The sequence below is a fragment of the Nocardia sputi genome (assembly GCF_023501985.1).
Genome location: NZ_JAMFLC010000028.1, coordinates 1 through 57,671, shown reverse-complemented (window position 1 = coordinate 57,671; position 57,671 = coordinate 1). Strand labels below are relative to the sequence as shown.

Here is a 57,671-nt window from a genome sequence, read left to right as displayed (position 1 = left end):
ACATGGGCCGGCCTCGCTTTCTCGGGTGTTCGAAGTCAGCTCTCATGCCATCAAGGGCAACCGGTCGGCCCATAGAGCAAAAAGTCCATGAGGCAGGGGCCCATATCCCCGCCTCTGGACCATCCGGCACCTGGGATATGCGCGCATGTAGAAAGTTCCGGTGCACGCAACTCGGTGCCCATACCGGCCGATGAGGGCGGCAGCTGCGGAGTGGTGGCGGTCGACATCGGTGTCAGGGAATGGCTCGATGCGGCATCCACCGCTCCGGTCGGCAGCAGGGCCGCGGCATTCGGCACCAAAGCCGCCACTCCGCCCTGGCTGCCCGGGTCGGCCGCGCGCGGCGTGGGGAGACGGTTGCGCCGATCGGATTACGAGCTTGCCGCCGATCCGATGGATTTCCTCGTCACCGACATCGCCGGCCCCCTTGCCGACGGCGAATTGGAACGAGCCCGGACATGGGCGCAACGGCTGGCGACCGCCGAACTCCACCGGGCCGCGCACCGCACCTGATGCCCACAAGCCGATCGGAGAAATCACCCCGTGGAATGGCGCTCGATGACACGGACGACAAGGCATCCCTTACCCGGCGGATTCACCGACGTGGACCCGCCGCAGAATCGGTCGATCGAACCCGGTCACCGATCAGCGGTCCGAACTACCAGACGGCACGACTGGGGACTCCGTAGTCTGTTGGTGACCAGACGAAGGAGTTGTCCATGGTGAAGGTGTTCCTGGTCGACGATCACGAGATCGTCCGCCGCGGCGTCGCGGACCTCGTCGACCTCGAGCCCGACCTGGACGTCGTCGGCGAAGCGGGCAGCTACTCCCAGGCACTGGCCCGCATTCCTGCGCTCCGCCCCGACATCGCTGTGCTGGACGTGCGGTTACCCGACGGCAACGGAATCGAGCTGTGCCGCGAACTACTCGCGGCCGATCTGGACCTGCGCTGCCTGATCCTCACCTCCTTCACCGACGAACAGGCCAAGCTCGATGCCATTCTGGCCGGGGCCAGCGGGTACGTCGTCAAAGACATCAAAAGCCTTGAACTCATCGATGCCATCCGCGTCGTCGGCGCCGGTCGATCGCTGCTGGACGACCGTGGGGCCCCCGCGCTCAGGGCCAAGCTCCGAGCCGAGGCGCAGAGCAGCCCACTCGCCGGACTCACCGATCAGGAACGCATCCTTCTCGGGTTACTCGGCGAAGGATTGACCAACCGGCAGATCGCTGGTCGAATGTTCCTGGCGGAGAAGACCGTCAAGAACTACGTCTCGCGACTGCTGACCAAACTCGGCGTCGAACGCCGCACTCAAGCCGCAGTACTCGCCTCGAAGCTGCAACAGCCGGAAAGACTATCTTGACAGGCCCCCGCTTGTTTCCGCGTCGCTGCGCCGCTACGACGCCGGATACCGCGCCGAATTGCAATGGTGGACCGGGCGCACCGTCGCCGGAGCCGGCATTGCTCAGGAAGTCCTGATCTCCCAGAGCAACAGCGACTCACGATAAACCGCCCGTTCCCCACACGTGGCAACGCAGCGAGACCACCGCCGACCGATCGGTGATCCTGGTGCTGTCGTGCGACAGCGACGCCGCGGAGGACTCGGTGCCCTGCGGTGAGGTGGTGTCCACCGTCCTGCTGGAATGCGCACTCGCCGGGTTCGCCACCTGCCCGCTGACACATCTGACCGAGATGCCGCGCAGCCGCGCCATCGTCCGTGAGCTCACCGTGCACTCCAGCCTGCCGCAAGTCCTAATCCGGGCCGGTATCGCGCCCGAAGCCGCCGAGCAAACTCCCGAGACTCCACGCCGTCCACTCACCGAGATTCTCGACATGCGCGTACCCGAGACATCGGTGCCTCAGTACACCGGAGCCCAAGCTGTCGGTCTTCTCGATGCAGAACACCTACCGGCTGGTGAGCCGCGTCGCTGCACGCTGACCGCCACCGCGGCACATCCGCCTATCGCTCGTGATCGAATCGAGCGTCCGCTGAGGGGAACTGAGGATTGTGTTTCTCGGCAGCAAGCGACGTCTGGAGTCGGCAGCGTGGAGTGCGGATGCCTGGGTGACCAACGGCCCTGTCGTGCGGGCGGAAGGCCCGTTTCCGAGGGCTGCCGCTTGGGGGAAGACTCGAGAGATGACCACCCACGATGATGCACCTGCCCTTTCGGTACCCGATCGGTCGACGATCCTGGCCGCGGTGCGGCTGGCTGCTCGCGCGCCTTCGGTGCACAACACCCAGCCGTGGCGCTGGGTTTTCGACGGCACCCGCCTGCACCTGTACACCGACGGCGACCGGCTGCTGCCCTCCACCGATCCACTCGGCAGACAGTTGGTGATCAGCTGCGGAGCCGTGCTGCACCACCTACGCACCGCCTTCGCCGACCAGGGCTGGCACACCGACACCGTCCGCGTACCCGACCCGCAACGATCAGACCATCTGGCGGCGATCGAGTTCCGGCCGTGGCCGGATCCGCCCACCGGTGTCCACACCCGCGCGCTGGCCATCGACCAGCGGCGCACCGACCGGCTGCCGATGACCGAACCGGAGGGTTTTGCCGACCTCCTGCCCCACATACGCATGCTCAGCTCACCGCATGAGGTACAACTGGACGTGCTCGATGAAACCGCCCGACCGCGCCTGGCCGCCGCGTCGGCGCAAGCGGGCGCCCTGCGCCATGACGACCTGCTGTATCGGACCGAACTGGAGTGGTGGGCCGGACACCCCGACACACCCGAGGGTGTGCCGCCCTCCGCGCTGGTATCCGACGCGGAATTCGCCCGCGTCGGCGTCGGACGCGTCTTCCCCTCCGCCCCGCATTCGATGCGCCGCGCGCAACTTGAAGATCGTGCGCGCTTGGTGGTGCTCAGCACGCACGCCGACTCCGTGCCCTGCTGGCTGCACACCGGCGAGGCCTTGTCGGCGGTCCTGCTCGAATGCACCGCCGCCGGACTGGCGAGCTGTGCGCTGACCGACATCACCGAGCTCCCGACCGGCCGGACGCTGCTCACCAGCCTGATTCCCCGCACAGCCACACCGCAGGTGGTGATCCGTATCGGGACCGCGCCCGACGACAGCGACACGATCCCACCCACGCCCCGCAGACCGATCACTGACATTTTCACCGTCACCGGACCTCACTGATGCCGGCACCTGGTCCCGCCCCGACTGTGCCTAGAGGTTGAACGCCCCACCGATCATCGGTCCGTACACCGGTCTGAACTTCGCGGATGCGGTGATCGAGGCATGCTTCGAGGAGAAAGCAGGGATCGCGCTGCGGCGCCGTTGTTCGCTCCGCCGACGCGGTCACCACCTGATCCCGTGGTGGTGAAGCACTTCACTCTTGTGACTGACCGCCGGTGGCGGCAGGGCCGGTACGGGTACGTCGCGCCGTTGCAAGACGAACAAGGCGCGGCCCCGCAGCCACCGTACCGCCATGCGGACGGCCGGAAACTACGTTGGCTCATGTATGTTCGGCCAGGGTACCGGTTTCGCGACCTTGCCGGCATCTTGGTAGTCGACAGACCTTCATCGCGGCCGAGGTCGACCGATACGGCATCATCGCGCCCAGCGGGTCCGCCCAGCCGCGACCGACGCCTCGGACGGACGTTCCATGCCACAGACAGCGCGACATGTGCTCAACTCTGTGACCGGGCGGGTAATTCGCCGCTGGTCGGTCTCCCATCCATCGTCCGCATATGCGCTGTCGGCTGTGGGGTCCCACGGGATCCGGGGCGGGCAGCGGGGCCGCTTTGTCGGGCTGTCCGCGACGGCGCCCTGTCGACGTAGTTCACTGCTCACATCGCCGTTGCGGCTGCCTCGCTGAGACGAGAGGTCGACGCTGGCGGCGATGGTTCGGCCCCGTCGATCATCGCGGCGGCGACGAGGTCGGGGCCGAACCCGTCAACTGGACCTACTGTGGCTGATCCAGCGGCATTCGGATCACTTGGCGAGAGCCTTGCCGCCATTCGGAGCCACTGCGAACCATGTCCCCCCGACGCCCTGGCCGAGCAGATCCCCTGGCTTCTTGTCTTTCGAGAAGAAGTACACCGGCCAGCCGCCGAGGGTGATTTGGCATGTGCCGTCGGCCCGTTCGATGAACCCGACGAGCTGTGGGTCGACTCCCGACGCGTAGACCGATTGGTCGCGGGAAACGGTCAGCGGCGGCCATGTCACGGCACATTGCCCGGCGCAGTTGGACGCCGACGGCTTCGCGGTGTCCTTGTCGAACCGGTATAGCGACCGGCCCGTCCCGTCCGACACGTACTGCCCGACACTGGGATCGCTGGTCACATCGAGCTGCACCGCATTCGCAGTCCCGGCCGGGGCTGCTCCGACGTAGATCTTCAGCCAGCCCTGCGTCTTCGCGACCGCGGGAGCCTGCCCCGCAGCGGGCGCCAGCGCGGCGGTCACCGTGGTCGACGATGCCGGCTCCGCCGCCGGAACAGGTCGCCCGTCATCGCCACCACAGGCGCTCAGCAGCCCTGCGAATACGACCACGGTGGCTGCGACCGGCACAGCGGCACGCTGGAATCTTTTGGCCGAGGTCATCTTTCGGTCCCTTTCGTCGCTGTTCAGCGAGGCGCACACTGCATCTCGTCACCTGTACTACGAACTGTCGCGACCATAGGTTCATTCGGTGCGCCGCCCCTGCGGTGTGCGCTGCGTCATAGCTGCGGGGCCGAGGTGCCCTCGCGGACCTGCCACCCTGTCGATCGACTACTCGGCCGTCGGCGTCCACCCGTGGCGGTAGTGGAAGCCGCGCTGCCCAAATCCTGGCCCTCTGCAAGCAGGCCTCGGCGTTCGATGGGACGTCGACAAGCTTCGAGTGCTTCCGCGTCCCGCGCTGCACCGGTGAGGTCGCACGCATCATGTCCGTGCTCACCACCGAGCTGCCTGGGATCCGGCTGCACGGGCTTGGGGTCAAGACCACCGGCCTGAGCCGCTACGGGGCGCTGCTGTCGAGTGCGGACTCGATGGCCTGGTCCTACTGTGCGCCGCGAACGCCCGCTGCCCCGCCGCAGCCCGACGTGCGGATCCACCCCGGCGGAATGCTGGTGGACTATGGTCCGTTTACGGGATTGGTTGACATAGATACTACTGAGAGATGGGGCTCGACCGTGGAACTGGGACTCACGACATTCGCCGCGCTGTATCCGGTCGGCGATCGGCCCGCACCGACTGCGGGCGAGCGCCTGCGCGAGGTGGTCGAGGATGCCGTCGCCACTGAGCGGGCCGGGCTCGACGTCTACGGTGTCGGCGAACGCCATCGAAAGGACTTTGCCGATCCGCGCCCGCCGTCGTGCTGGCCGCGATCGCGGCCCGTACCGAACGGATCCGGCTGACCAGCGCGGTGACCGTGCTGAGCTCCGGCGACCGGTACGTGCGTACCAGGATTTCGCGACGCTGGACGGGCTCTCGAACGGCCGCGCGGAACTGATGGCCAGGCGCGGTTCCTTCACCGAGTCGTTCCCGCTGTTCGGCTATGACCTGTCCGACTACGACGCATTGTTCGAGGAGAACTGGCGCTGCTGCTGCACCTGCGCGAGGACCGGCCGGTCACCTGGTCCGGCCGATTCCGGGCGCCGCTGCGCGAGACCACCGTGTACCCGCGCACCGACAACCGGCCGCTCCCGGTCTGGATCGCGGCGGGCGGCAGCCCCGAATCGGTGGTGCGCGCCGGACTGCTCGGCCTGCCGCTTGCCATCGCGATCATCGATGGCCAGGCCGCCCGCTTCGAGCCGCTGGTCGAGTTGTAGCACCGCGTGCTCGCCGAGGGCGGGCACGAGCGGCGGCCGGTGGCGGTGCATGCGCACGGCTATATCGCCGACACCGACGAGGAAGCCATCCTCGATTTCTACGAGCCGTACGCGCGTGCCATGAGCATCATCGGCCGCGACCGCGGCTCGGCCGATGACCCGCGCCCAGTTTCGACGGCCTGCGCTCGAAGGAGGGTTCGCTGTTCGTCGGCACGCCGGACTATGTCGCCGAAGAGGTGGCCGACATCCGCGACACCCTCGGGCTCGATCGGTTCGTGTTGCACACCAGCGTTGGCACGCTGCCACACGAGAAGGTCCTGCACAACATCGAGTTGCTCGGCGCGAAGGTGGCCCCGCAGGTCCGGTGCCCCCTGGTGCGGGCCGGTCGGCCCGGCCGACTCACCCGCATCAGGTCGGCTCGGCCGATCCGGAACACTCCCGCGACCGGCCATATCGAGTACCCCGCGCCAAAGGTCAGCGGCGCCACGTGCGCACCCCGCGCTGGATCGATTCGTCGGACCGTTCCCGATCGATGCCGTGGGGCACGACGGGAGGCAGAGCCGGTCGAGCTACTTTCCATCCGGTTCGGGCTGGACGGCGACCGGCATCGGGGTGTACTCGATCCAACTGGCCTCCCCCAGCAGACGATGCATTTCGATCCAGCGGCCACGCGGACCGTCCCCCTCCCGCCCCGACCACCCGAAGTTGTTCCGCCCGCAAGCCCGCTGGGCACGCTCGTCTTCTTCTCGAACCCGCACGGCGACCCTCGAAAAGCCCTGCCGCCATGCCCAATCCACCACCGATCGGATCAAGCGGTCCGCGACATCACGACCGCGGGCTTCCGGCACGACGAACAGCGAGGCCAGCTGGACGGTATCCGCATCGTCGTACGCCGTCGCGGCCACCTTGCCGATCGGTACGCCGTCCTGGAAGGCGACGAACGCTGCCAGCGATCGCTGCACGCCGTCGCGCCACTCATCGGGGGAAAACGTGCGCGTCTGCTCGACCGTCGCCTCGAACGCTTCAGGCGCCGAGGCAAGCGCTGTCAGCGTAATCGTGCGATCCTGCCGCCAGTCGTCCGGCCTCAGCTGGCGTATGTCCACCGGAGGCCGCTGGACCGGTTTTGCGGGAGGCAGCTCGTCTCGCATCGCCTCCCAATCCCAAAAATTGATCCGGCCGCCGGTCCGCGAATCGGTCGCGACCGACCACCAGGCAACGTCGCGTGCCGAGAGATCGGTGGTCGTGCTGGAACCGACGCCGTGCACTGCTCGCCCGCGAGTGGCGTAAGCCAGCACCCCGGACGCAACCGATGTCGCGGCGAAGAGTCCGCTCGCCAGCCAGCCCGTGATCCCGGCGCCCGCGGTGGACAGCAGGAATCCGCCCAGTGCCCCGCCGACCATGCTGCCGATGGCGCCGAGCACACCGTTCACCGACATCGCGCCGCCGATCATCTTCTGCGGCACGATCTTCTGCTGGTACAAGAAGTAGCGTTCGGCGCTGAGCATGCTGCCTGCTCCGACGGCGATCGAGAGCGGCAGGATCACCCACGGATTCGGCGTCAGCACAAAGGATGTCGCGAGTACGCCGCCGACCACCATGGTGAGGGGATCCGACACTTTCAGGTTGATTTTGTCGCGAATTCGTTCCGGTACGGTCATGACCGCCAGCAGCGTCCCCGCCGCTCCGGCGGCGAGCAAGCAACCCGACATCAGCGGTGCCAAGCCGCCCAGCTGAGCCGCATAGTCGGACGCGGCAATGAAATCGACCAATTGCATTGCCCCGATAGCGTTTCCGATGTTCCACGGAACCAGCAGCAGCACATTGCCACGCAGGTAGGAATCTGCCCACATCGCGCGCGCACCGTCGAGCAGGCCGACCCTGTCGGCCGGATCCGGCCGCACCGAAGGAAGTTTCCGCAGCCGTTCCAGATACAGCGCATAGGTTGCGGCGTCGGCGAAGAAGGGCAGCGCCGGCGAGACACTACCGATGGCCGGAACGAGGAATTTACCCGCCGTCGCGGATGTCTGCCTGCCGACCAGGGAGATCGTCACGGCCTTTGTTTGCTGGTCCTGATCCACCAAGCGCCGGCCATAGGTTGTCGTTGCGGCGCCCCCGACGGTGTTGGTCGCCGCCGCTGCGAGAGCCGACCCGATGACTATGGGCACCGCACCGGGAAGACCCAGCAGGACGGCCGCACCGGCCGCTGTCGAGGTGGCAAGCCCGGCTGTCGACGAAATCTGGATGGTGCGGCGGTTATCGAACCGATCGGCGATATACCCGGCGGCGGGCTTGGCAAGCAACGTCACCAATTGCCCGGCCGATGCGGTGAGTCCTGCCAACTGCATCGAGTTGCTCAGCTGCTGCACGAGCAGCGGACTGTAGGTGGACAGACCCACGCTGGTCAGGTTCGAACTGATCGAACCGGTGTTCAACCGTTTCAGGGTGGCGTCCGCCTTCTTCTTCGGACTGCTGGATCGCGACAATCCACGAATCCACTTCAGGAAGAAGAAGGCACGTTTCGACGCCCGCTCCTCGTCGGACCGACCGACCCGGAAGCGATCGTGTAGATCGACAACGGCTGTCCCGGGAAGCAGCACCGACTCACCGTGCGGGTCGAAAGCCGACACTACGTAACCGGCCAGCTCTGTCCCTGTCTCCGAATCGCCCCATCGACCGAGCCGACCGCTACCCGGATCTTGTTCCTCGAGCCAGCCATTGCTTCCGTCCGCGGCACAGTGATACTCGGCGCGATCGAGATGACCCATCACGCCGTCCCCATCCGGGATCTGCCAGATCTCCGCCACCAGCAGCGAAACACCCTCGCGCGCAGCGGAATCCATTGACCTCAACAACTCCGTCAAAGCCCGGTCGATCAACCGGCGCGGACGCACGGGATCGACCGCAAACCACTGTGGCCGACCACCCACCGCATCGAGCAGACGTTTCAACGACGAACCCGCGAGACCGTCCGGCTCCGGCACCACGAACGACCGGCCGGTCCGCATCCCGTGCAACTCCAGCACCCGCCGCCCACACTGATCGTGCATCGCACCGTCCGGCCGCCGATACGGCACCGTGCCGTCGTCAACGGCATGACGGGGCCGCCCGTCTTCCGCCTCCGCGGCAACCGAGGCGTCCGCTACCTCATCGATCATGCGCCGAGTTCGCACGGCAACCAGTTGCGCGCGGAATTCCTCGGTCCGCAGCCGCTCGGCCGCCTCGGCAAGAAGTGCCTGGGCGGCGGTGACGTCGATCCGCAATCGGCCGGCGACATCCGCCACTGGGATGTCGCGCACATGGCACAGCTCGACCAACGCTGCCGCCAGGGCGGGATTCGGCATATCCGCCAAAGCCAGCAACAGCTCATCTCTGAACTCGACATCGTCGGTCTCCGGCCGGGCCGGATCCCCGATGTCGATTGCCCTCGAATTGGGCTTGTCGGACCGTACCGGTGCATCGATCGACGTCTCCGACGTCGCGCCCATACGCTTCGCGTCGACCACGTCCGACACCGTGAGACCCAATGCCCGAGCGATCTCCTCATCGTCGGGCTCATGCCCCGTCTTCTTGAGCTGCTTACTGATATAGCTGTCGACCTTGCTGACCAGGGTCGCGTTCTCATAGTCGAGGTGCGCGTAAATGACCTCGACGTAATACCTGTTGACGGCGGTCCGGCAACTCGCCCATGCGTGCACACTGAACGAGAACGGAGGAACATGCTGTAATGCCGCCCCCAAAATAACCCGGCGAAAGAACTGGGCGAGTTCACCATGATCGCGGTCCCAGCGCCGCCACCATTTACTCTCTGCGGCTATCGCGATCCCATCGAACTTCCGACAGATACTATCCAGGATAGATTTTTCTTTGTCCGAGCCAACTGGCGCATCTATCAGTTCCCAGAACTTCGCCTCCTCGGTGGCCTCTGCCGGAACGCGATATTGCTGCCGCAGGTAGAAATTCTCGATAGCGCCTCGCAACATGGCATTCGAGATGTACCCGGCATCACGCACCTTGCGCAACGACACCAGGCGAAGGTCGCTGTTCATGGCCAGCGCCTGAGTGAGCCACACATGATGGCGCCCGATTGCGGCCGAGAAACTCTCGCGGCTTTCACCATGGAACACAGCGATCGCTGCCACCCACTCGACCGCCGAATCGAATGCCGCGGGATCGGGTATCAACTCGGCAGCAAGCCATTCGACCAATTGCCGCTCGGCATGCTGGTAGAGGGCCATGACGCTCGCGACAGTGGTGCCCAGCTCCGCCGCCGCTTCATCGTCATTGAGGTTCTGCACTATGCGCAATTCGGCGCATCGACGGCGGTCCTCGGCGAGCCGGTTCAGGCCGTTCCGTATCACTCCCGGATGCGCGGCATTTGCTTCGAGAACCACAGCCAACCGCTCGTTCGGGGTCAGCGAACCCGCGCGAAGGAGCAACTCGGCCAGACGCGGACGACCGAGCGCACCGGGCAGCAGCGCTACCAGCCGCCACACGCCTTGGGTCTCGGAGTGCGCAACCCTGCCCTCCGTCAGGCCCAACTGCGCCGCCGCTGCTTCCCGGCTGTGGCCGTCCATGAATCGCAGCCGCAGCGTCTCGCGCTGCGCGCTGGGCAGCTGTGCGAAGCAACGGGCCGTCTCCTGCGGATGCAGCGCGAGCGCATCGCGGACGAGCGTCATCGCCTCCATCAGAGTCAACGACCCCACCCGATCCAACAGTCCGGCCAATCGCCGAACCGGATAGAGCTCACCGGGCAGCAACTGCACCAACCGCGACACCGCGGCACCCTCGGACTTTTTGACCGCGTCCGTTGTCGTGCCGAGCCGGTCTGCCACTTCTTTCCTGCTGAGTTTCGCCACGAAGCGCAGCCGCGCACACTCGTGCTGCCCGGCCGGAAGCTGCGCGAAACAACGGTCCGCCGCCTCGCGACGCAGGTCGAGCGCGTCGCGGACGAATGTCGACTGCTCCGAACGAGTCAGCGAACCGACACGGTCCACCATCGCGGCGAACCGCCGACGCTGATCGAGCTCGTCGGGCAGCAGCTGGACGAACCGCTGCGCGGCGTACGCTTCGATCTGTTCGACCGCCTGCCTCGGCTTCTTCAGCCGCGGCGCTGCTGCTGCTCGCGTGAGCTCGTCCCGGAATCGCAGCCTGATGCACTCGCGCTCCGTTTCCGGCAGCCGAGCCAGACAGCGGTCGGCTGCCTCCGGGTGCATGTCCAGCGCGATGCGGACCAGCGTCCCAGCCTCCGCATCGCTCAACGAGTCGATCCTGACCATCAGCTCAGCGAATCGCGCAGGCCGATCGAGCGCTCCGGGAAGCACCTCGAGCAAGCGCAGCACCGCGCTCGTCTCGGCATGCTCGACCGATTCAGTGGCGACGCCGAGCCGCGTCGCCACCTCCGCCCGGCCGAGTCCCTCCAGATACCGCAACTCCACCCACCGGCGCTCCGCGTCGTCGAGCTGAGGAAGGCACCAGGTCGTCGCTTTCGGACGGAGCTCGCACGCCGTCTCGATCAACGCCGATGCCTGCGAGATAGATAGCGAACCAGCCTGCTTCACCTGCTCGACGAGACGTGCGTGCCGCTCGAGCTCAGCGGGCAGCAAGTCCACCATCCGCCACACCGCCGCGGTCCGGATGTCCCCGACCGGATTATCCAGCCGCGTGACCGGCCCTTTCCTGAGCCGGTCGAGCAACCTCGGTTGCACGATCTCGCGCTGCTCGTCGCCCAGCTGGGCGAGGCAACGGTCCGTCGTCTCGGGATGCAGCGCCAGCGCGTCACGCACGAACGCCGCCGCCTCCGGTAGGCTCAGCGACCCGACGCGGTTCAGCAACTCGGCGAATCGGCCGGCGCGCCCGAGCTCTTCACGCAGCAACGACACCAGTTGCCGCACCATGCGCCGCTCGACGAGCCAGACCGCTTTTCTCGTCTTGTGTAGCTGCGTCGCCACCTCCGCTTCGCTGAGTCCGTCCTGGTACCGCAGGGTGAAGCACTCGCGCTGCCCGCCGGGCAACTGAGCGAGACAGTCGCCGAACTCCTTCGGATGAAGAACCGAGGCGTCATCGATGATGGTAACCATCTCGGCACGGTCGAGAGGTTCTGTCCGAGCGAGCAATTCGGCCAAGCGCGCCGCTCGCTCGGCCCTCGAGGGTTCTCGCACACCATCGACGATGATCCCGCGGACGCCGATCCGAGCGGCACCGATCTCGTCCGCCGACGGCGGATCGGCATCGTGGCCGATCCGCAACTCACCGGGGGGAGATTCGACATCGGCTCCGGGCAACAGCAACGGGTTGCCGTGCTTGTCGAAGGCTGCCGCCCAGAGGTAGCTCAGCTCTCGTGGGTCCGTGCGGTCGTCGTCCGTCGTGCCGTACCGGTCCTTGCCCACATCCTGCAGCAGGACAACGACGTTGCCGCCCTCTTCATCACACTCGTACTCGATGCGCCGGGTATGCGCGCTCACCCCGTGCTCGTCCACCACCCAGGTGCCCTCGATCGTGACAACCGAGACACCGGCACGATCAGCGGGATCCAAGGTCTGCACCAGCTCAAGCAACGCCTGCTCGACCCACCACAGTGGACGACCGGGATGTATCGGAAACCGCTGCGGCTGAGCAGCGCCCAACGCCGGCAGGTATCGCTCGACGGTGACCCCTGCCAGACCGGCGTCACTGAGATCGACCCCGCTGGGCCTACCGGTTCGCGCCTGATGGAACTCCGCGACCAACACAGCACACTGATTGCTGGCGTGCGCGGAACGACGCACCAGGGCATCGTCGAGGTGCATCGATACGGCCAACATCTCGCGAAATTCGTCGGTGCGCAGCACCGCACCGGCCACCCCGAGCAGCGTCTGCGCATCATCCACCCGCAACCGCAAACGAGCGGCGGCCTCCGGCACCGTGAACCCTTGCACGTAACACAAAACGATCAAATCCGCCGCGACATCCGGTTCCGGCAGGTCCGCAAGTGCCGCCCTAATAGCATCCGCCAGGTAGAAATCCCCCAATGGCGATCTGGATCCGTCCGCGAACTCACGAGGCTTGGCAGGATCCCCGCCCGGCCTCGGCGCATCCAGAGACAGCGGCGCGGCTCGCAACGATCGCGCCTGCGCGACCTCCTCCGGCGTCAGACCCAGTGCCGCGGCGATCTCGGCGTCATCGGGCTCCACCCCGGTCTCCCCGAAACGCGTGTCCAGGTAAGCGCCCACCTTGCCGACGAGCTTTCTGGCGGGGCCACTGAGATGCGGATATCTGCGCGCCAGGCGGTAGCCGGGCACGCTGGCGACGCAGGCCACCCACGCGTGCACACCGAACGCGTACATCGGAATGTGGGTTCCGATCGCGGCCATGATCTTCTGCCGAAAATGTTGGGCGAGCTCGTCACGATCGTCCCCTGGCACCAGCCAGCGCCACGCTTGGGCTTCGGCGACCCAGTCGAACCGCTGGTATATCCGGTCTCGTATCCGCTTTTCGTCAGCCGAGCCGACCGCTGCGGCGACGAGATCCCAGAAGTCTGCTTCCTCATCAGCGTCCGCGGGCAGATAGTCCGGTCTGGTGTAAAACGTCCGGATTGCCGCACGCACCATCTCGTTCGAGACGTAACCAGCGTCGCGCATCCGGCGCAGAACCACTAATCGCGGGGGGCGCGTGCGCTGCCGCGCTTCCGACATCCAGCCGGAGCTCTGACCTATCGCCACCGAGAATTGTCGTTTGCTGACGCCGTGTAACAACCGTACGGCTTCCATCCAGGCATCTGCCGATCCGCAGGCGGCAGCGTCAGGCACCAACTCGGCAGCGAGCCATTCGACCATTTGATGCACGCTCGTGCGATACGTCGCCTCGACGTCCCCGGCGGTGAGTCCTAGCACGGCCGCGACCTGGGCCGTGTCGTAGTCCTGCGCGAAAATCGTTTCGACACATCGGCGTTCATGTGCCCCCAGCCGTTGCAGGCAACGCCGCACCACCGCCGGATGCTGGATCATCGCGGCCTGAATCGCCGCGGTTTCCTCAGCGGGCGTCAGTGAGCTCGCGCGGATGAGCAAACCCGCCAACGAGGGACGATAACCTAGCTCGACGGCCAGCAAGTGGACCAACTGGCGCGCTGCGGCATGTTCGGCCAGCTGGACGGCTTCGATAGTTGTGCCCAGCTGTCCTGCCACGTCGCGCCTGTCCAGATGCTGCAGGAATCGCCACCGCACGATCCTTTGCCGGTGATTGGTCAGCTTCGCGAGGCAACGGATCACGGTCGCGTGATGCAGCAGCAGGGCGTCTTCGATGACGACGGATCGAGCGGCGGCGTCGAGCGGCTCGATCCGGGCAAGTGAGGTAGCCAAACGGGCCGCACGCTCGGCCTCGGTCAGGACCACCGCCGGTAAGTGTGGGCCGAATACCGTGACGAGCGACTCGGCCACCCGACGCACCGCCAGCCCGTAGTCTCTGCTGACCGCGCTGCGCGATGTCCCCACGTTGCGGGCTATCTCGGCAACCCGGAGGCCCTCCACGATCCGTAGCTCGACGAACTGACGCTGACGGTGGCTGAGCCTGGCCAGGCACCGATCGGTTTCGGGGCGATGAAGGGCCAGCCCGAGGCCGACGAGTTTCGTCAACTGGTCAAGACTCAACGAGCCGACCCGACTCAACAGACTGCGGAAGCGCCTCTCTGGGTCGAGCGTCTCGAACAGCAACTCCGCCAGCTGGCTTGCCCCGCGCCACGCGCACCGCTCGACCACGACCGGCGTCTTGTCCAACTGCCGCGCTGCCTGCTCCGGGGTGAGCCGGTCCAGGCACAGCTTCTCGACGCAGCGGCGGTCCAGCTCACTCAGCTGGGCAAGACAACCGCTCGTCACCTCCGGATGCAGCGCGTGTGCGAGGTCAACAAGCGTGGAAGCCTCGGCGAAATCCAGGAATTCGGCACGCGGCAGCAATTCGGCCAACCGCGCCGCGCGTTCGGCCGTGGAAGGTTCTGACACACCATCGATGCCGCCGCGGACCGACGGCGGTGGCTCATCGCTTCGGCCGACCCGCATGTGCTGCGGCGGTCCCTCGGCATCGCCGCCCGGCAACGGCAACGGATTGCCGTTCTTGTCGAACGCAACGGCCCAGATCGCGGTCAGGTCAGACGCGTTCGTTTTGTCCTCGTCCGGGGTGCCGAACAGCGCTTTGCCTGGATCCTGCAGTTCGATACGGGCGTTGTTGCCCTGCTCGTCGCACCGGTACACCCAGCGACGCGTGTGTGCGGCCACCCCGTGTTCGTCCGCCGCGTGCGTGCCCTCGATCGTGATGATCGAGACACCGGAACGGTTCGCGGCAGACATATCCCGCACCAACTCGTGGAGCGCCGCCACGACCCGCCGCAGTGGCTTATCAGGATCGATCGCATAGCGGGTGGGGCGACCGGCACCCAGCGCGCGCAGGTAGCGCCCGGCCAGTACCCCGCCCAAGCCCGTATCGCTGAGATCGCCCGACGTCGGCCTACCGGTTTCGTGCTGGTGCATTTCCAGCACCAGCCTCGCGCAGCGATTGAGGTCGTGGCCGGTGGGCGGGAGTGTGATGGGAGGGAGATCGTCGTCCTCGTCGCCCTGGCGGACCGCGAACGCGAGGGTGGACCGCACGAGCTTGCCGAATTCCTGGTCATCGTCATGGGATTCGACGAGCAAAGGGGTCTGTTCGGCCGCGGCGACCAGCAGGCAGAGCCGTTGGCAGCGGTGGGCTCGCCGCACCACGGCGTCGGTGCCCAGCTGCGGATAACGCACCGTCAGCCGGTCGAGTTCGATCAGCGCGAGCAGGACCCGGTGCATATCCAGCTGAGCGGACGGGACGCGGGACTGCTTGTGCACGTCGTGGACGAGATTCGGACCGAGCGTGTGAACCAGTTGATGCAGGGCTCGAGTGAGCATGTGCCGCAGCCGCCGTGGCCGATCGGGCGTCCTGCCGGGTCGGGTCGGCTCGGCCACGACGGTGTCGGCCGGTCTGCGGGGCATGTTCCGCTGCATGTCCGACCATCGCTCGGCGATGTGTCGGAAGGCGACGTTGTGGTAAAGCGCGAGCACCCGGGACTTCAGACTGCCGATCCACTGGATCAGCTGACTTCGCTCGTCGAACACGTCCTCGAGGCCGCGCAATCCGAGATACCGCTCGGCAACCTCGGCCAGGCGAATCTCGCTGGCGCCGACGTCCGTATCGGGCTGGGCCCGTGCGGTATTCATTCGCTGCCGCAACTGATCCGGGCGCACATCCCAGCCCGCGTGTTCCAACGGTTGACCGCACCACAAGGCGGCGTCACGCAGTGCGTGCGCTTGCGTTCGGGTTGTTGCCCGGATCGCCCGGCCATCCAGCGGGTGCCGCAGGAGGTGGTCTGCCGACAGGCGCGCGAACCGCTGTTCGATCCGATCCAGCCTTCGGTTCGCGTCATCGAGTGCCGCCGCCACAATGTCGATCGCGTCGACCTGGGCGGTCGTCCGGATCACCGTGCGCACAAGGCCGATGGCGGTATCGAGTCGCGATAGTTGCTCGGCCTGCGCCGGCACGGTTGCCGCCTGCGCACGAAGCGTGGTCAGGCGCGTCAATCCCCACTCACCGTCGCGGCCGGTGTCCAGTCGCGTTGTGTCGATGCCGAACTCCGCGCTCGGCCCCGCGGTGAGTGCGGCGACAGCGAGTCGACGCCGGGCGGCGACATCGACGCGCACCCAGTCCAAAGCACCCCATATCAAGCCGATGCCGGGTAGCTCCACGACCTGTCCCTGCGGCCGGGCCGCAGCGGCAGGTACACCGGCGAGCTCCGACGTCAACTCGTCCAGGGACGCTTCCAGATCGGCGTTCAGCCAATACAGTTGGTCGTCCAGCCCGGCGAGCATTCTCGACTCCCACAGCAGCTCACCCAGGTCGCGTTCCGGCCCGGCGACGCCGGACGCACGCGGTGGCTCCGGCCGAGGACGTGCGGCCAAGTGGGTCAATCGAGCATTCCCGAACAGCATCGCCGGCCGCGAGTCCGGCTCCGCCATACCGTATTCGAGCATCGATGAGACCAATCGCGCACGGGTCGGCGCGAGCGAGCGCATCCGCCGCTGCACATCCGCGATGGCGATGCCGAGCCGATACAGGCGATCGAGCTGGCCGTCCATCCGCTGGAACACGTCGTCCTGCTTGATCATCGAAGCCAGCGCGGTCTCGATGTCGGGCACCGGCGCACCTGGTGAACGCAGGCCTTCCGGGGCCCGGCGCAGCTCGCGCACCGCTGCGGCCCGCCGACGGCGTTCGATGGACCGCCACGTCAGCTCCTGTTCCACCGTCTCGATCGTGCGGGCCCATCGGTCCGCTCGTCCGATAGCGTCGAGCAACTCCGACACCGCGTGGGACTCGATGAAACGCTGCGCCGTCGCGGCGAGTTCGGCAGGCATGTCGCCCAGCTCCCGCCGATGCAGCACCATCCGGTGCAACCACCAGTCCGCCACCCGGCCGGGCTCGACCTCGGGCCACAGCAGCCTGATCAGGTCATCGCGCGCCTGCCCGTGCTGTGCCGACCAGTGCGCCCACACCGGCGAGCCGATATCGAGCAGCTGGGCGGAATCGATGGCCAGCGGCCGGAGCAGGTCATCGAGTTGCCGGCGCAGCTCGGCGCGCTGCCGGTCGACGCTGCGAACAACCGCGCGCCGGGCGTCCGGCGGCAACGGCTGCGGTGTGTCTTCCGTGTCCGCGGCGGAACCGTCCGGGGTGGAGCCGACCGGTCCGTCCAGCCGCGCCGCTCGTTCGGCGATCTCCGCCGCCACCGCATCCAGCAGCCGATCGAGGTCGCTATCGCGCAACTCGACCTCGGCGGTCCGCCCGGCGGCGACGGCCGCCGCGCGAGCCGACGCGGCGTCATCGAGCAGGTGGGCCCGGCGGATCAGCGACGCTGTCCATGCGGCCAGGCTCGCGCCCCGACGCAGCGCCGCGGCATCGTCCGCGGGTGCTGTTTCGCTGTGCGCCTCCTCCCAGCGCGCCACGTTGATCGACTCATCCAAGGCATCGGTGGCCCGCGCCCACGCGTCGTACCGATGGAATTGCCTTGCGGCGTCGACCACCGGCTCGACTGCGCGGATCTCCGCGATCGCTTCGGCCTCGGCGGTGCTGTTCGAGATCGATTCGAGCTCCGCATGTCGCTGGTCGACCAGGTCACCGGTCACCGCGGCAGGGGCACACTGCCACAGCTCGGCCAGGAGCGTACGCGCGCGCTCGAGACGGCCGTCCAACCGCCGCAGCGTCTCGGAACCGGGCGTGACGTGCCACACCGCGTCGACGCCCACCGCTCGCCCGCTGGCGGCAAGGACTCGGGCAGCGGCGGCGCGGGTGCGCACCGCGGTGTCCCGCAGGCCTGCCAAATGTTTTCCCAGCGTGAACGTGCGCTCCACCGGACGGGAGTCACGATCGTCGCCGTACCGCGCCCCACGCAGCCGCCGTACCGCGCCGAGCAGGACGTGGTCGAGCTCGGCATCCAAGCGGCGGTGCTCCTCGGCCAGGTCGGCTTGCCGGGCGATCGCGCGCAGATCCAGATACCAGCGCGCCGACATCGACTGCAGGTAATCGCGCAGTGAATCGGAGAACGGATCGGTCCCGTCCCGGCACAGCTGCGCGAGCTCGGCCAGCACGGCCCCGTCGACGCCATCGACGGCCCGTCCGAGGACCGATCGCAGTTGGGTGCGCAGCCACTTCGCGGCATGGTCCGAGTGATCCCACCGCTCGCGATAGCGCTGCGCCAATCGCGCCGATTCGTCGAGCTCAACCTCTCGCCCCACGAACGAAATCAACGCCGAGAGAACCAGTTCCAGGTCGAGTTTCAAGCGCTGGTGTTCCGGCCGGCCCGGCCGCAACTGCCAATAGTGGAACCCACGCATCGCGGCAAGCGACGAGAACACGACGTCGTCCGATTCCGGCAGCCGATACTGCTCGTCGGCCAAGCGAGCGAATCGATGGGCCGAGGTGGCGATGCGATCGAACTCGGCTGCCAGAATGTCGGCGGTCTGCCCCTGTGCCCTGGCCGCGGCGAGCCATGAGCGCAGATCTCGCAACACAGCGCCCAGCGCGTCGATGCGCTCGACCCGACGCTCGACACGGTCGATACCCTCGAGTGTGCTCAGCACCAGAAACCGAGCGTCGAAATCCTCGAACATCACAGCGGATTCGGCCGGCAAGTCCGCGCGGTGGCGCAGATCCTCCGCCATCGAGCGCATGCGGTCGTGCTCGCTCGCGAACGGCTCCGGCTCGTACGGCACTGATCGGATCAACTGATCTTGCCGGGCGATCAAGGCATGTCGCCACTGCGCCCTTGCTGCGGAATCCGGGCGCAGCAGCTCGCTGAATTCCCTGTCCGACAACTGATATCGGCGGAATGGAGCGGACTGCCGCAGCCACTGGGTCAAATCATCGGCGTCGAAACGGGCCTGCTGCCGTGCTTGTGTCACATGCCGCCCGGGGTCGGCGTGGCCTCGATCCACGTAGCGGTGCACGATGCCATGCAGGCGGTCGTCGAAGGCCGTGTGCTCGTCGCGCAGCCGCTGTAGCAGGTCGGGTGCCGGGTCGGCGGTGGTGGGCTCGGCAGCGAATTCAGACCGGGTGGTATGGATCAGTCGCGCGCGCAGGTCGAGGTCCGCGAGTTCTCTCTCGAACATCTCGAGCAGGTCGCCACGGTATTCGTAGGCCGCGGCCGCGTCGATGACCGCGTCGAGCTCACGCAGCCACGCCGTCGCGTTGGCCACCTCGGCATCCGATCGATCCGTTCGGCGCAACAAGGACGCCAGGACATTCCGGACGTCGTCGCGCAGCATCCGAGTGTCCCGCAGCTGCCCTGGTCCCTGATAGCCGGCTTCGTCGTCCATGCTTCGGCATTCGACGATGCGCGCGGTGAGCTCGGCCGCCGCCCGCTGGTGCTGCGCCGCCGCCTCGGCCAGCGCCGCGGCGACGGCATCGATGTGCTCGATCCGGTCGCGCAAACGAGCCAGCGAGACACCGTGCACCTCGTGGGTCAGATCGATATCGGACAGCGTGTCCCGCGCAAGCACCGCCTGCCGCTCGAGCTCGGCCGCCGCGTCGGCGCGCAACCACCGCACATGGTCACCCAGGTCGCCCTCGGGGTGCCTCGCGTCGCCGACGCCTGCGACCGCGCGCCGCGGAGACGAGCCCGTCTGGTCGCTGATTCCGGTCGACTCCTCGGGGACCGAATACACGGCGCCGTCGGCGCCGTAGACGACGGCGAACAGCAAGTCGCCGGAGGGGAAGAACTTTCCTGGCTCGAACACTTGCTTCGCGCCACCCTCGACCAGTGGGTCACGCCACTTGATCACGCCAGGTTGCGCCCGATCGTGGAACACCAGTCGCGCATGGCCGGTGCCCGAGATACGGCGGGCACGCCTGCTCTCGATCACCACATAGGCGGCGGCGCCGGGCCCCAGGTTGTCGAGTAGGTCCACGATCTTCAGCCAAGTGCGGAACTGGACCCAGCGCTTGCCGCCCAAAGCCTTCAGCAGCTGCGTACCGTCCGTCCCCCCGAGCCCGGGATCGGGCGTCGGTGCGGCGCCGGCCAGGTTCTCGGCGATGTTCGGGTTCTCCTGCGACAGGTACCCGAAGGTGTGCACCGCACAATCGATCGGTTTCGAGCCGGGCAGCACATCCGGTGGGCGAATCTCGCCCGCGCCGTCCGGGGTTCCGGAAAGTCCGGTTCCGGCGATCGGCGCCAGTGGCCGCCGTCGGCCGGGACCCGGTGTGATTCGCGCGGTCACCGGCCGGGCGTCCGAGGGGCTCGGCCGCCGATGCACCACAGTCGGCCGTCCGCGTCCACCGGCGGCAGCCGGACGGTGCCCCGGACGGTCCGGCCGCACCACCCGCCCAGGCGAATCCACTGTTCCAGGGGCGGACACCGCGCGCGGTGGCATCGACGACGCCACCGGCGGGCTCGACCACACCGGACGGGTCGGGATGCCCAGCACCTGCATGCGCCTGTGCAGCTCGGCCGGACCGAGCTTGATCACCTGGGCCAGCCAGCGCTGGTCGTCTCCTGATCCGCCCGGGACGGCTGCCCCCACCCGGGACGACAACCAGTGGAAGCGGGCGGCGGTACCGGCCAGCGCGGCCATGAGCAAGCACGCCTCGGCGAGGTCGATCACGCGCTCCGCCGTTCCGGGTGGCTGCGTCGCGGACCGGGCCTCGATCTCGGCCGCGGCCTCGGCACGTACCTCGTCGATCCGCCGCAGGGTCAGTTCCTCGGCCGACATGCCGATCAGCTCAGCCAATCCCGCGGTCCGCGCGGCACGTTCGGCACGCAACCGGGCCAGCTCTGGGGAATCGGACCGCAATGCCCAGTGATCGACCTCGACACCGTGCTCGCGGGCGAGTGTGCGTGCCTGTTCGCCGAGCGTGTGTCCTACCTCGATCCATTCCCCGCGCAGCGGGGAAGCGAACCACCACGACTCCCCGAGTGACTGACGTGGCCTGGCGGAACTCGTCGGCGTGGCCGACGGCGACAGCACGTCATTCGAGCGATCGGCGGAAAGGTTCGGTGCCGGTATCGGTTCCGGTGGCATGGCCGCGACCTCAGCGTCGATCTTCAGGTAACCGTCGAGGACGTCGGCCAATTCGTGCAATTGCGCCGACGGCCCCTGCTCGGCAGCGAGCCGCCGCAGTTCCGCCAGCCGTCGGCCGTCGGGAACAGCGGTGCCGTCCGGTTCCAGTCCGGCCGTGCGCAGCCAATCCAGCACCGGCGCCGCCGTACGGTGTGCTTCGGCGAGGTCGCGCAGCCAACGACCCAACAGCGTCGGAAGGTCCTGCGCCAGCCCCGCCTGCTCCGTCGGGCTGAGCTGGCTCCACCCATCCGACCCCGACGGATTCGACCAGAACTCGAACCGATCGATCACTCGCTCTAGCAGTGCCCGGCCCCACAACCGCAGCTCCTGCGGCGCCACCTGCAGCAACTCGCCCGCCCGCGCCGCCAGCTCGGCATGCGACTGCCGCACGTCGACCGGTCTGTCAGGTTCGTCCGGTTCGTCATGCACCGTCGGCACAACTCGCGGCAGGGTCTTGGCGGCATCGTCCGAGGCTGCGGCCTGTTCTATCAACGGCTCCGGCGGCAAGGCCGCTACCCGGTCATCGAGCGTCAGATAGCGATCCAGAACGTCGACGGTTTCGTGCAACGGCGACGAGGGGCCGTGCGCATCAGCCAGCCGCCGCAGTTCCGCCAGCCGTTGTTCGACCGGGACAGCCGTGCCATCCGGCACCAATTCGGCCGCGCGCAACCAATCCAGCGCGGCCGCCGCCTGGCGATGCACTTCCGCGACTTCGCGCAACTGCCGGCCGAACAACTCGCCGACTTCTGGCCGAAGTCCCTGCTGTGCAGCCGGACTCAGCTGATTCCAGCCGTCACCACCCGACGGGCTCGACCAGGCCGTGAACCGGTCGATCACCTGCTCGAGCAGTTCCCGGCCCCACAACCTCAATTCCTGGGGTGCGACCCCCAACAGCTCGGCCGCGCGCGCCGTCGCCTCGGCGTGCGAGCGGCGCAGATCCGCCGGATCGCCCGGCACTTCGCCCGTGCTCACCGCGACTCGTGGCACGGTGTCCGCGGCGCCGTCCGATGCCACGGCGGGCACCGGCACCGGCTCCAGCGGAGTGGTCGCCGACTTCGAGTCCACCAGTGGCGCAGACGGACCGGTGGACTCATCGTCATCCATGGCAGCCATGCCGGCACCGAGTATCACGGCACTCGATGGAGCCGTCGACTCCTTCGCGGGCGGCGTGGGGGTCTGCGACGCGGTGTGACCGTCGCCATGAGCCGATGCCGACTCAGTACTGCTCGTCCGGCCCGCGGCATCGCTGTGGCCGGTGCTGGATTCGGATGCCGCGGAACTCGTCGGCGCGGGGTCGACCGAATTCGCCGCCGCGCTCGTGCCCGATGGTTTCGCCGAGGGCGCCACATCGGTCCGGGCGGTCGACGTGTCCCGGGAATCAGTCTGCGCGGCAGCAGTTTCCGCCAACTCCCGCTGCCGAGCGTCGCGCACCTGCTCCACCGCTGCCGCCCACGCGGGATCCACCTCGCTCGTCCGCACATCGGCGCGATGACGTCCGAGTGCCGCCGAACTCGACGAGCTCGCCGGTCGGGTACCCGATGGCTCCGGAGCCGAATACGGGCCGGTCCCGTCGCTGCCGGAACTGTCCCTGGCCGTGGCGGGCGCCACACCGGACGGTGGTGTGCCCGCCACGGACATCGGTATCGGACCCGCCGGAACCGTTGGCGCCAAACCACTTCGGGCCAACACCGCAGCGGCCTCCGGCGTCAGTGCACCCACCGCCATCCGGCTCGCAACCCGCGTCTCGACCGCTTCCAGATCCCGCAGCTCACGCACCGGCTTCAGCGCGGGATCCAGGACGACCTCGCCCCGCACCGGCACCGGATCCGCGGGAACGGATTCCAGGCGCAACATCAACGCCGGCGTGTCGAGCAGCCGGTCGCGGGTGGCGTGCACCTCCATCCACCGCTGCATCGGTGCGGCGTTCTCTCCCACCCACTCTTGCAATCTGTTGAGCAGTTCCGCCGGCAGTGTCTGTGCCGGATTCACCGGGTCACCGACCGGGCCACCCCCGTTCGCGGCATCGGCCGCCATGCCCCGGCGCACCGTATCGCCGATCAGCTCACCCGCGGACGCGCGCGCCTGCTCCCCCCATTCCGGCAACCGCTCCGCCCGCTCCACCTGGAACTCGACCGCCGCACGCAGGCGAGTCGGGCTCATTCGATAGAACTCGGTATCCGACAACCCGAGCCAGCGCGCCAACGCCGAGCCCGCTCGCGTCGACTCCTGTCCCAGCACCGCGAAATCCGCGGCCCGCACCATCGACACCGCCTCCGCCGACGCGGCGGCGCCGAGCTGCTGGATCTGCTCCGGCACCGGCACAACCGGATCGGCGCCGAGCGATTCGTCCGCTCCGGCCCGCGCCGCGGTCTCGTCGCGGCTCGGCGCTGCGCCGACCGCGGTTTCCCGACCGGCCCCCGCACCTCCCGGACCGGTCGGGTTCAGGCCTGCGGCGCCGGCCCCGGCGGGCGCAGTGCCCGTTACCTCTGCCCTGGGGTCGGGCGCACGGTATCGGGGATGAGCCGAATCCCATGTTCCGTCAGCAGCGCGCGGATCGACGGCAGCGACCCTGGCATCGGCGGCCCGGTACCGCTCCACCCCGTCCAACAGGCGTCCGACTTCGGGGACGCGTTCGGCCACACCTGCGGCCCGCACCGCCGGCCATTGTCCGTTCGTGCGACCCGTCGGCTGCCCGGCCGGCTCGAACTGTTGCGCCCACTGCAGCACCGACGCCAACGCGCGCGCCTCCGCCACGCCGGCTCGCACCTTGACGGCCATGCGTTGGCCGAGGCTCGACAGCTCGCGCTCCCGTACGCCGGGCTCTGCCCGAAACGAGCTCTGCTCAGCCAGCTTCGCCTGCCAGGCGTTGTTCTCGTCGAGGGCCCGGGCCACCGGTTCATGCCCCCACCAGCGCAGCTCCTGCGGCGATATCCCCAGCAGCGTAGCGAGTTCGGCGCGCGCATCGTCGCGCTCCGCCACGAGTCGATCCACCTCGGCGGGATCCCGTTGCGGTACCATGCTATCGGCCGCCGCGAGGTCAGCGACGGACTCCGTGTCGTGCCGAGTCCCCGGCAGGTCCGGACCCGCGGGTGAGTCCACCGACCCGGACGCGGCGATCTCAGTATCGGGAGCCGTCGGGGCTGCGCTCGAACTGGATTGTCCCGCAGGGGTTTCCCTCGGCGACGGAGATGGGAGCTCGGCACCGGGAACGGTCGGCGTCTCGGACGCACGCCCACCGATGCTCTCGGAGATATTCGCCGGCGCCGCCACCGCACCGGCGGCCGCGGCTTCGGTCTCGGCGAACTCGCGATCGCGCAGCGCGTTGATTCGCTCATACAACGTCGCATTCGGATCGCCGACCGGTTCCGTTGACGCCGTGGCGCTTTCCCGGTCCGCCACGGCACTGCCGTCCGCCGCTGGGCGCGAGGTGTCCTTGTCACCGTGACCGGCGATTACCGATTCGGCGGGATCCGGAGGACGTCCGACCGCTATCCCGGACTCATCGGCCGCCGAGCTGCGCACCGGTTCGGCGTCCGCCGGACGGAGTTCGCGCGTTCCGAGCGCGTCCGGCCGCGCGACGAGATCCGCGAGTGGTCCGGCTCTTTCGTGGCTCGCCAGCGAAGGCGGCGGTTCGGAGCGCGCCCGCGCGTGCAGGCCGGCACCGGCCATCCCGAGCGCCACGCCACTGACCAGAGCCGACGCCGACAGCCGGAACTCACCGGTCAGCGCCGCGGCGGTCGACGCGCCACCAATGACTCCGAAGACCCCGGATACCACCCCGACAACGGCGCGCCCCAGCAGCACTGGAGCGTTGGCACGGGAGACGACCGCGTGCGCGGCGTACCCGCTCAGCACTCCACCCAGCGCGGAACCGCCGCCCGTCGCGGTGGCGAGGAGAACCGAATTCCAGTCGACGCTGTCGCGATGACCGTCCAGGGTCCCCGCAATCTGCCCGGCTTGTACCACGAGATCGACACCACCGGCGGCTATCGCGAACCCACCCACCTGAGCGAGCAGCGGCCCCGCTCGTTCGACCGCCGCGGCCGCGCCCGCGCCCAATCGACTGGCGACAAACGCCCGAAACGCCGTCAGATGCTTCGCCCGCGCGGCTGTCAGGATGTGCAACCCCCGGATCGGGTGCACACCACCAGCCAGCAGAAGCTGATACAACGTCAACGCGCCGAAGGCGTACATCACGTACACCTCTTTGTCGCTGTCGGCGGCACTGCGATCGGTATGGCGGCTCATGCTGTGACAGAACTTCGCCGAATCCTCGGCGACCTCACACATGGGGACAGCGCTGGCGGTGATACGGTCCCCGAACTCACCACGCACCGCATCCGGCAATGCCGCGACCACTTCGCGCAACCGCCGCGCGAGATCGTCGTACTCTGTTCCCGCCTGCGCCCACGCCGCGCTCGACCGCCGCCCCGACTCCCCACGCATCTGGGGGACCTCGTTGCCGAAGACGATGTCGGTCAACCAATTCGGCAGATCGTCCAGAAATTGCTGCGGCGGCGTCATCGTCACGGCAGCCATCCCTGGTCGGCGGAGCAGGATCGAAACCGCAGGATAGACCGCACCGAGGTCTGGCGGCGCCCACACATCCCCACCATTGGAAATGCTGACCCTGGCGCCGTGGCCAGCTCAGACCGACGCCCCCTGCCGCCGCAGATACCGCTGTTCGAAGCCGGCCGCGTAGGTCGCGGGCGGCGTCGACGACGAGGAATGTTCCACCACGCCGTCATCCGCGACATAGAAGATCGCGCGCCCGATCGCGATCTCCCCGCGCGGCACGGGCACGTACACCATCCAGCCCGCGTTGATGCGATCGGCGCGCAACTGTGCGAGTGGGTAGCCCGTCGTATCCAGCTGCCGATCGGTGATATAACTGCGGACGCGGGCGATCGCGTCCGCCGCCGAGATCTCTTGCCGTGCATGCCGAGTGAGCGATCCGGCGATCGAGAACTGATACAGCGCCGCATCTATGTCGAAACGGTCCGCCTCGCCGAAGACATCTACCACCAGTTCGCGCGTCACGACACCGTTCTGCGCCGCGGACACCAACGCCTCCGCCGCCGTGCGCACCGGTGCGGGCGGCCGATCCGGCAGCAGACTCGCCACGATGTCGATCACCGTCTCGGTAGTCCACACCCCGGGAATCGCCGAACCCGAACCCGCCGCCGGCGGGGACTCACCTCGATACCACTGCCCGGTATCCCACCAGTAGCAGAACGAGAGCAACCCGGTCGCCGCGCGCGGGTTCAGCACCGGATCGGCCACCCAATCAGGCGCCCCAGCATAGTAATTCGGCATCTCGGCAGCATCGTTGTACACCGCGTTCAAGGCGGGAGAATGCCACACACCGCCCGACAACACGGCTCGGTCGCCCGGCAGCACGAACACCGTCGACCCGGCCCGCCGGGAGCTCTCGAACCAGCCCAGCGACGGCAGGATTCGCGGTCCGCGCTCGGATCCGACCGCCACGAACGCGGCCGACAACACCGCCCACCGCGCCCACAGCACCGGCAGCTCCGGCAGTTCGTTGGTCATCGGCGTCGGCCGCGTCCCGGCCGTGTGATCGGCACGAACCTCCGCCACGGCGCGGCGTGGACTGCGCGTCTGCCGATCGCCGTGGCCGAGGTAGGCCGCCAGCCAAATCGGCAGCCGGGCCCTCGGGTACCTCACCAGATCGGCGCGATACGCCTCAGGCGCGAACAATTCACCGTCCGGGAACGGCTCGTCACCCCAATCGAGGTCGAATTCCACCTCGCCGTCGGCGGTCGCCGACAGCAGCAACCGCCACCACGGCCCGCGATCCAGCCCCGCCGACAACTCCCGATGTCGGCGCACCAGCGCCGATACCGACTCCGGCAGCTCCACTCGCACCGTTCGGTCGTCGACCACGCAGGCGGCGTTGGCCACGGCCTCGTCGACGGTCAGCGCGAAGACCGCATCCCACGACCGCCAATCCGGCGCGGCCACGGCGGAGATCTCCGCTCCGATCCGGCGGGCCAGCCGCAGCAGCCGCGTGTCGAGCGGCTCCTCGAAATCCTGGTACGACAGTTTGTTTCCCGGCGCATCCGATCCCGCTGGATCGTCGGCTCTCGAATCCCGCATCGGATACCTTTCGCTGTTGATTCCATGGATTCATCACAGCGGGCCGCGTTGCCCATGCGCCGTATCCTGCGTCGCCGACCCGCGTGCGGTGTCGATGAGCAGTCGGCACAACGTCTTCGCCGGTTCGGCGGCCCGGTCCTCGTTGAGCATGACGTCGGTGAGCGCGTCCGCCAGTGCCGCGGCGGGATCGAAGCGCCCCTTGTCGAAACTGCCGCCGCTCAATTGATCCCGCCATCGCCGGTAGCCACGCACAACGGGGGCCAGACCAGCGCGGCTGTGCTCGCCGCGGTCTCGGAGATATTCCGCGATCAGCGCCCGCTGCGCACCGGCACGCGCTTGCCGCCCGCCCGCGCGGTCGAAGGCGCGCCCGAACGCGCGGACCGTCGTCGCATAGACCGGCCGCGTGTCCGCTTGTGCGACAGTCGATCCCGGTCGGTGAATCGCGCGAATCGCCGCGGCGAGCCGCGCCGAATCATCGAGCAGGGTGATATTGAGGGTCACCGACCAGGCGCTCACCGGCTCCCGCGTGCCCATTGCCGATTGCTGCTCGATCCGCACGATCTCGCGCGGCGCGAGCGCACCGATGCCGACAGAACGCACGTCGAGCACCGGAAATCTGGTCAGGACCGCATCGGTCGCCGCCACGAATTCCCGGACGGCGGCCTCGTCGGTCACGGGCAGGTCGAACCCGGCCACCTCGACGCCGTGCCGCTCGGCCAGTTCCCGGGCGAGCCGCTCCAGGGCGCTGTCGGTGTTCCCCTGGTTTCGCGGCCGCCGGGGGGGATCGCTGTCGGCGTGCTGCCTGCCGGGTGGGCGCTGTGGCGCGGAAACTCTGTCCGCGAACGGCTTACCCGCGGCGCGGTCGGGTGTGGGACGTCCACCGAGCGGACCGGCCGAGGCCGTACCGTCCGACCACGGCGTCCGCGTCGGAGGCTGGACGACCGGCGCGCTGACGGCAGCCGGGCGCGGGGTGCCGCGCGCAGGGGCTGCCGTGGTATTCGGTACGGCACGAGCAGGTTCCGCCGCCGTCCGACGGTCGCCGGCGGTGTCGAACTGCCGAGCACCGGGCGGGGCAGCGCCGGGCGCCCGGCTAGGGTCGGCGAGGCGGCTGCCGGGCTGCTCGGCGGTGCGGTCGCCGCTGTTCGCGGCAGCCGCGACCGGAGATCGCGGCGTGCCGACATGACCCGGGCCCGGACTTTCGCCGACCGGACTCGGGGTGCGTGCCGTGCTCGCATCGGCAAAGGGAGCGCTGCTGGGTGGCACGGACACCGGCTGCGCGTCGACCGACTCCGGCGTCACCGCCCGCGACACGATGCTGGGGATCGGCTCGGGCGAGCGGCGGATCTGGATGGGGTCCGGTGCACGTCCTGGTTCGGCGGACGAACCGCTGCCGGTCCCGACGCCGGGCGGGACTGTCGGCTGGAGTGCCTGTGCTACCTGCCGTCCCGCCTGCTCATCCGCGGTGTGGAAGGCTTCCGCGGCACGCCCCACGTCGCTGCCGAAGCGACACACGTTGTCGGCGAAGTTCCGCAGCGCGATCAGTGCATCCCGCGCATCCGGTTCGTAGGTCTCCGCGAACGCCTTGCCTGCCTCGTCCTCACCCCACCACCGGCCTTCCTCGGCGAGGGCGGCACGCAGCCGTTCCACCACCTGTCTGGCCTCGGCGCCGATTTCTCGCAGCGCTGCCCCGCGCGCCCGCAGGTCCTCCGGATCGACCTCCAGTGATTCACTCACCAGTGCCTCCGGCCCCCCGGCCGACGACCGAGCACCGTCCGGTGGCCGCCGCGAACGAGCACGGTCGACCTGTCGACCATCGCCTCTCCCTTCGGTCCCGCCGAGACAACCAGTTTCTCCGACAGCGGAACTCGACCGGCCGAGACCGTTCTCACCAGCAGGAAGCGCGCTCGACGCCCACAGATCCGGTGAACACCACCTCGTGCGGTCGAACGCGCCCGCCGATTCCACCGCGACCGGCCCGGGGTTCTCACCGCCCACGCCCCGGAGCTACCCGACGCCGGCCAGTTCCACGCGGCGCTGTCCGCCGGCCGGGAATGGACCGGACATTGGTACTCCCGCGACCCGATCGAAGCCTGGGAACGCTCCAGCACACCGGCCTGATACCGGTGAGGCGCTCACGCTCGCACGCGGGTGAACGGTTCGTCTTCGCGAAAACGAACCGGTCGAACCCCGGCGGGCTGTCCACCGCTGTCGCACCGGCGCCGGCCAGAAGGGCGGCTTCGGTACAACCCGAGGTTGCCGAAGCAACAGCCACGAGAGATCCCTGACGACCAGTGGCGTGACCTGTTCGGCGCCCTCCGGTCGAACCGGGACAGGGCGCTGTCGACCCTGGATCGACCAGTCGACCCGCGAAAATTTGGACACCGAACACCGGTTCATTCCCACACACGCCGTACTAGGATCAGTTGATATGCCATCGACACGCCGAGAGCGGGGCATGGAAAAGCCGGTGTACGCCGACGAGTTCGTCGGCCGTGATCCTGAACTCCAGAAACTACATGCGTTGCTGCGCGGCGAAGCGCGGTTGGTGACATTAGTCGGTCCTGGCGGGATCGGGAAGACGCGACTCGCTACCGAGGCCCTCCGCCGATTTCGCCGGCCAAGGTCGGCTCCGGTGTATTGGGTACGGTTGGCGCGCCTAGCAAGAGACTCGAACGCGGTGGCCGTCGAGGACGAGATCGCACGTTCTGTGGTTGAGGCCGACTTCCCCGACAGCACGACTTGGGACGCGCTGGTCGATACGCTGAGTAGGACTGATGCGCTGGGCCGCAACCAGCAAACCGTGCTGGTGATGGACAACTGCGAACATGTTCGCGGCGGCTCTGGCCGCCTTATTGCGGAGTTGTTGGCGGAGGTCCCGGGATTGACAATCCTCGCGACAAGCCGCGAACCGGTGGGGTGGGTCGACGAGCATGTCGTTGTAGTTCCCCCACTGACACAGCAACAAGCTGTGACCCTGTTCTGTCAGCGAGCGCAACTCGCCGGTCACACCCTCGTTGCTCCTGACGACGTGGCAGTGGCAGCGCAAATCTGTCGGCATATGGACAATCAACCGCTGTTTATCCGATTAGCTGCGGCGCGCGTGCAACTCCGGCCGTTGGCGATGATCCTTTCCGACCTCACTGGCGAGGAAACCGACAGACGGATGGGATGGCCTCCTCGACCCCTAAGGGGAGTCGAACCGCGTCACCGCAGGATCGTTGATGCCATCGCCTGGTCCTACGACCTATGCGAGGAGAAGGAACAGTTACTTCTCGACCGATTGTCCGTCTTCGCCGCTGGATATGACACGAATCCCGAAGACGATAACAGTACGGCCCTCGACGTCGGCGCGGACTTGGACGCGGTCGAAACGGTCTGCTCTGACGACCCCAGCCGGGGCGGCGATGAGCAATCCGCTGATCACCATGGCGTGGTGGTTCGACTAGCCGCGGAGGAGATCGAAGGCCTGCTCGAACGCCTCGCCGATCAATCGCTGGTCACGTTGCATGTATCGCCGAATACAGTGCGCTATTCTCTACTAGAAAGCGTTCGAATATTTGCCCAGCAAAAACTACAGAAACGCAGCACCGATGAAGTCGACGAACCGGCGCGCCTGGTGCGCCGACACCGACAGTACTATCGCGATAAGGCTGTTTATTTGCAGCGCGATTGGTTCAGCCCGGCTGAGCAAAACTGGGCTCGCGCGGCGTGGGACAATATTGTTACCGCAATCGAGGGAAGTCTGACCGCAGGCGAACCTGAAGTCGGATTAGAAATTTGCGCGAGTCTGATTGCTTTACCACCCTTTAAAGGATCACCGCGAGAGATTCGCCGCTGGGCCGAGCGCACCCTCGAAGCCGCCCGCATGTCGACTCCGCAGCGGATCGAAGTCCAAGTGGCCGCGCTGTCCTTGATCGGGTGGCTGGCGATGGTCCAAGGAAGAAACGAAGATGTAGAGCGCATACTCGACGACTGCATCGATACATGCATCGACGATGCGATGATCAGGCAGAACTGGCGACAAGACCCGCACGCTGATGTTGGTCTCCCGGCACCGATTGAATTTTTGTGGGGATCCAAGCTGACGTTCCTGGACCGCGACGCGCGCGCAATCGAAGTGCTGGCACGAGCCTGCAAAAAATTTCAAGCTCTCGGAGATTCCGGCCGAGCCGCTCGAAGCGAATTGTATAAGGCATGGGCCGCGTGCTTTCTTGGGTCCAGAGAGGAAGCCATCGAGATAGCGATGCGGCACCTCGATCACGCCAGGGCGTCCGGAGCAGGGTGGGCAAAAGCTTGGGCCGAGTTGGCGTGGGCGACGACGTTGACCAAACACGGTGATCCCATTCAGGCCCTAGCAGTTGAGCGAGCAACACTAGAGAATCAGGTAGCTGCGCGTGATGGGTGGGGTGCAGCCTTCACAGTGTACGTGCGTACCTGGTCGCTAGCGCAGATTATCACTGACATGCTCGCTGCGGGTAACAACGACAGCACCCGACTCAAGTCGATGGCAACTGAAATTGCCCAACTCGCTGGAGGGGCTGTAGCGTTACGCGGAGGCCGCGGTTTCGACCTCAACGATCTGCCTCTGATAGCGAATGAAAACAACACCGCGATCGAAGTCGCCCGCGGGGTATTGGGGCCTGAGGCTTTCCACGCAGCCTACCGGCAGGGTTCACTGTTGATTCCGGAGGCGGATGAAGTACAGCGTCTCGCATTGGGCACGCTTGCAATCCATAAGATGCCGATGGAACATCCCGCGCGGCAAAATACTGCCTCGCGCTGGGGTCGGTTGTCCGACGCCGAAATGGAAGTCTCTGTCTTCGCGGCGGCGGGGTGGAAGAACGTTGAGATCGCCGCCCGGCGGGGTACGTCATCCAAGACGGTCGACGCACAAGTGGCGATGGTTCTCCGCAAACTTGAGATCGGTTCTCGTCAAGATATCATCAAGCTCGCACCCAAAGATCTGCTCGACAAAATCCGTACTGCAGCAGCAAAACGGCCGTCGCGCACACATGAAAGACGGCGGCACCAGGACTGACGGGCAGCGGCCTCCCGCCGGATCAGGCTCGCAGCAACGGCGCTGCGGCAACGTCCGGCAAACCCTCGGCCTAATATTACAGCCGGATTTCGTGATGGTCATGGCGTGATGGTGGATCGTCGCTTGTCAACATAGGCTGGCGTTACCGTTTCAGTCCCAATAGTTGAACAGCGCGTCGCCGACGGTCTGTGGATTCCAATACCGGACGTCATGTTGATCGAGCTCGGGCCAGGCTGCTATGTCGAATGGCTGGGCGAGTTCGGCTGCAAGCTGAGCTGTACGCGGCTGTCAGGACGAAAGCCGGCCCGCCGTCGGGGTGGTTCGCCTGATCTACAGGCGCCAAACCCCGCCCCCGCCAGCGCGGCGCCACCCACCACCGCCCTGGGCCGGGCAAGTACCTCGCCGACCGGCACCTGTGTTCCGACACCGGACTCGCGCGACTGTCCTACGACCAGGCCCGCGGACTCCTCCCGACGCCCGAGGGTGTCGAACTGGTCCTGCCCGGCGGCTACCGGATCATCGCGCGAATCCTCGAGCACCGCAACATCTTCGATGCCAGAATGGTCGACCCGGAAGAGGTGCCGTGCACCCCCGCTCCTACTGCGCCGCATCCGCGCGGCACGCGCGTGGCCCCGTTCGTGCCAGACGATCTGCTCGCCGAGCTTGCTCCTGCAGCGGCGATCACCATGGGCCTCGAAGGCGGACTGACCGATTTCGCGGAGGGGCTGCGCGAAGTTGAGCGTCCGCACTCGACGTGGGACCCTGTTCGCGGTCACTTCGGCTTCGTGGAGTTACCCGAACTTCCGGTGGCCGCAGTGGAAATCGGCCGGAACTTCCGCGGCACCGAAAATTGGGTATGGCCGATAACGTCTGGGAGGGCAGCGCGGCGGTACGTCGGCTGGCTCGCGAACGCGGCGCGGACCATCTTGCGGCGGACAGCGTGGACCTGGTCGCGGCCACCCATTTCTGGGAGAACACCATCGACCTGCTGTCGGCGGCAGCGGTGTATCTCGGCGGCGCGGTGGGTTGGGCACTCGTCCCCGATAATGCCGGCTACCACGCCCTTGCTCTCGCCGCTGAACGCATCGCCGCACTTGGCACGGACCTGGACCTGGCCTGCGCCGTCTTCGACGCCACCGCGTATCTCCTGCATCCGCTCACCGATCTGGAGAACCGGTGTCGAACGATGCGGGAGATGGCGGTCGGCTACTTCCGCCATCACCGCGTCCCCACGGTGTACGTTGGTGAGCCGCAACTGTTGATGGGCCACTTGGGCCTGTACGAGGTGCGGGTCGAGTTCGATGTCGACCGTGCGGTGAGTCGCACCAGCTACGGCATGAGCGGCGATGCCTTCACTATGCGCCCCTAGCCGAGTGTCGCACCGGCACTGGGCGGTCTGGGCCGTCCGAGCAGGCCGCGCAGCTGTCGTCGAAACCCCACCGCTCAGCGCTACCTCTCGAGGAACTCCAGGACGTCCTCGACAAACCGCCGGTCGGCGATCGCGCTGTTGTGGTTTCGCCCGGCATAGACCAACAGCTCGGCGTCTTTGAGCCCTTCGGCGGTGTCACGGAACATGGCGACGGGATAGGCGAGGTCCTTGTCGCCGCCGATCACCACGGTGGGCGTGGCGATGTCGGCGAGCCGGTCACGCAAATCGAACGAGTCCTCCGCTTCGATGACACGAATCGCCTCGGTGTAGTCACCGTTGGAAGGACGCATCATCGGGTCGATCATCCAGAGAAATCCGGCCATCAGCCTTCTGCCGAGAGGTGACGTCGACGCGATCGACGCCCACGCCACCGCGGGCCGCTTCCCTGCGGCGGCGCGCTCGGCGAACAGCCGCATGGCATTGCGACCCTCCGTGCTCAGTGAATACGCGGCGCTCGCGAGGACAAGCCGTCGGACGGCTGCGGGGTGGTCGTGCGCGAGTTGCAAGGCGACCGATCCGCCAGTGGAATAGCCGACCACGTCCACCGCACTGTCGAATTCGCCGGTGAGTCCCTCAGCGAGGTCGGTTGCGATGTCGGCCATCGTCAAGCCCACGGGCACTCCGGGACGGCGATTGAAGACATAGACCGTGCGATGCGCGGCCAGCGGCAGGAACGGCTTGATCATGAACTTGCGCGACCCGCCATCCAGGTTGCCGTTCTCCGGAGTCGATCCAGGCAAGGCAATCAGTGGGGCGCCGTCGCCGAACTTGAGGTAGGGGTGGCCGTTGGGGCACTTCCCTTCGCAGATTTCCAGTTTGGCGGTCATTGGCACTCCTCCGGAACAACGTAATTCGATTGGGGCGACGTTATCGGATATCGGCCATCCGAACCAGCCGGTCACTCCAGAACGGCAGTTTGGTGCGTGGGGTGCACTCGAGTGCCGTTCGAGGGTCGGGATTGTGGCGCTGTTAATTCGGCGCCACACACCGACAACTCCTCGAGCTCCCGAACCAAGTATTGGCCGCCCGCCAGTTGTACAAGTCCGCCGCAGAACCCCAGCTCGGCCGTGACGAGCTGACCGGTCGTACCCGCCCGTGGACGACTCACGACACACCCGCGCTGTGTCATCGCCACAAATCCCGGCACCGCGATTGTCGGATCAGCGCAACCGATCGCCTCGCCATCATGGACTGGAGCAGAAGTCACAGGTAGGGCACCGAAATGGTGAGCATCGATCGGTCCGGCAAGCGACCGTAGCCATCCATGTCGCCGAAGATGTTATCGGCCTGACAAGTGCGAATCCTGTGTTGATTCGGCACGAGCCCGCGATGCTTGTGGGTGCAAGCGATCCAGAACTCGGCCCGACACCAGGGCCTGCGCGTCGTCAGGGGCGGCACCGCCGCCGTGGCCCGGCCCTGATGACACTCGCCCACCCAACCAGGAACGGACACATGACCAGCACCGGACGCGTCTGGATGACAGCACAAGCCAGTAGCCGACTGCGTATCGAGTCGCATGAACTGTTCACGCGACGCCCCGCGAGGGATGCTGCTCCACGCACGGCCTCCCTACAGACTGACGAACCCAGCACTCGGAGAACGAGGGCGGCTCGCCGACGAATCCGAACGGCGCATCGCCATTGCCCTGATCTGCACAGTGCTCAGCATCCGCACCGCGACAATCGCGACCACACCGGCCACTCCCGCGCACTGACACCGAGCCGGCCCGCCACAGCAGGTGACTGCGCCCTCGACCTGCACGACCGCGTGGACCGGCAGGAACAAGCCCCATCGCGCTGATCGCCGATGGGTGCAGGCGTGGAGCCCGCAGCGAATCTCCAAGCGTCTGAAGATCGACTACCCCGACGACCTGTCGATGCGGATCAGCCATGAAGCGATCTACCTGGCGTTGTATATCGAAGGGCGTGGAGCGCTCGAGCGTGAGTTGATCTTGTGCCTGCGCACCGGGCGGGCGCTGCGGATGCCCCGAGCACGATCGAAGCGTGCGGCCTGGGCGCACGTCACCGCGCGGACGCTGCTGCGTGAACGACCGCCGGAGGCCGAGGACCGGCGGTGCCCGGCCACCGGGAAGGCGACCTCATCATGGGGACGGACCGTTCTGCGATCGGCACTGTTGTCGAGCGGTCGACGCGGTTCGCATTGCTCATCCCTTGCCACGCGAGCCGGGATGGAGGGCGGCCGCTCCGGTGAAGAACGGCCCCGCGTTGAGCGGATACGGAGCCGAATCGATGAACAACGCCCTGGCCGCGGCGTTGGGACCGATGCCCCCGCCGCTGTTGAGATCACTGACCTGGGACCGAGGTAAGGAGATGTCGGGCCACGCCGTATTCACCGACGAGACAGGAATTCCGGTGTTCTTCGCCGATCCTCACAGCCCATGGCAGCGAGGCACTAACGAGAACACACCCGACCATGCCGGGCCGAAGGTCCGGCGAAAAATCGAGGCTAGGTATTGACAGCTCGGTAGCGGTCGAGATTAAGATACAGACCACTCGGTATCGAGTTTGGTTCATCAAGCAGGACAAGATGTGATGGCGCACAGAACATTTCGACCGTCCGCGATGGCCCCGGGTGCTCGATGAGAACAGTCATCCCGAGTGGGTTGGACCGCATCGCCACACCAGTCAGTCCGTTCGGTGATCAGGCAGATGATCATGCGGTCCGGTGGGCGAAGGAAAATCAGCTGATCCAGTCCGGCAGCGCGGAGCAGCGGTTGGCGAGAACCAGGCCCGGGACGCTCGCTGCCTATTGCTACCCGATCGCTGATCCGGCCGATCTCTGCCTGCTGGCGGATTGGGTGACTTGGCTGTTCATCCTGGACGATGTGAACGACGAAGGTACCTACGGGCAACGCCCTGAATTGCTGGAGCGTACGCTGACCGGCATTTCTTCGACGAGCGCGATCAGCGAAGACGTCGACGAGGACGCTGTCGTTTTTTTCCGGGAAGGCGCCCCTTGGTTCTGGGAAATCGTCACCGAATGGGACCATCCGGAAGACGACCGGACATTCCACGGTTGGCTCGACAATGCACGCGCCGACATCAGACCACACCTGCGCAGCAACGCCTATGTAAATCTCTCCACCGACGATGGGCCGGCGTGGCGCCGCGGAGTATGGGGAAGCCCCGAAAAATACGCGCGCCTCGTGCGCGCCAAAACCGAATGGGATCCGGATAACATGTTCCGCTACAACAAGAACATTCGGCCCGATGATCTGCGCGCAGCGCCGCGAGTCGACGAATGACCGACAGTGCATATACAGAACGCGCTGTCGAGCTCCGAGCCGGTGACCTCCTCACACGGGCCCGCGAAATCTGCGAGCCGATGCTCCAGGAGTCGGTCGAATCGCTACCGAATCCAGTGCGTCGCATGGCGGGCTACCATCTGGGCTGGTGGGATACCGCTGGAGTACCCACGCAGGCTGGATCCGGGAAATATTTGCGACCCGCCTTGGTGATCGCCGCGGCCAGGGCCTGTGGAGGAAGTGAGGCCGCCGCGCTATCCGCCGCGGTCGGGGTCGAGCTGGTGCACAATTTCAGTCTCGTACACGACGACATCATGGACGGGGACCGAACACGACGAGGATACCCAGCAGTGTGGAGTGTGTGGGGAACGTCCGACGCCATTCTCCTCGGCGACACCCTGCATGCCCTGGCCTATCGGGTTCTGGTCGCGGGTCTGCCCGCACCGGTGGCTGTCGAAGCTTCGCGACGGCTCGCTGTCGCGGTCGCCGAAATGTGCCGAGGCCAGTCCGACGACTGTGCGTTCGAGACGCGACCACGTGTGGAACTCGGTGAGTACATTCAGATGGCGATGGACAAGACAGGTGCGCTGATGGGTTGCGCCTGCGCGCTCGGCGCACTGAGTGCGCGAGCAGACCCGGAGACGGTGTCGCTGATGGACTGTTTCGGTCGCAAACTCGGCCTGGCGTTCCAGTTCACTGACGACATCATCGGAATCTGGGGAGACCCGATCATCACCGGAAAGCGAGCGGGCAATGATCTGGCCGGACGCAAACGGTCGCTGCCTGTTGTGACGGCCCTGTTGTCGAATAGCGAGGCCGCGCGCGAGCTAGCGGAACTGTATGAGTCCGACACCGCTCTCGGCCAGGAAATGGTCGCCCGGGCCATGGCACTGGTCGACGCCGCCGGGGGACGACGATCGGCTCAGCGACATGCCGACCGCCAGGTGCAGGCCGCTGTCGACACCTTGCCCGCCGGACTTGCGACGGCCGACCTTATGGCCTTGGCGAATGTGATTGCTCGCCGAGACGGGTTGATTAGCGCCCGGAATCGGCGCCGCCCGATGCATGAACCAACATTTCCGGCTTCTCCACGCGAGCAATGACCAGAACAGGTGGATGACGGGAAGGACGCAGCGTCCTCGATGATCTGTCAGTCCGATGTCTAGATCATGCCGGCGCGCCGACGCCGGTCGGAAGGTACGTCCGTTGGCTTTCCGTGAATCCTGACCGGGTTTCCGGTGAATTTCGGCGTGGTTGAACCGGCCGCAGAGATGTCCGTCGCGGCACAACATGCAACACGCCACGACTGTACTTCTGCCGACGGCGCGGCATCCGAATCCTCAATACGAGCGTTGGTCGATACATGGTTTCCGGCGATTGGCGCGCAAACTCCCCATCTCTGGGGAGACCTTGCATTATACCCGTAACTACACTGTTGCTAGGTGAGCGGCCTCCACCGGATGACCTGGGGCCGAGGCGGGATGTCCCGTATTCCAGTCGGCCCGAGCAGCAGGAGCGGCCACAATGACAGCCCTCGACAATGACACGCAGGTAATGGACGTCGTGCGTAGCGACTCGGAATTGCTGGAAGCAGATTTGCGGGTTTTCCTGGCCGAACTGACGGTCTCGGCGGCGCAGGTAGCCGGCTCGGCCAATGGACCGCAGGAGTTGGACACCGCTGTGCGCCGAGCGTTTCACAACCCGGTCACCGACGCGCTCGGCTCGAAAGTGGGGCAGGAGGCGCTGCGGGCGGCGGGCGGTCCCGGCTTCCGTCCATCGATCGTGTACTGGGTCTTTCGCAACTACCGTGGCTTCGCCAAGACCGGGGAGGCAGGTGCCGACCTGCACGTCATCCGCCGGGTGGCGGTAGCGGTCCGAATTCTTCTGAAGGCTGCGGTCGTTCTCGACGATATCGAGGACGGCAGTGCGGTCCGATACGGCGAGCCTGCACTGCACACTACCCACGGGGTGCCGCTCGCCCTCAACACCGGAGCCTGGATGGTGCTCGCCGCGCTGCGGCATGCGGAATCACCCGCAGTCGTGAACTATCTTGTGCGCGCAGTCGAGAACGGCTTCATCGGTCAGGCGCTGGACATGTCCACCAGGCTCGCCGAGATTCGGCGCGAGATCGTCGCGGCCGACGGCGACAATCGGGTGAAGTTCTGGGAGTCGGTCGCGACGCTGAAAACCTCGACGCTGTTCCGAATGCCGTTGAATGCGGCCGCAACCGCCTTGCGGGTGCCGGACGACGAACTGACCGTTCTCGACGATGCGATGCGGCAGCTCGGCTTCGCGAGCCAGATTTTCAACGACCTCACCGATTTCGTCCCCGAGTTCGGCGGAGCCAATACCCATGAGGACTTCGACGGACTTACCAACCGGGTGTATCTCGAACTGCTCGGCGTCGAATCCACGCCGCCCGAGGCCGACACCGACCTGGTCGGAGACCGGTTGAAGATGTTCGCGCTCGGTCATCCTCGGCTCGGCAAAACCCTCGTCGAGCTCGCCGGGCAAGCGGTCGATCTCAAAGAGGAGGCCAAACGCCGGATTCACCAGCTGTGCCGATCGGCTGGCGGCGCGACGTATTTCGACCTCACGATCGATCGCAAGGGCCACGTGATGGAACGGCTGTTCGACGCGGTACGCACCCAATACCCGAACGCCTAGAACGGCCGCCACCATGATTATGCAGCGGCTGCGCGCCGAAACCCGGGCTTGGCACCATGCCTTGGAGACGACGCCCTTCAGTCTCGAGCTCCTGGGCGGGACACTGCCGCTCAGCTGGTATGTGGGCCAGCTGACGGCCTATCGGGTCGTTCTCGATGCCCTGGAAACCCGGCTGGCCTGCTTGGCGGACCCGATCGTGACCGCGGTATGGCGGCCCGACCTCGCGAAAGTGCATCTGCTGGACCGGGATCTGGAATTTTTCGACACCATACCCGTCGGTGATGTGCCGGCTACGGCGATCGGTGCGGCACAACGGTTCGCTGAGGCGATCTGCGACCGTGCGGCCGAAAACCCCGTCTCGACACTCGGATTCCTGTACGTGATGGAAGGCTCCACCATGGGCGGATTGGAGCTGACCCCACATGTCCGTGCGACGTTCGGACTGACGGACGGCCGCGGAATCGCCTACTACGACTCCGGTGACCGGAAACGCTGGACGGCCTTCGCCGGGCGGATGAACGATGCCGTTGTCGACGAACCTCTGCAGCAATGCGTGCTGGCGACAGCGGACGAAGGCTATCGGGCGATAGCCGAAACACTCGCCGCACTGTCCCGGCCGGATCACGACGAACCGGCCCCGGCGGAACGACATCTGCCGTGATGGCAGCCATGCGAAGTATGAGCTCGAGGAGCTGCGCGAACAGAACGCCCGCCTGAAGCGACTGCTGGCCGAGGTAGAGCTGGAGAAGGACGGGTAGCCAGTTGCAGGTCATCTTCGGGGTGTACTCCGACACCGACTGGCTGGCCGGGCGCTGGCAAAGCGCCTGGGTCGATGCCGCGCTAGCGCAAAACCAGTCGCAGTTGACGATCGAAGGCTCGATCCAGGAGAACCTGGTGCCGCTAACCGCCCAGACGCAGTACCGCTGCAGAAAACCAGCTGGGACCCCCAGCGGCGCAACCACGTCTGGCATGTCGGTGAGCAGCCCGCCCCGCGATCGCGGCATCACCTTGCCCTCCACATGCACCGTGACCCCGTCAGTGACCGTGCGCGTGCTGCAACCCGGCGCGACATGGCTGCTCACCGACACCGTCCACGACACCTCCTACCGCATCACCATCGACCAGAACGACAAATCGCACCTGGCAGTGCACAACTGGTACGCCACCATGGCACTGCACAACTCCGACCCGTCGGTCACCTACCTCGACATCGCCACCGAGATGAAGGGCTACATCTACATCCTCGGCCACACCGGCGGAAAGACACCGAAGCAGACCGACTACTTCCTCGACATCTACTCACAAAACGGAGCATGGCTCTCGCGCACCCCCGACGGCACAGACCAGAAAGCAACACACCCCAACGCCGGCAAAATGATCGTCGACCAATGGCGCACCATGTTCACCCTCAACTACGAGCACTACCAAAGCGACCACGGCACCGAACCCTCCATCAGCGAATGGGTTCCCAACACACCACACTAAGAACCCCTCGGTGTACCCACCGCCACAACGCACCGGCCCACAAGAGCACGGCGGTCCATCCAACCTACGAACCGACCGATCGCTACAACCGAACAGCTCGCGGCGGTGGGTGTCAGCTCCCGTAGGACCCCACCGCCGCACCACAGCGCCGCGAGCTGACCCAATCGTCGTCAATACGCACGCGAGAAATCGGCGGCTGCCCGAGCCCGCGACCGAGCGACCCATGCGTGGGGCCGCACGAGAACGCCCGGCAGCGTCTGAGGCTCGGCAGCTGTAGCCCTCGTCGAGTGACGGGCCCCGGGATGCATGCGATGTCCGCTGAGCCAGATGAGGTCACCACCAATCTCGGCCACAGCCAGCAGCCCCAACCCGGGCCACCCGGCCACGGCCGTCCACTCCCCCGCCGTGGTAGCCGCCGCCAACATCCCCAACAAGGGACCTCTGCGGCCGGTACAGGCGACCACGGCGCCGCGGGGCAAGCCACCGCCCGGAAGCGCATCGCCGGGTCCACCATCGATCGGCAGCACCTTGCTGGAGTCGACGCTCGTCGTCAACGGAGGCTCCGTCGCACCGACGCGGCCCTCGACCGCCGCCATACGGGCGCGAAGAGCCGCCAACTTCTCCGATCTGGACAGCCCGACCAACGACTGATCAGCGATGCGCCCGCTGCTGGGCGGTTCATCGCTGGAGACCGAGAGTGTCTTGCGTCAACCTCTTGGCAGGATCTGCCTGGTCACAAGGCTGACGCTGCCCCCGGGGGTGATCGGGTCACGACCGCTCGGTAGTGCCGATGCTTTGGACGCGGTCGCACCGAGCCTTGCCGAGGGCGGCACCGGGGAGACCCTGCGGCCGGGCATCTGGAAAGCGCGAGGATTGTGCAAGAGCGAGCGAGTATCGTTCTAATGTCTTCCCAGGTCAGCTTGTTTGAATGGTTCGTCCGTGTTCGTCACGCCCCGGGAGGTCCTGTGGGCGTTCATCGAAAGGCTGGAACCATGACCGCTCGTCTCGAAGGAACCGTCGCCCTGGTCACCGGGGCCTCCAGCGGCATCGGCGCCGCCACCGCATCCGAGCTCGCACGCGAGGGCGCAGCCGTGGCCTTGGTCGGCAGGCGCAAGGATCGGCTCACCGATGTGGCCGCGGAAATCACCGACGCCGGCGGACGGGCTTTGGTCGTGCCCGCCGATGTCACCGACGCCCAAGCCGCGGCGGACGCGGTGGAGCGCACGATCGCGGAACTGGGCCGCTTGGACACGCTGGTCAACAACGCCGGCCTGATGCTGCTCGGCCCGGCTCCCGGCGCGGACCTCAACGACTGGCGTCGCATGATCGACATCAATCTCATGGGCCTGATGTACTGCGCGCACGCCGCCACCCCACATCTGGTCCAGGCGGCCGCCCAGGGGCCACGCCAGGTCGCCGACATCGTCAACATCGGCTCGCTGGCCGGGCGAGGCGCCTTCGCCATGTCCGCGGTGTACTGCGCGACGAAGTTCGGCGTCGGCGCCTTCAGCGAGGCGCTGCGCCAGGAGCTGGCTCGTCAGCATGTCCGGGTGTCGGTCATCGAGCCCGGCAGTGTCGATACCGAACTGCGCGACCATAATTCGGCGGCCGTGAAGGAGCAGCTCGCCAATGCTTTCGGCGACATCGAGCGGCTGCAGGGCGGTGACATCGCCGATTCGGTGAGCTATATCGTGACCCGACCACGGCACGTGGCCGTCGCCGAGTTGCTCGTCCGTCCGACCGAGCAGGTCTGACCACCACATCGGGGCAATGATGATGTTGGCGAATCGGACTGTGCCCGCGCTGCTCGAGGAGCTGTGTGTGCTGCTGGCCCACCATGCCCGAGACGACGCGACGACCGCGATCGCGGACCTGCTGGTGGGCCGGGAGGAGACCGACACGCCGCCACCGCCGTCCATGGGCGGGACCCGCATGACGCTGATCGCCCAGGGCGCAAAGCAGCTCGCCTACGGCGAGCGCGTGTATGACTACCGGGCCGGGCAGTGCCTGGTGGCGTCGGTCGCGGTGCCGCTGAAGTGTCAGTTCATCGACGCCACTCCGGAACGTCCGGTGCTGGGCTTGTGCCTGCGCCTGCAGCCTGCGCAGGTCGCCGAGATAATGGTGCAAGCCCCGCGCGGCGCCTTTCCCGAGGACGAGGACAACGCCGCGCCCGCAATTGTTTTCGCCGATGCCTCCGTCGAGCTGCTCGACGCCACGGTGCGGTTGGTGCGACTGCTCGACCAGCCCCGCGATCGGGACGTGCTGGCCCCATTGGTCAAGCGAGAGATCCTGTGGCGCTTGATGACCGGCGAGCACGGCCCGACGGTCCGCCGGATCGGGCTCACCGATCCCCGCTTCTCTCCGATCGCCGAAGCGGTGCAGTGGATTCGGCAGCACTATCGGGAGTCGTTTCGGGTCGAGGAGCTGGCCGAGCGCACCGGTATGAGCCCTTCGGCGTTCCATCGGAATTTCCAGGCCGTCACCGCAACCACGCCCATCCAATACCAGAAGAAGATCAGACTTCAGGAGGCGCGGTTGTTGCTGGCAGCGAATCCCGGAGATGTCGCCGACATCGGATACCTCGTCGGATACGACAGCCCCTCCCAGTTCAGCCGGGAATACCGCCGCCTGTTCGGCACCCCACCCAGCCAAGACGCAGTCCGATTCACCGCACGAGCAGGCGACGAAACAGAGTGACCCGTCCGGAAAGACCATCCACGCCCGCGGGCAGCCTTACCCAGGAGCGAGATTTGACATGGAGTGAGATCGGTGCAGGCAAATACGCGATGCTGACCACTTACAAAAGGTTGGGCGGCTGCTCTCAGCTCGGGGCGGCGGGTGGGTCCGGCTGGGCGCCCCAAGGGCCATCACCGCTGTCGCCGGATGCCGCCACCTGTACCGGATGGCTGTCGTCGTCGGTGAGGAACATCGCCAGTTCCTGTCCTTGTTCGACGACCGCAGTGTGTTCGAAGCGGGAGAGGTGGCGCAGCGGGGTGACGGTCAGGGCGTCTGCACGGCAGGTCCAGGTCGCGGCGACCCGGCCGTCGACCAGCACGACGCGCTCGCCGGCGATTGAGAGGCCGCGGTGAGCATGGTCGATGATCCGGGTGCGGTCGTGGTAGCCGAGGATCGCGTTGTCGAACGCGGGCAGGAATCGCACCGGGGCGGGGATGTCCGGGTCCGGGCGTGGTGCATCCGGGAGGTCGAGGAGTTCGCGGCCCTGTTCGTCGCGGAAGGTGAGCAGTTCGTCGCGGGTCGCGGCCACCGCGGCGGGAAGCCCGGCGAGGCCGCACCAGGCGCGCAGATCAGCCACCGAGGCCGGTCCGAATGCAGCGAGATAGCGCCGTACCAGCGCCTTTCCGACCGTATCGGTGCCGTCCGGGGCGGGCGGGTCGACCTCGCGACCCAGCCAGGTGGCAAGGGGCACGGCGCGTGCGCCGGACTTGTGGCGCCACAAGCCGCGTGGGGGCAGCTGCACCGTCGGGACGAGAGCGGCGATCACCAGTTCGCCGAGTGGCCGTGGCCCGGCCGTCGGCCACCGTGCGGCGAGTTCCCGGCCGAGTTCGGGCATGGTGCGCGGTCGGCCGTCTGCCAGCAGTTCCCAGGCCGCGGCCGTGAGTTCGTCGAGGTCTACTCCGGTGAGCTCGCGGCGGTAGGACCCGAGTATCTTCTGGCGCAGCATGGCGTCGTGGCGGGTCCGCCAGGCCAGTGCATCGGCGGCGGTGACCAGGTGAACTGTGCGGCGCATGAGTTGGGTGCGGACCACCCGCCGGGTGGTGAGCAGTTCGTCGAGGGTCGCCGGTTCGAAGGCGCGCAGTCGCGACCACAGCCCCACGAATGGTTCCTGCGGTTCCTGGGCCTGCAATCCGCACAGATGTGCGACAGCGCCGGACACCGGCAGGTCGGCACGCTCGAGCAGTAATTGCCGGGCGAGGGTGGCCCGGTTGAGCGCGCGGGAGGACAGGACGGTCATCAGGTCAGGCCGCCGCACGATGGGCTGCCGGCCGCCGGCGTAGCGCTGGGAGTTCCTGCTCGATACCGCGGTCGAGGATGGAATAGGTCGGCTGCTCGGCCGCAACGCGTGCGGCGGCGAGAATCTTCTGTTTCATGCGGGCGGCTCATCGGATCGCATGGAGAGCCGGATGCTCGGCCAACGGGCACGTCCGGTTCGGCGGGCGGTGGCGGGAAAACCGACACCGGAAACGGTGCACGGCGTCCTGCCACCGACCCGACACATCCCGTTCGAAAACGAGGCCGCCAACCTCTTCTTCCACCTGGCAGGTGGCCGATGAGGTGGCATCCAAGTCGCGATCTCGAGACTCGACCGTTCCGTCGCATTTCGCGGTGTCCTGTTCCCCGACTTGCTCCCTACTCCGGGCACAGTCGATTGATCGCCAGCGGTTATGACACCGCCACGGTACGTCTCTGTTGTCATCCGCGGCCAATGAAGGTCTGTTCCAGGACTTCGTCCGAGAGTTCTCGGGCGATCTCGGCGAGTGCGACGCCGTTCGTGCGGTCCCGAAGGCAGCGCCGGGCGGAAGCCGGGTGGCAAGTTCGGACAGGAGGCTACCGATGATCATGCCGCGTAGTTCGGTGAGACGGACGTTGCACACCGGATGACCTGGTATCGAGTCGTCGATTCCGCGGTCGTTATCCGGCCGCCGACGCCAATCGCCCGTCCCGAGCAGTGGTGCTCGCTGCGGTCGATGCGTGCGCCGGGCCGAGCCGGCGAGCCCACCGCGTCCAGTCGACGTAGACCGCGCCGAAGGAGATCGACGTGCCCTCGAACCAGCCGTACTACAACCGCCGTGCCCGCCGGGCAGCCCGCAAGCGCACCCCCGCCGGTGACCGACCGCGTTACCCGCGCCGATCGATGATTCTGGAAGTGATTCTCCCGGCTATGATGGCGGAACGCAGCATCGACATGGTTCGCGACGTCAGCGCGGCCCGCACCGTCCATCTATGGGGTCTCGCCTGCACCGACTCCGACACCGCCGCGAATGTTACCCATACGGTTGTCGACCTCGATTCCGATCCGCTGAAGTCACCAATTCTTGGACGCCGCCGCAGGATTGATCAACCAACTTCCCGGCCGCAAGCTCTGGGGATTTGGGTTCGCTTGCCGGATTGCTGGAGAGGAGATCCCAGTACTGGCGATGCAAATGCCGTCCGATCCTTCGGTGACGCGGTTCTACACCGCCCTGCCAGCATCCTTGGGTGCACCGACGCGGGCCCGGTCGCCTAGGGCGTCGCGCGTTCTCGCCTGCGCCTGGTGACCTGCGGAAACATCCGGAGAATTGGAGGACGGATGAGCCGCTACTGCGGGATCGATTGCCCCGACGGCCACCACGATATCGCCATCGTCGATCAGGACGGCACCCTGGTGTCGAAGAAACAGATCACCGACGATGCGGCCGGCTTCACTGCCCTCACCCAGCTGCTCACCGATGCCGGCGACACCGCCGAGAACCCGATCCCCGTCGCGATCGAAACCCCACGCGGGCTGATGGTCGCACGATCCGCGCCACCGGCCGAACCGTCTTCGCGATCACCCGATGGCCGTCGCCGGCTACCGCGAACGCCACACCATGGCCCGGTCGAAATCCGATCACGCCGACGCGATGACCCTGGCCGACATCCTGCGTGTCGACGCCCACATGCACCGGCCGGTCCCGGCACACACCGAACTCACCCAAGACATCGCCATGCTGGCCCGGGCTCAGCAAGACGCCGTCTGGCGACGCACCAAGGCCAGCAACGAACTGCGCTCACTGCTGCGCGAATACCACCCGATGTTCCTGGCCGCCTGCGGCGAACGGGTGCACAAACCTCCCCAAACCCGAGGTCCGCGCTGGCCTGGCCATCGCGGCGACCCCAGCCCTCGCAGCGAAACTCACCCGGGCCCGCGTCGCCGCCACGCTGCGCCGGGCTGGCTGCAAACGCGGCATCGAAGACCTGGCCGACGACATCGTTGCCAAACTGCGCCGTCCTGGCCTGCGCCAGCCCGACCTGGTCGAGAAGGCTATGGGCCGTCAGGCCTCCCCCTGCTCGCCACCCTCGACGCCGCCTCCACAGGCGCCGACGACTCGAGCAGGCCGCCGCCGAAGAGTTCCGCGAACACCCTGATCACGCGATCATCACCAGTTTCCCCGGCCTGGCAGACCTCACCGGCGCCCGCGTCCTCGCCGAAATCGGCGACGACCGAACCCGTTCGCCGACGCCGGGGGCGGTGCACCGTTGCCCGCGCTTGCCGCTGTCGGAATCGTTTGGTTGCCGCCGGATTATTCCCGCGCCGGCAGCGCCGGCTCGCCGAACCGCTCGTGGATGTTGCGCTGTTCCGCACTCCGGCGTTCTCGGCCGCGATCGTCATGCTTGTGCTGGGTTTGGCGGCAGTCGCCCGTCGACCTGGATGTGGTGACGCCGGGCTGGCGCAATCTGGTGCTGCGGCGCGAGCGACCTGAGGTCACGGTCGAGCAATCCGCGTATGTGTCCTGTCGAGCCGGTTATGGGCGGCCCACCGCCGCGGCGCGTGTGCTGCACGCCGAAAGCAAGTCTGGGCAGCAGATCCCACGCACCGGGTGACCTCTCCTTAAATGATTCGGGCGAACGGATGCTGACGCGGCTGCTGTCAGGCGGTGTGAACGGTGTAGAGGCTGAGGTTGTTGCCGTAGGGGTCGGCGAATTCGCAGAAGTCGACATGGGCGTCGATGCCGAATGGAGGCGGCTTGTAGACAGCTTTCCAACCCGAAGCGAACTCGATCAAGGCCACCGATCGCGCACCACGAGCGGTTCGCCGAGCCCCGTCCTGACCGCGATCACGGCACCGCTGTCCGGCGACGCAGCGAGCCGATCTAGTAGTTCGACCAAATCGGCCACGAGCCGTTCCAGTAGCTCCGCCGCGTACTCGTGTCACAGGCGGGCGGCGGTGGTCAGGCGCCGGGCCAGTCCGGGATACTCGTCATAGAGCGCTCGCCGGCGATCCGGCTCGGTGAATCGTTGGATGAAGCAAGCGAAGCGCTCGGTGGCAGTGCTGCCGGTCAAGATGCCCGCAGCCCGCTCTCGCGCCAATTCCGCACCATGGTGCGGTGCAGCAGGTGCCTCATTATTGCTCCGCCTCTTCCTCGCCCTTTCTCCATTGTGGCGACACTTTCGCGATTTCTTCGACCAAGAAGGCGTCGAGTTGGGTATCGGAAAGTTCACCTGTACCGTCCATCCACCAGCCGCCGATGCATTGAACTGCCGAATATGGTAGAGAGAAGGCATTCTGCATCAGCTCCATCAAGTCGGGCGTCGATACGTCCGGATAGAGCGCTATGATCTCGCGGAGGATTTGAGAGGGAGACCGTCCCTCTTGGTGCATCCGGGCCATCAGCACGGTTGCCTGATCATCGAACTTCGGCTCGCGATTATTCATGAAGTGAACTGCACTTTCACGGTTGTGTACTTTCCAGGATCGCCTTGAGAATCCAAGATCTTTACCGTCCGGAACCCTGCTTTATCGGCTTGTCTTCCGGTCCATGTCCTCGCTGCCGCGACCTCGGGTGACACCCCTGAAGCAGTGAGTTCATTGAAGCGGGCGAGGTTTGAGCCGTACTGCCAACTTCCATTTATTGACGCGAATTTCCCTTCGAAGAATCTCAGAATCGCCTGGAACTGCTCTGCACCCCTCAGCAGCGTTGAACGTTGCCCATCTTCGAGTTGGGTTCGGAGGGCCAATTGAAGTTCGCCGTTACGGCCGACTGTGCCCTCGGCGTAGAGCCGTGGGCTCGCTGTGTCCTGTATGAAGTATCGCTCACCCGGCACGGACCGATCGACCAGACGTGACGGCGGGGGACTATTCTCAGCAGGCGGCGCCTCGGTGTGTTCGGGCGTTCTGGGTCCCTCACCTGCTTTCTCGATCTCGTGCCCACCGCGCCGATCGACGTGCAACTTCTCCTCGACATCCTGCACGATGAAGCGAGCCGTGCGTTTGCCAGTGTCTCGGTAGGCTTGCGTTCCTTTCCTGGTCAAGCGTTCCAGTTCATTCGTGATCCAGGCAAGAAGATTCCTGCTACCTCTGCTCACTCCGGCATCACCGCTGTGGCAGGCACCCACGATCCGACGTGGCGGGCCACGCACTCGACCGCGGCACCCAGGATCTCGCTGCGAACCAGCTCCGCTCGATGCAGAACCGCAGCATCAAGGCGAACCCCGTTTCGCTGCCTCCGCTTGGTGGTAACCACCCACGGATCACCCCCCCGACATCCCCCGGTCGACAGGACCTCGAACACGGAGACCCCGTTCGCGACCGAGAGCACCCTGTCACCGACCTGAACCATGCCGGTGAGCCTATCCCGCCAGACCGACCGGTACGTGACATGATCGCAAGCGTGCTCGGAGCCCCTCGCTTGGTCTACCGGCTCAGCGACGGCAAGGTAGTCGGACCAGGCCGCCTCTATCGCCTGCGCGACGGTAGGTGGGCCGAGCCCTGGCGTTCGCGACGAGCAGACCGGCGCCTCGATCAACCTGATCGTGAGGGAGGATTGGCGCGATTGGGGGCAGGTGCTCACGGGGGGTCGCCGAGATCGAAAAGATCGGCTAGTCATCACCCGCGGCACTGACGACTGCGGAGAAGGGCCGAAGCCGCAATCCTCCATGTTCCCGCGCGGCGCCCACCTGTCAGCGACGGACGCCGTCTCGATGTGGCGTCAGCGCAGTGAGGCTCCCCGGAACGGTTCGCCCACACTGCCGGTGCGCACCCCTCCGAACTCCGCAGTCATACAACTCCATCCACATTTCCCGACTCAGGGGAAAAGTCGAACCCGGCACCGCCGACCAACGCCGACTCTCGGGCAGCAAGCCACCGGGTGAGGGCGTTTGCGTGGGGTCGTCGAGTAGGTCGAGATCTGTCTCTTCCTTCGCCGGTGGCCAGCCTGGACGCTCCGCGGCAACCCGGGCGGCAGCCGCTGCCCATTCCGCGTGCACGGCCTCGAACGACCGGTCGGCCTCTTCGACCAGCTGCACCGGTCCAACCGGTGCCAGCCCGAGCCGTCGTCCAGCCGTACCAGCGGCAGCTCATCGATCCATGCCCAGCAGCCTCCGCCGGCACGCATCAGTGTCTCGCCGAGATACGCCGCGACCGCCGGCACGCTCTCCTCATCATCGAAGTCCAGCTGCTGCGCGTATGTCGCCAGCCCGCGCAGGGGCGAGGCGGTGACATCGAGCGTAACGTCGTCCAGCACTTCGTCGTCGTCCAGATCGAAGAACCGCCCCCAGAAGTATGTCCCGCCACTCTGTCAGCGGATCGTCGTCCATGAGCCTCGCACCTCGCACTCCTTGCCGAAGCGGCGACTACAACTATTCATTCACGGCGCAATAGTCGTAGTGCCGTCCCAGGTAGCCCGGCTGATCGAACACGTGCTTCAAGTCCAGGAACGGAAACATCAGCTGGCTACGTGCGCCGACCTGCCTGACGACCTCGTCCCCCTCCTGATCGTGGTCCCAGTATCCGCCCAGATTCCGGCGCAGTACCTCACCCAGATACCAGGAAGCACCATCCCGGAATCCGCGGTACTCCGCCGCACCGCGCCGGCCGACTTCGTGGATCATGAGCCGGTCGACCGATCTTCCCGCCGGACGCCGTGCTCATCTGGACGAACTTCTCGGGGCACGCCCCGAGATGACCTACCTGGCTCGGCTCGTCGGCGAGTTCGCAGCGATCCTGATCGAACGTCGCGGTGGCGCTCTCGACGAGTGGATGAATCAAAGTTCGCGAGGCCGGGCTGACCGAACTCGACCCTTTCCTACGTGGCCTCGACCAGGACCACGACGCCGCGGTCGCCCGGCCCTACAGCAACGGCCCGATCGAAGGCGTCAACACCAAGACCAAACTGATCAAGCGACAAATGTATGGGAGGGCCAATTTTCAGCTACTTCGGCACCGCATCCTGCTCGCATAGCCCGGGCGTCACCGGAAGTGAACCAGGGCGGTTAAAAAATTGACAGTCTCTCCGGACATGGGAAGCTCGCGTTGTCGGCGACTACTCTCCCCAGTACGATCCCCAGTGGTTTCCAGTGGCGTTCCGAACGGGTTTCACAGGATCGCGTACCACCTGGGTGAGGCGCCTTAATGGGTCGGTCGGCACGGATGCCTAGATCCACACGCAGATAAGAGATGTAATGAGCAGTATTTATGAGAGGATCGGCGGCGCCGAGGCACTCGAGGTCGTTGTCGCCGACTTCTATGTCCGGGTTCTCGCGGACGATGAGTTGGCCGGATTCTTCAAGGGCGTCAATATGTCCCGGCTCCAGGGGCGTCAAGTGGAGTTCTTCGCCGCGGCACTCGGCGGTCCCGATCCCTACACAGGTGCCCCGATGCATCGCATCCACCAGGGTAAGGGAATTACGATGCGCCACTTCGAACTCGTGGCGGCGCATCTGTCCGATTCTCTCGCAGCTGCGGGTGTGCCCGCCGAGACCGTGGAACAGATCATCGGCACGGTGTCGAATCTGGCATCAGACATCGTCAGTGGTTCGGCTGCATGACCGGTTGATACTACGGAATCCGAGAAATGATCGGAGCGGCGAACCGCCGAGGAGGGATGTCGAGCGCGCCTATCGTGCGATCGACTCCTCCCATTTTCCGACGGTCGCCCATAATGTAGCGACCGGCGGTGGCGGTAGGGACTTGGTTGTCGCACAGTCGATCCAAGTTTATTGACAAACGGTGTGCGTGAAGCATACTCAGATGTAATGGGCCTGCTGGCGAAATTCATCATGGCAATGCTTACGAATCAAGTCTCACCCCTACTCGCCAGACTCGGATAAGACTACTTGGTCTGCATATCCCCGTACGTGATGTAGAGCGACTTCAGGGATACAGAGCATGGCGACGATGGGTGCGGCTGATCTGCCCGCCGACAACGGCGCGGCAAAGCGGTCGAAGAACAGGGGTGAATCGGCGTGGCCGAAGCGACGAGTGCGACCGGTCGACCGAGCCGGGGCGCGGGTGCGCTGCTCCGGCGACAGGGGCCACTCGCGAGTGATCGAGTGGGGTCGCGCGATGACGCCGGGGCGTTGAAAGTTCCGGCGGCCATGGTAACTGGGCCGAAGCATGCCAGACGCTTGCCCGCTCACCACATGGACCTGCTTGGGACGAAGCAGTCCTGGCTGGGTACGGCTCTACAACGACATCGCCACCATAGACCAGCTCTATGCGATTGACACTGGTGCGCGACGCGCATGATTGCGAAAGGCTTTGTTCGAGGTGCTGACCAACGTCACCTGCTGTAGTCAAAGGCGTTCTCCCCGTTTGCGTTCGGCTGCAGATCGTGAGAAGTTCATGCCGTGTTCGAAGGACCTGCATGGGGCGCAGATATGAGGCCCCTCTGTTCAGGGCGTACGAGTGAGTTCGGGGTCATCATCGGCATCCCGGGATCGAGGTGTTTCCGTTGGAAAATCCGGGATCGAGAGGTGTTGCGCCGGTACAGGATCGATCGACAGATGAGTTGGTGATCGGACATGGATGTTCCAGCGCTCAGAGACAGCTGGCTCAGGATTGAGAAGGTCGGCGACGAGGCGGTTCTGTACTTCTACTCACATCTGTTCATGACGCACCCCGAAGTCCGAGATCTGTTCCCGGTGTCGATGGCCGCCCAGCGCGGCAAATTCTTAGTGGCGCTCGGCCGCATTGTCAGTAATGTCGACCGTGTTGCCGCCGACCCCACCTTTGTGCGGCAACTTGGCCGCGACCATCGCAAATTCGAGGTCGTTGCCGACCACTACCCTGCGGCCGGAGCGTCACTGCTGGCTACGCTCCAGTACTTCCTCGGCGAGGCGTGGACCGACAGTCTCGCCTCCGACTGGGCCGAGGCGTATGGCTCGGTCGCCCAGATCATGATGGCGGCGGCCGAGGAGGACGAGGAAACCACTCCAGCCTGGTGGGAGGCGGAGGTCGTCGCCACCGAACGCCGCGGAATGGACGTCGGGTTGCTACGCATCCGGCCCACCGAGCCCTACGACTATGCCGCCGGACAGTCCATGGCCGTGGAGGTTCCGCAGCGGCCGCGGCTGTGGCGCTACTACACCCCGGCCAACGCGCCCCGCCCCGACGGAACCCTCGACCTGCATGTGCAGATCGTCGCCGGTGGACAGGTCAGCGCCACCCTCGCCCGGACGGTCACGGTCGGCGACACACTGCGGCTGGGCGCGCCGATCGGCACCGCACTCACCCTGCCCGCGAATTTCCGCGGGGATCTGCTGATGGTGGCGGGCGGTACGGGGCTCGCTCCGATGACCGCCCTGATCGAACAACTCGACGAGAACTGGCGCACCACGGGCGAGGCCACGAATGTCCATCTCTTCCACGGGGTCCGGACTCAATGGAACATCTACGATCATGCCTTCCTGTCCGAGCTGGCCGGGACCAGGCCATGGTTGCGCTACACCCCGGTGGTCTCCGATGACCCGACCTACCCGGGTGCTGTGGGGCTGGTCGGCACGGTGGCCGCCCAGACCGGCCCCTGGCAGGGCAGGACCGCGCTCATTTGCGGCTCCGCCGCGATGGTGGAGCACGCTGCCGGTGAACTGCGGCGCGCGGGCCTGCCCGACTCGGCCATCCGATTCGAGAACCTCGACGGCCGCACCCCCGAGGACATCACACCGAATACCTCCGCAGCTCCGGCGGAGAGATTGCGCACGAGGTAGCGACATGACGCTGAGGGCACGTGATATCGAGAACGCGAAATTCAAGAAGTCGGCACTGGGTCGCCGCGGGTACGACGAACGCGACGTCGACGAATTCGTCCGGCGAGTAGCCCGTGAGGTTTCCCGGCTGAACTCGGCGAACAAGCGGCTGACCCAGCAGCTGGACTTCGGCGACGAGAAGGCGCTGCTGGCCGACAACAACTATCTAGCTCACCAGGTTGCGGATCTCGAGCTTCGGGTCTCGATGTACAAGTCGGCGCTCGGCGATTCCTCCACCGTCGAATCCCTGCGCACCGAGCTGGAGGAACTGCAGCGCGAGAACGCACAGCTGCGCGAGGATTCCCAGCGCGATCTGCTCGGAGTGAACGTACGCGCAGTGAACATGCTCAGCCAGGCGCAGATCACCGCGGAATCAACGGTGGCCGAAGCCGAGATCTATGCCCGTGAGCTGGTCGCGCACGCCCGCGAGCAGTACGCAGAGATTCTGCGGCAGGCCCAGCAGTCGGCAGCCCGCGCGGCGGACGGCATCGCCGCCGTGGTGGCCGATCCAGCAGGATCTTCCGATCCCCTGCCCGCGGAGATCGAGTACATCCGCACTTACGCCCAGATCGCGGAGAAGCAGATGCATACGATCATCGAGGCGCTTTTCACCGAGATCGACAAGCTCGGATGTGAACAGGCGCGACCTCATTGCGACGCCGAGCCGCCCGGAAGTGGACTGAACAACTTCGAGTCCAGCACACCGGCCATGACACAGATGCCGCCTCGAATACAGCGCGATGCGTTGGAACCTGCGGCACGGCCACCAGCGGCGCGCTCGGTTGACTAGGACTATCGACTGCGGGTGCGCGGCGCGAAAAGTGCCTGTCGACAACAGATTGAACTCCGGCTCCTGGACAGCGCATAGCCGCGGCGAATTCACCGATGGGCTGTCCTGGAGTTCTGTCCGCCAGGGCCCACGCAACCGGACTGAACTGCCCTCATGACTCAGCTCGGCGTCCAGTGGTTTCATCGGATGCTGATGTGATAGACCCGCAGCCACTCGGCGATCTGTAGCAGCAACGACAGCGTGTCCGCAGAGCGCCACATGCCCTGCTGGCCGGGCGGTCCGGCCAGCAGGTCGAGGACCGCCTCTCGGCGTACCAGCGGTAGTAGTGGCGAGTTGGGGTCGGCGAGTTCGGCCCGCATCTCCTCCCGGAGTGTCTGTTCGTAGGCCGGATGCTGGCTGACGGGGAACGAGGTCTTCTTCCGATCCAGCACTGGGGCTGGCAGCAGGTCGGCGACCGCGTTCCGTAGCAGGCCTTTGACTCGCCCGTCGGAGGTCTTGAACGCCCACGGGGTGTTCCACAGGTACTCCACCAGTCGGTGATCACAGAACGGCACCCGAACCTCGAGGCCGACTCGCATGCTCATCCGGTCTTTGAAATCCAGCAGCATGGTCAGCCATCGAGTTAGGTTGGCGTAGAACATTTCCCGGATCCGTACGTCGCCCGGCGCCTCACCGTCTAGCGCTGGCACTTCGGCCATGGTTTGTGCGTAGCGCTCGGCGATGTACTCCTGCGGTCGCAGCAGCCGCCACAACTCGGTGTCGAGTACCGGCTCGAACGCGGCGACCGAGACCGCCCACGGGAATGTAGCGGCACCGAGCATACGCTGATCGAAAAACCAGGGGTAGCCACCGAACACCTCGTCGGCCGACTCTCCGGACAACGCCACTGTCGAGCGCTTCTTGACCTCGCGGAACAACAAGTACTGGGCGGCGTTGGTATCGGCGAGTCCGGGCAGGTCGCGAGCACGCAACACTTCGGACCGGGCGCTGATCACCTCGTCGGTGCGTAGCAGCAACTCGATGTGATCGCTGCGCACTCGCTGTGCCACCATCCGCGCGAACGGGGTGTCTTGTTCCGGGCGAATCGCGCTGGGCTGGAAATTATCCTGGTTGCCCTCGAAGTCGATCGAGTATGTGGCGAGTCGGTCGCGGCTGTTCCGGTTCAGCACTTCTGTGGCCAGCGCGGTCACCGCACTGGAGTCCAGGCCGCCGGACAGTAGCGTGCCCACCGGAACGTCGGCGATCAGCTGCCGTCGCACGATGTCCTCCAGCAACTCGCGCACCGCAGCGGTGGTGGTCGGCAGATCGTCGGGGTGTTCACCGCTGGTCAGCGCCCAGTATCGTTGCTCCCGGCAGCTCCGGCGCTGGATCCACGCGTAGTGGCCGGGCCGCAGTGCGCGAATATCGCGGAACACCGCATGCCCGGGAGTCTGGGTGGCGCAGAACACCTCGGCAAGGCCCTCGATACCGACCTCGGCCGCAGCGATCGGGTTGGCCAGCAATGTTTTCAGCTCCGAGCCGAATAGCACCCCGGTAGCGTAGGGCAGGTAGAACAGTGGCTTGACGCCCAGCCGGTCGCGTCCAAGCAGCAGCCCCTGCCGGTTGGGGTCCCAGACGCCGAAGGCGAACATGCCATTCAATCGGGGCAGGCAGTGCTCGCCCCATTCCAGGTAGCTGTGTAGTAGCACTTCGGTGTCGGATCGGGTTCGGAACTGGTGGCCTAGTCTCTGCAACTCGCCACGCAACTCAGGGAAGTTGTAGATCTCCCCGCTGTAGGTCACCACGCACGGCTGCTCACCCTCTCGACTGGCCTGCATCGGTTGCACGCCACCCTCGATGTCGATCACCGCCAATCGTCGATGACCGAATGCCGCCCGCGGCGAGAGCCACACCCCACCCGCGTCGGGACCACGCGGAATGAGGGTATCGGTCATCGCTTCCAGTAGCGGACGCTGCTGGGTGAGGTCTCGCTCCCAATCGACCCAGCCGGTGATACCGCACATCGTCGTTCCTCCTCTTCCTGGCATTTGAACGACCAGCCTCACAGTTGAAGTCAACTTCAAGTCAAGGGTTGTGGGCCGGATCTTGATGCGCTTGGCTTGCAGTGTGAAGTCGAGGTCGATCGGCGAAGTCGCCGAGTTGTTGGGCGTAGCGACGTCGACACTGCGTTGGTGGGAGAAGGAAGGACTGATCTCACCGGAAGATCGCAGAGGCGGTCGGCGGTACTACAGCCAGGACGAGATACGCAGGCTGGCGATAATCCAATACCTCCAGGAAACCGGGCTGATGAGCCTCAGCGATATCGCCGCGGTGCTGGCCGGTCGAGGCAGCAACGGGGACTGGCACGACGTGATACGCACTCGGACCGATGCATTCGAAGCCCAGATCGAGCGACTCATCGCTGCCAAAGATTTTCTCGAGCACGCGTTGCGATGTCACCGCGACAATCCCGCGACCGAATGCCCGTATCTGGCCGAAGACATCGACGCGAGGTTGGCGCGCTGAAGGTCGCCATCATCGACGCCGGATCCAGACGCGTTCCTCCGGTACTCAGCTGCTCGCCGGCGCCAACTGCTACTGACATCGCCCGGTTGCCACCAGCGCTGCGGCAAGCGCCGACATAGCGATCCAACTCGCCCATTTGCCAGGTATGGAGTGTGTCGCCCGCCGGATCTGCCTAGGTGTACTGACCACGGACGTTGGTAGCGGCGTGTCGGGCTGACATGGCGAAGACCTCCGGGTGAAGTGCGAGCTGTCTAGGAACGCATTCACCTGCCGGAGGTCTTCGTGTCCCACCGTAATGCCCCGC

The 57,671-nt window shown here is 66.3% G+C and carries 35 protein-coding genes and 2 pseudogenes; 22 read left to right on the top strand and 15 right to left on the bottom strand.

Annotated elements, in window-relative coordinates; translation table 11 throughout:
- Window positions 1-174 precede the first annotated feature (174 nt).
- Both M8859_RS30820 and M8859_RS30815 read left to right on the top strand, forming a co-directional pair.
- Complete coding sequence (locus M8859_RS30820) at window positions 175-510, top strand: hypothetical protein (protein WP_249645317.1); 336 nt, start codon at window positions 175-177, stop codon at window positions 508-510.
- A gap of 206 nt (window positions 511-716) precedes the next feature.
- Window positions 717-1,358, top strand: coding sequence for a response regulator (locus M8859_RS30815; RefSeq protein WP_195141103.1), 642 nt, complete (start codon window positions 717-719; stop codon window positions 1,356-1,358).
- A gap of 136 nt (window positions 1,359-1,494) precedes the next feature.
- On the opposite strand, the gene M8859_RS30810 is transcribed toward M8859_RS30815, so the two are convergent.
- Window positions 1,495-1,722 (bottom strand): hypothetical protein, encoded by a 228-nt coding sequence (locus M8859_RS30810; RefSeq protein ID WP_249645316.1) that lies wholly within the window; start codon window positions 1,720-1,722, stop codon window positions 1,495-1,497.
- Between the two features lie 410 nt (window positions 1,723-2,132).
- Here M8859_RS30810 and M8859_RS30805 point away from each other — a divergent pair, with 410 nt between their 5' ends.
- A complete protein-coding gene (locus M8859_RS30805; RefSeq protein WP_249645315.1) occupies window positions 2,133-3,140 on the top strand; it encodes an Acg family FMN-binding oxidoreductase in 1,008 nt (335 codons plus the stop codon).
- Between the two features lie 798 nt (window positions 3,141-3,938).
- Here M8859_RS30805 and M8859_RS30800 read toward each other — a convergent pair.
- Window positions 3,939-4,409 carry a hypothetical protein gene (locus M8859_RS30800; protein ID WP_236565664.1) on the bottom strand — a complete coding sequence of 157 codons (471 nt, stop codon included), beginning with the start codon at window positions 4,407-4,409 and terminating at the stop codon, window positions 3,939-3,941.
- Between the two features lie 260 nt (window positions 4,410-4,669).
- Between M8859_RS30800 and M8859_RS37790 the strand changes: the two genes are divergently transcribed.
- A complete protein-coding gene (locus M8859_RS37790) occupies window positions 4,670-5,341 on the top strand; it encodes a deazapurine DNA modification protein DpdA family protein (RefSeq protein ID WP_443678230.1) in 672 nt (223 codons plus the stop codon).
- Window positions 5,299-5,755 (top strand): annotated as a pseudogene (locus M8859_RS37785) (LLM class flavin-dependent oxidoreductase). Before M8859_RS37790 ends, M8859_RS37785 begins: the two are co-directional and overlap by 43 nt.
- A gap of 569 nt (window positions 5,756-6,324) precedes the next feature.
- Here M8859_RS37785 and M8859_RS30790 read toward each other — a convergent pair.
- The 3 genes from M8859_RS30790 to M8859_RS30780 all read right to left on the bottom strand — a co-directional run bounded on the left by M8859_RS30790 (window position 6,325) and on the right by M8859_RS30780 (window position 29,199).
- On the bottom strand, window positions 6,325-25,869 hold the full coding sequence (locus tag M8859_RS30790; protein WP_249645338.1) for an MFS transporter: 19,545 nt from the start codon (window positions 25,867-25,869) through the stop codon (window positions 6,325-6,327).
- A 123-nt stretch (window positions 25,870-25,992) separates the two neighbouring features.
- The gene (locus M8859_RS30785; RefSeq protein WP_249645314.1) at window positions 25,993-27,465 is read right to left on the bottom strand and encodes a hypothetical protein; all 1,473 of its coding nucleotides are present in this window, start codon (window positions 27,463-27,465) and stop codon (window positions 25,993-25,995) included.
- A 33-nt stretch (window positions 27,466-27,498) separates the two neighbouring features.
- Entirely contained in the window at window positions 27,499-29,199 is a 1,701-nt protein-coding gene (locus M8859_RS30780; RefSeq protein WP_159928873.1) for a hypothetical protein, read from the bottom strand.
- A gap of 721 nt (window positions 29,200-29,920) precedes the next feature.
- Between M8859_RS30780 and M8859_RS30775 the strand changes: the two genes are divergently transcribed.
- Both M8859_RS30775 and M8859_RS30770 read left to right on the top strand, forming a co-directional pair.
- Window positions 29,921-32,503 (top strand): helix-turn-helix transcriptional regulator, encoded by a 2,583-nt coding sequence (locus tag M8859_RS30775; protein WP_249645313.1) that lies wholly within the window; start codon window positions 29,921-29,923, stop codon window positions 32,501-32,503.
- A gap of 856 nt (window positions 32,504-33,359) precedes the next feature.
- Complete coding sequence (locus tag M8859_RS30770) at window positions 33,360-33,872, top strand: hypothetical protein (RefSeq protein WP_249645312.1); 513 nt, start codon at window positions 33,360-33,362, stop codon at window positions 33,870-33,872.
- Between the two features lie 80 nt (window positions 33,873-33,952).
- Here the strand turns inward: M8859_RS30770 and M8859_RS30765 are convergent, their stop codons facing one another.
- Window positions 33,953-34,759, bottom strand: a complete 807-nt coding sequence (locus M8859_RS30765) for an alpha/beta fold hydrolase (protein ID WP_249645311.1) — start codon at window positions 34,757-34,759, stop codon at window positions 33,953-33,955.
- A gap of 941 nt (window positions 34,760-35,700) precedes the next feature.
- Here M8859_RS30765 and M8859_RS30760 point away from each other — a divergent pair.
- The 6 genes and pseudogenes from M8859_RS30760 to M8859_RS30735 all read left to right on the top strand — a co-directional run.
- Window positions 35,701-36,358, top strand: a pseudogene (locus tag M8859_RS30760) (IS30 family transposase); the annotation flags it as partial.
- A gap of 173 nt (window positions 36,359-36,531) precedes the next feature.
- Complete coding sequence (locus M8859_RS30755) at window positions 36,532-37,197, top strand: BBE domain-containing protein (protein ID WP_249645310.1); 666 nt, start codon at window positions 36,532-36,534, stop codon at window positions 37,195-37,197.
- Entirely contained in the window at window positions 37,194-38,300 is a 1,107-nt protein-coding gene (locus M8859_RS30750) for a polyprenyl synthetase family protein (RefSeq protein ID WP_308221237.1), read from the top strand. The genes M8859_RS30755 and M8859_RS30750 overlap by 4 nt, the downstream gene beginning before the upstream one ends.
- A gap of 421 nt (window positions 38,301-38,721) precedes the next feature.
- On the top strand, window positions 38,722-39,864 hold the full coding sequence (locus M8859_RS30745) for a polyprenyl synthetase family protein (RefSeq protein WP_159928863.1): 1,143 nt from the start codon (window positions 38,722-38,724) through the stop codon (window positions 39,862-39,864).
- A gap of 13 nt (window positions 39,865-39,877) precedes the next feature.
- Window positions 39,878-40,525, top strand: coding sequence for a biliverdin-producing heme oxygenase (locus tag M8859_RS30740; RefSeq protein ID WP_249645308.1), 648 nt, complete (start codon window positions 39,878-39,880; stop codon window positions 40,523-40,525).
- Between the two features lie 101 nt (window positions 40,526-40,626).
- A complete protein-coding gene (locus M8859_RS30735; RefSeq protein WP_159928859.1) occupies window positions 40,627-41,349 on the top strand; it encodes a hypothetical protein in 723 nt (240 codons plus the stop codon).
- 170 nt (window positions 41,350-41,519) lie between these two features.
- Here M8859_RS30735 and M8859_RS37935 read toward each other — a convergent pair whose 3' ends face one another.
- Window positions 41,520-41,945 (bottom strand): ImuA'/RecA-like NTPase, encoded by a 426-nt coding sequence (locus tag M8859_RS37935; protein ID WP_500797157.1) that lies wholly within the window; start codon window positions 41,943-41,945, stop codon window positions 41,520-41,522.
- Window positions 41,946-42,341: 396 nt separating this feature from the next.
- Between M8859_RS37935 and M8859_RS30725 the strand changes: the two genes are divergently transcribed.
- Window positions 42,342-43,103, top strand: coding sequence for an SDR family NAD(P)-dependent oxidoreductase (locus M8859_RS30725; RefSeq protein ID WP_159928855.1), 762 nt, complete (start codon window positions 42,342-42,344; stop codon window positions 43,101-43,103).
- Between the two features lie 25 nt (window positions 43,104-43,128).
- Window positions 43,129-44,046, top strand: coding sequence for an AraC family transcriptional regulator (locus M8859_RS30720; protein WP_236565659.1), 918 nt, complete (start codon window positions 43,129-43,131; stop codon window positions 44,044-44,046).
- Window positions 44,047-44,170: 124 nt separating this feature from the next.
- Here M8859_RS30720 and M8859_RS30715 read toward each other — a convergent pair whose 3' ends face one another.
- Window positions 44,171-45,322, bottom strand: a complete 1,152-nt coding sequence (locus M8859_RS30715) for a winged helix DNA-binding domain-containing protein (protein ID WP_159928851.1) — start codon at window positions 45,320-45,322, stop codon at window positions 44,171-44,173.
- A gap of 4 nt (window positions 45,323-45,326) precedes the next feature.
- Window positions 45,327-45,458, bottom strand: a complete 132-nt coding sequence (locus M8859_RS37050; protein ID WP_255466266.1) for a hypothetical protein — start codon at window positions 45,456-45,458, stop codon at window positions 45,327-45,329.
- A gap of 945 nt (window positions 45,459-46,403) precedes the next feature.
- On the opposite strand from M8859_RS37050, the gene M8859_RS37780 reads away from it, so the two are divergent.
- Window positions 46,404-46,625, top strand: a complete 222-nt coding sequence (locus M8859_RS37780; RefSeq protein ID WP_372492955.1) for a TniB family NTP-binding protein — start codon at window positions 46,404-46,406, stop codon at window positions 46,623-46,625.
- Between the two features lie 279 nt (window positions 46,626-46,904).
- Window positions 46,905-47,810, top strand: coding sequence for an IS110 family transposase (locus tag M8859_RS37775; protein WP_372492954.1), 906 nt, complete (start codon window positions 46,905-46,907; stop codon window positions 47,808-47,810).
- A 167-nt stretch (window positions 47,811-47,977) separates the two neighbouring features.
- Here the strand turns inward: M8859_RS37775 and M8859_RS30705 are convergent, their stop codons facing one another.
- From M8859_RS30705 to M8859_RS30685, 5 genes are all read right to left on the bottom strand, one after another.
- The gene (locus M8859_RS30705) at window positions 47,978-48,118 is read right to left on the bottom strand and encodes a hypothetical protein (protein ID WP_159928847.1); all 141 of its coding nucleotides are present in this window, start codon (window positions 48,116-48,118) and stop codon (window positions 47,978-47,980) included.
- A gap of 140 nt (window positions 48,119-48,258) precedes the next feature.
- On the bottom strand, window positions 48,259-48,417 hold the full coding sequence (locus M8859_RS30700) for a hypothetical protein (RefSeq protein ID WP_159989350.1): 159 nt from the start codon (window positions 48,415-48,417) through the stop codon (window positions 48,259-48,261).
- Window positions 48,418-48,451: 34 nt separating this feature from the next.
- Window positions 48,452-48,763 carry a hypothetical protein gene (locus M8859_RS30695; RefSeq protein WP_159928845.1) on the bottom strand — a complete coding sequence of 104 codons (312 nt, stop codon included), beginning with the start codon at window positions 48,761-48,763 and terminating at the stop codon, window positions 48,452-48,454.
- The gene (locus M8859_RS30690) at window positions 48,760-49,413 is read right to left on the bottom strand and encodes a hypothetical protein (protein ID WP_195072426.1); all 654 of its coding nucleotides are present in this window, start codon (window positions 49,411-49,413) and stop codon (window positions 48,760-48,762) included. Before M8859_RS30690 ends, M8859_RS30695 begins: the two co-directional genes overlap by 4 nt.
- Before the next feature lie 1,272 nt (window positions 49,414-50,685).
- Window positions 50,686-50,937: a hypothetical protein gene (locus M8859_RS30685; protein ID WP_159928841.1), complete on the bottom strand. Its 252-nt coding sequence runs from the start codon at window positions 50,935-50,937 to the stop codon at window positions 50,686-50,688.
- A 152-nt stretch (window positions 50,938-51,089) separates the two neighbouring features.
- Between M8859_RS30685 and M8859_RS30680 the strand changes: the two genes are divergently transcribed.
- From M8859_RS30680 to M8859_RS30665, 4 genes are all read left to right on the top strand, one after another.
- Window positions 51,090-51,287, top strand: coding sequence for a transposase (locus M8859_RS30680; RefSeq protein WP_159928933.1), 198 nt, complete (start codon window positions 51,090-51,092; stop codon window positions 51,285-51,287).
- Window positions 51,288-51,507: 220 nt separating this feature from the next.
- Window positions 51,508-51,873: a group I truncated hemoglobin gene (locus tag M8859_RS30675; RefSeq protein WP_195072425.1), complete on the top strand. Its 366-nt coding sequence runs from the start codon at window positions 51,508-51,510 to the stop codon at window positions 51,871-51,873.
- Between the two features lie 975 nt (window positions 51,874-52,848).
- On the top strand, window positions 52,849-54,033 hold the full coding sequence (locus M8859_RS30670) for an FAD-binding oxidoreductase (RefSeq protein WP_249645307.1): 1,185 nt from the start codon (window positions 52,849-52,851) through the stop codon (window positions 54,031-54,033).
- Between the two features lie 4 nt (window positions 54,034-54,037).
- On the top strand, window positions 54,038-54,862 hold the full coding sequence (locus tag M8859_RS30665; RefSeq protein ID WP_159928835.1) for a DivIVA domain-containing protein: 825 nt from the start codon (window positions 54,038-54,040) through the stop codon (window positions 54,860-54,862).
- Between the two features lie 179 nt (window positions 54,863-55,041).
- Here M8859_RS30665 and asnB read toward each other — a convergent pair whose 3' ends face one another.
- Window positions 55,042-56,865: an asparagine synthase (glutamine-hydrolyzing) gene (gene asnB, locus M8859_RS30660; protein WP_249645306.1), complete on the bottom strand. Its 1,824-nt coding sequence runs from the start codon at window positions 56,863-56,865 to the stop codon at window positions 55,042-55,044.
- 103 nt (window positions 56,866-56,968) lie between these two features.
- On the opposite strand from asnB, the gene M8859_RS30655 reads away from it, so the two are divergent.
- A complete protein-coding gene (locus tag M8859_RS30655; protein WP_249645305.1) occupies window positions 56,969-57,367 on the top strand; it encodes a MerR family transcriptional regulator in 399 nt (132 codons plus the stop codon).
- Window positions 57,368-57,671 lie beyond the last annotated feature (304 nt).

What these genes read in the sequence shown, in the direction of transcription:
- M8859_RS30750 (WP_308221237.1), top strand. Translation starts at nt 37,194, where the DNA reads ATGACCGACAGTGCATATACAGAACGCGCTGTCGAGCTCCGAGCCGGT.
- M8859_RS30675 (WP_195072425.1), top strand. Translation starts at nt 51,508, where the DNA reads ATGAGCAGTATTTATGAGAGGATCGGCGGCGCCGAGGCACTCGAGGTC.
- M8859_RS30805 (WP_249645315.1), top strand. Translation starts at nt 2,133, where the DNA reads ATGACCACCCACGATGATGCACCTGCCCTTTCGGTACCCGATCGGTCG.
- M8859_RS37935 (WP_500797157.1), bottom strand. Translation starts at nt 41,945, where the DNA reads ATGGCGGCGGTCGAGGGCCGCGTCGGTGCGACGGAGCCTCCGTTGACG.
- M8859_RS30770 (WP_249645312.1), top strand. Translation starts at nt 33,360, where the DNA reads ATGGCCGATAACGTCTGGGAGGGCAGCGCGGCGGTACGTCGGCTGGCT.
- M8859_RS30790 (WP_249645338.1), bottom strand. Translation starts at nt 25,869, where the DNA reads ATGACGCCGCCGCAGCAATTTCTGGACGATCTGCCGAATTGGTTGACC.
- M8859_RS30815 (WP_195141103.1), top strand. Translation starts at nt 717, where the DNA reads ATGGTGAAGGTGTTCCTGGTCGACGATCACGAGATCGTCCGCCGCGGC.
- M8859_RS30785 (WP_249645314.1), bottom strand. Translation starts at nt 27,465, where the DNA reads ATGCGGGATTCGAGAGCCGACGATCCAGCGGGATCGGATGCGCCGGGA.
- M8859_RS30725 (WP_159928855.1), top strand. Translation starts at nt 42,342, where the DNA reads ATGACCGCTCGTCTCGAAGGAACCGTCGCCCTGGTCACCGGGGCCTCC.
- M8859_RS30670 (WP_249645307.1), top strand. Translation starts at nt 52,849, where the DNA reads ATGGATGTTCCAGCGCTCAGAGACAGCTGGCTCAGGATTGAGAAGGTC.
- M8859_RS30775 (WP_249645313.1), top strand. Translation starts at nt 29,921, where the DNA reads ATGGAAAAGCCGGTGTACGCCGACGAGTTCGTCGGCCGTGATCCTGAA.
- M8859_RS30740 (WP_249645308.1), top strand. Translation starts at nt 39,878, where the DNA reads ATGATTATGCAGCGGCTGCGCGCCGAAACCCGGGCTTGGCACCATGCC.
- M8859_RS30745 (WP_159928863.1), top strand. Translation starts at nt 38,722, where the DNA reads ATGACAGCCCTCGACAATGACACGCAGGTAATGGACGTCGTGCGTAGC.
- M8859_RS30695 (WP_159928845.1), bottom strand. Translation starts at nt 48,763, where the DNA reads ATGAATAATCGCGAGCCGAAGTTCGATGATCAGGCAACCGTGCTGATG.
- M8859_RS37050 (WP_255466266.1), bottom strand. Translation starts at nt 45,458, where the DNA reads ATGAAACAGAAGATTCTCGCCGCCGCACGCGTTGCGGCCGAGCAGCCG.
- M8859_RS30765 (WP_249645311.1), bottom strand. Translation starts at nt 34,759, where the DNA reads ATGACCGCCAAACTGGAAATCTGCGAAGGGAAGTGCCCCAACGGCCAC.
- asnB (WP_249645306.1), bottom strand. Translation starts at nt 56,865, where the DNA reads ATGTGCGGTATCACCGGCTGGGTCGATTGGGAGCGAGACCTCACCCAG.
- M8859_RS30715 (WP_159928851.1), bottom strand. Translation starts at nt 45,322, where the DNA reads ATGACCGTCCTGTCCTCCCGCGCGCTCAACCGGGCCACCCTCGCCCGG.
- M8859_RS30755 (WP_249645310.1), top strand. Translation starts at nt 36,532, where the DNA reads ATGAGAACAGTCATCCCGAGTGGGTTGGACCGCATCGCCACACCAGTC.
- M8859_RS30685 (WP_159928841.1), bottom strand. Translation starts at nt 50,937, where the DNA reads ATGATCCACGAAGTCGGCCGGCGCGGTGCGGCGGAGTACCGCGGATTC.
- M8859_RS30665 (WP_159928835.1), top strand. Translation starts at nt 54,038, where the DNA reads ATGACGCTGAGGGCACGTGATATCGAGAACGCGAAATTCAAGAAGTCG.
- M8859_RS37775 (WP_372492954.1), top strand. Translation starts at nt 46,905, where the DNA reads ATGGCCGTCGCCGGCTACCGCGAACGCCACACCATGGCCCGGTCGAAA.